This is a genomic window from Streptomyces sp. NPDC006711, from assembly GCF_042869775.1.
GTDB lineage: Bacteria > Actinomycetota > Actinomycetes > Streptomycetales > Streptomycetaceae > Streptomyces.
Genome location: NZ_JBIAGO010000013.1, coordinates 54,455 through 109,723, shown reverse-complemented (window position 1 = coordinate 109,723; position 55,269 = coordinate 54,455). Strand labels below are relative to the sequence as shown.

Genomic DNA, 55,269 nt, shown 5'->3' with positions numbered 1-55,269 from the left:
CGCAGATCCTGTACTCGGGTGCCATCGGCAAGGGATCGAAGATCCTCTACAACCGCACCCCCAAGGAGCGCGTCGAGGCGGTCGCCCCCTGGCTGACGATCGACGGTGACGCCTATCCGGCGGTCGTGGGCAAGCACATCCAGTGGGTCGTCGACGCGTACACGACGACCAACGGCTACCCCTACGCCTCGCGCACCACGCTCGGCGAGACCACCACGGACTCCCTGACGGACAACCAGCGCGCGGTGGTGGCCCAGCAGAACCAGGTCAACTACATCCGCAACTCGGTGAAGGCAACCGTCGACGCCTACGACGGCACGGTCACGCTGTACCAGTGGGACGACAAGGACCCGGTCCTCAAGACCTGGATGAAGACGTTCCCCGGCACGGTGAAGGCCAAGTCGCAGATCCCGGACGAGCTGCGCGCGCACCTGCGGTACCCGCAGGACATGTTCAAGGTCCAGCGCGAGCTGCTGACCCGCTACCACGTCACCAACCCCGCGCAGTTCTACAGCGGCAGCGACGCCTGGCAGGTGCCGGACGACCCGACCAACAAGGACAACAACGCGGTCCCGCCGTACTACCTCTCCATGAAGATGCCGAACGCCGAGAGCGAGGGGAAGAAGTTCTCGCTGACCACGACGTTCACACCCAACGGCCGGCCCAACCTGGGCGGCTTCATGGCGGTCGACGCGGACGCGGCGAGCAAGGACTACGGCAAGATCAGGCTCTTGCGCGTCACCGACAACGTGCAAGGACCCCAGCAGGTCCAGAGCAAGCTGAACGGCCTGCCCGAAGTCGCCGAGTTCGTACGGAACCTGAGAGGTACCGATTCCGAGATCGACTACGGCAATCTGCTGACCGTGCCGCTCGGCGGGGGCTTCCTCTACATCGAGCCGGTGTACGCGCGCGGTGGCAGCGCCAACTACCCGCTCCTGAAGAAGGTCGGCGTCTCCTACGGCGACAAGACCGTCTTCAAGGACACTCTGGCCGACGCGTTGAACGCGGCCTTCGGTGCCGACGGGGCGACGCCGCCGTCCACGACGAACCCGAACCCGCCGTCCACCACGACGCCGCCGACCACCACGCCGCCCACCTCCGGCAACGCCACCGTGGACCAGGCCATCAAGGACGCGCAGAAGGCATACGACGACGGCCAGAAGGCGCTCGCCAAGGGTGACTGGAAGACCTACGGCGACAGCCAGAAGGCGCTCCAGGACGCGTTGCAGAAGGCGGCCGACGCGGAGGCGAACGCCTCGAAGCCCAAGAGCTGACGCCGGCCGGACCGGTTCCGGGGCGCGGGACCGGCGCCCCGGAACCGGAGCTGACCTGGGCAGACCAGGTTGGCTCCGGTCCGGGCCCGGCCCGGAGCGTGGTAGCGTTGTGTTTACCGACGCGGGGTGGAGCAGCTCGGTAGCTCGCTGGGCTCATAACCCAGAGGTCGCAGGTTCAAATCCTGTCCCCGCTACTGCTGACGAGGGCCCGGATCCTTTCAAGGATCCGGGCCCTCGTCGCGTCCGGATCGCGTGTACGGGGATGGCCATTGACCGGTGGCTGGAACCCGGTGGCGTGAAATTGGGTCTTCTCAGGGGGAGTTGGGGTACACGGGGTTTGGTGTGTCTCTCTGTGGGCATGTCGACAAAACGCTGAAGTGACCTCACTGGCTGCGGTATACCAGGTGTACGCGGGTTGCGGGTGGTGCGACGATGGTATTTATGGGGGACAGGGCAACTCTGTTGGAAACAGGGCGGTTTGTGCAGACACGCTCCGATGACGACGCCGACACCGCCGACGCCGAGACCGAGGCGCGGCACCGGCGCGCCGCCGACAGCGGTGACGCCGAGTCCATGAGCGTCCTCGGCTCCCTGCTGCTGCGCCGCGGCGACCTCGACAGCGCCGAGCCCTATCTGCGGGGCGCCACCGCCGAGGGCGACCGGGCCGCCGCCAACAACCTGGGTGTCCTGCTCCACCAGCGCGGTTACACCGACGAGGCGGCCGGCTGGTGGCGGATCGCCGCCGTCGCGGGGTCCGCCGCCGCCGCCCACGCGCTCGGCCGCCACTACCGCGAGCGCGGCGACGAACCGGCCGCCGAGTACTGGCTGCGCCAGTCCGCCGAGCAGGGCCACGCCCTGGGCGCGTACGCGCTCGCCGACCTCCTGGAGCACCGCGGCGACATCGGCGCCGAGCGCTGGCTGCGCGCCGCCGCCGAGCAGGGCCACCGCGAGGCCGCCTACCGCCTCGCCCGCCTCATCGACCGGCGCGCCGAGAGCGAGACGGCCGGTGAGGCCCCCGGTGACATCGCTGTCGGGCAGCCGGCGGACGGCGAGAGCGGCGCAGAGGACGCCGAGCCCTGGTACCGGCAGGCCGCCGCGCGCGGGCACCGCCGCGCCGCCCTGCACCTTGGCGCGATCCTGGAGAAGCGCGGCGAGCTCAAGGAGGCCGGCCGCTGGTATCTGACCTCCGCCAAGGACGGCGAGGCCAAGGCCGCCTGCGCGCTCGGCTTCCTCCTGCGCGACGCGGGGGACGAGGAGAGCGCCGCCGTGTGGTGGCTGCGCGCCGCCCAGGACGGCGACGGCAACGCCGCGAACGCGCTGGGCGCGCTGCACGCGGCACGCGGCGAACAGCAGACCGCCGAGCGCTGGTACCGCGCGGCCATGACCGCGGGCGACGTGAACGGCGCCTACAACCTGGGGCTGCTCTGCGCCGCCCAGAACCGGACGGCCCAGGCCGAGCAGTGGTACCGCAGGGCCGCCTACAGCGGGCACCGCGAAGCCGCCAACGCCCTCGCCATCCTGCTGCTCCAGGCCGGCGACCCCACCGGCGCCGAGCCCTGGTTCTCCAAGGCCGCCGAAGCCGGCAGTGTGGACGCCGCCTTCAACCTCGGCATCCTCTTCGCCGGCCGCGACGACGACCGTACGGCCCTGAAGTGGTACGAGCGGGCGGCGGCCGCCGGGCACACCGACGCCGCCCTCCAGGTCGGCATCGCGCTGCTGCGCGACGGCGAGGAACAGGCCGCCGAGCGGCACCTGCGGTGCGCGGCGGGCGGCGGCAGCGCCGAGGCCGCCTTCCGGCTCGCCACCGTCCTGGACGCGCGCCAGCCGCCGCCCGGCCCGCCCGCGCTCGGCGAGCCCCTGGCCGAGAAGACCGAGTGCGAGGAGTGGTACGAGCGGGCCGCGCGGCAGGGCCACCGCCGCGCCCAGGTGCGGGTGGGCATGCTGGCGGCGGACCGGGGCGACCTGGCGGCGGCCGCGCGCTGGTACGGGGAGGCCGCCGAGGCGGGCAGCCGCAACGGCGCCTTCAACCTCGGCCTGCTGCTCGCCCGCGAGGGCCGCGAGCGCGAGGCGGCCCTGTGGTGGACCCGGGCCGCCCACGCGGGGCACGGGCGGGCCGCGCTGCGCCTCGCCCTGCTCGCCGCCCGCCACGGCGAGCTGAGCGAGGGCCAGCGCTGGTGCGCGAGGGCGGTGGAGCTGGGCCCGGCGGAGGTGGCCGAGCGGGCCGCCCGCCTGCGCGAGGCGCTGCACCAGGAGCTCACGGCCTGACCGACGGCCTGAGGCCCGGGTTCTGGGCTCGCTCCAGGGGCCGGAGAACAGATTTGCGCCGCCCGGTGCCGTCCCGTAAGGTTGGGTTCACCGACGCGGGGTGGAGCAGCTCGGTAGCTCGCTGGGCTCATAACCCAGAGGTCGCAGGTTCAAATCCTGTCCCCGCTACTGATCGACTGAGGCCCGGATCCTTTCGAGGATCCGGGCCTCAGTCGTATGCGCCGGCAGGGAAACACGACCGCCGTCGCGATGACCGCCGGCGCCGCGAGGGCGTCGGCCGGTCGTGGTCAGGCCGCGGCGCAGTTGGGGCAGGTGCCCCGGTAGGTGACCTCGACGGCCGCGATCGTGAAGCCGAAGCGCTCGGTGTCGGGCAGGTCCGCCAGGGGGTTGCCCTGCGGGTGGACGTCGCGGATCGCGCCGCACTGGGCGCAGACCAGGTGCTGATGGGGCCGGTGCGCGTTCGGGTCGTAGCGCTTGGCGCGGCGGTCGGTGGCGACCTCAAGGATCTCGCCGAGCGTCACCAGCTCGCCCAGCGTGTTGTAGACCGTCGCCCGGGAGATCTCCGGCAGTCGCTCCGCGGCCCGCGCGTGCACCTCGTCCGCCGTCAGATGGACGTGGTCGCCGTCAAGGACCTCGGCCACGACGCGCCGCTGCGCGGTCATGCGCCAGCCGCGGCCGCGCAGTCGTTCCAGTAGGTCACTCATGAGGGCCAGCCTAACAGGGGAGGGGGTCCAGTTCCGAACCGGTGTGGGTTTGGACATTCATTTGACTTAGACAATGTCCATTGTAGGATCGGTTCGGCAGGCACCGAGGGACAGGACACGCAGGACATGACGCAGGAGGCGCACGTGACACAGGGACCGCTCACGACGGAGGCTGGCGCGCCGGTCGCCGACAACCAGAACAGCGCGACCGCGGGCGCCGGCGGCCCGGTGCTCATCCAGGACCAGTCGCTCCTGGAGAAGCTCGCCCACTTCAACCGCGAGCGCATCCCGGAGCGCATCGTGCACGCCCGCGGCGCGGGCGCGTACGGCACCTTCACCGTCACGCGTGACGTCTCGCAGTGGACGCGCGCCGCGTTCCTCTCCGAGGTCGGCAAGCAGACCGAGACGTTTCTGCGCTTCTCCACCGTGGCCGGCAACCTCGGCTCGGCCGACGCCGTGCGCGACCCCCGCGGCTTCGCGCTGAAGTTCTATACGGAGGACGGGAACTACGACCTGGTCGGCAACAACACGCCCGTCTTCTTCATCAAGGACGCCATCAAGTTCCCCGACTTCATCCACACCCAGAAGCGCGACCCGTACACGGGCAGCCAGGAAGCCGACAACGTCTGGGACTTCTGGGGTCTGAGCCCCGAGAGCACCCACCAGGTGACGTGGCTCTTCGGCGACCGGGGCATCCCGGCGACCCTGCGCCACATGGACGGCTTCGGCTCGCACACGTTCCAGTGGAACAACGAGGCCGGCGAGATCTTCTGGGTCAAGTACCACTTCAAGACCGACCAGGGGATCAAGAACCTCACCCAGGCCGAGGCCAACAAGCTCGCCGGTGAGGACCCCGACAGCCACCAGCGCGACCTGCGTGAGGCCATCGAGCGCGGCGACTTCCCGTCCTGGACCGTGCAGGTGCAGATCATGCCGGAGGCGGACGCGGCGACGTACCGCTTCAACCCGTTCGACCTCACCAAGGTGTGGCCGCACGCGGACTACCCGCCGATCGAGATCGGCAAGCTGGAGCTCAACCGCAACCCGGAGAACATCTTCGCCGAGGTCGAGCAGTCCATCTTCAGCCCGGCGCACTTCGTCCCCGGCATCGGTCCCTCCCCGGACAAGATGCTCCAGGGCCGGCTCTTCGCGTACGGCGACGCGCACCGCTACCGCGTCGGCATCAACGCCGACCACCTGCCGGTGAACCGCCCGCACGCCACCGAGGCGCGTACCCACTCCCGTGACGGCTACCTGTACGACGGCCGTCACAAGGGCGCGAAGAACTACGAGCCCAACAGCTTCGGCGGCCCCTTCCAGACGGACCGCCCGCTGTGGCAGGGGAGCCAGATCACCGGTGTCACCGGCAGCACGCAGGCGCCCGTGCACGCCGAGGACAACGACTTCGTACAGGCCGGGAACCTCTACCGGCTCTACTCCGAGGACGAGAAGGCCCGTCTGATCGAGAACCTTTCGGGGTTCATCGCCAAGGTGTCGCGCGACGACATCGTCGAGCGTGCGATCAACAACTTCCGTCAGGCGGACAGCGACTTCGGCAAGCGGCTCGAAGTCGCGGTCCAGGCCCTTCGCGGCTGACCCGAGCCGATCGCCGGGGATGATCGGCGGGCCGGGTTCCCTTCGGGGGCCCGGCCCGCCGGCGTGTCAGCCGGTCAGCGCCGATTCACGGCGCGCGGGGGACCAGCATCGGATGATGTCGCGCACCGAGACGACGCCCACCGGTCCGTGGCCGTCCAGCACGATCAGATGCCGGAAGCCGCCGTGCGTCATGGCCTCGGCTGCCTCGGCCAGGGTCCAGGACGGCGCCGCGAAGACGACGTCGGTGGTGGTGTGCCGGCTCGCGGTCTCGTGGTCGGGATCCTGGCCGAGGCCGAGGGAGTTGAGGATGTCGCGCTCGGTGAGGATACCGAGGCCGCTGGTGTCGGGATCGAGGACGACGGCCGAGCCGACCCGGCGCGCGGACATCAGGCGGGCCGCCTGGCGGAGGGTGTGGGCGGGGCCGATCGTGAGGACCATGGTGCTCATGGCGTCGCGGACGAGCATGAAGGGAGCCACCTCCTGGGTGGATTCGGCATCGGGCGCGGCGACCGCGGTCAACGGGGCCCGCTCCGAGGCGAATTCACACGTTCACAAGTGGGGGGACTCCTAGAGTCGCATCCGGACCGGCCGTCAACAAGGGGTGAGTAGAGGCCCGTTGAGGGGCGCGTAAAAGTACGACTCACGCCCCTCAGGGGCCTCATGTGCGCGGGGCGGCCCCGGACGCGGGCCCGGCTCCGCTCCGCGACGAAGCCTTGGGTCAGGCCTGCGGCGCGTCGCCCAGGTAGCCCAGCAGTTCCTCGTGGAGCAGGCCGTTGGAGGCCGCCGCGTTGCCGCTGTGCGGGCCCGGACGGCCGTCGAGACCGGTGAAGACGCCCCCGGCCTCCTGCACCACGATCACGTTCGCCGCCATGTCCCACATCGACAGCTCGGGCTCGGCACAGAAGTCGACCGAGCCCTCGGCGACCATCATGTACGGCCAGAAGTCGCCGTAGGCGCGCGTGCGCCAGCACTCCCGGGTCAGATCGAGGAAGTCCTCCAGCTTGCCCCGCTCGTCCCAGCCGTCCAGCGAGGAGTACGCGAACGAGGCGTCGGCCAGCTTGGAGACGCTGGACACCTTCAGGCGCGTCGCCGAGGTCAGGCTGCGGCCCGTGAAGGCGCCATGGCCCTTCGCCGCCCACCAGCGCCGGTTAAGCGCGGGCGCCGAGACGACACCCACCACCGGCTGGAACCCGTTCTCGCCCGCCTCCATCAGCGAGATCAGGGTCGCCCACACCGGCACGCCACGGACGTAGTTCTTGGTGCCGTCGATCGGGTCGACCACCCAGCGCCGAGGGCCCGTGCCCTCAAGGCCGTACTCCTCGCCGAGGATCGCGTCGCGCGGCCTGGCCCGTTGCAGATGCCCCCGGATGACCTCCTCGGCCGCCTTGTCGGCCTCGCTCACCGGGGTCATGTCCGGTTTGGTCTCGACCACCAGGTCGAGCGCCTTGAACCGGTCCATGGTGGCCGCGTCGGCGGCGTCCGCCAGAACGTGGGCGAGACGCAGATCATCGTGATAGTCGGGCATGGCCACCACCGTAGCGATCGGCCGGGGCAGCGACCACAGCGCCCGCACTCCGGGACGCCCGTGCGAGCGCCCCCGGCGCCCCTTGACTGTCCCCGCGAGCGCGTCAACGCTGAACGCGAAGCCGCTCGCAAGGCCCCGGGCGCTTCGGAGGCGACCATGCCCACAGCGCGGGAATCCTTACTGGACGCCGCCCTGACGGCGCTCGAGACGCTGCCCTGGCCGGCGGTCCGGATGGTGGACGTGGCCTCGCGTGCCCGGGTCTCGCGGCAGACCCTCTACAACGAGTTCGGCGGCAAGGAGGGCCTGGCCCGCGCGCTGGTGCGCCGGGAGACCGATGTTTATCTGCGCGGCGTCGACAGAGCGCTCGCCGAACCCCCCGCTCCCGGCGGGCACCCCGCCGACCGCCTCGTGCGCCTCGCGGAGTGGACCCTTCGCGCCGCCCGCTCCCGCCCCCTCGTGCGGGCCCTGCTCACCGGCTGCTGGGGCCCGCGCCTCCCCGCGCCCTCCGTCCGTCTCCCGGGTCCCGGCCGCGTCGTGCCGGCCCAGCGGCGCGCCGACGCCGGGGTCCCCGGCCCGGGCGAACTCGTGGCCGCCGTACGGGACAGGGCGCTCGCGGCGCTGGAGCGGGAGGCGCCCGGCGCGGACCCGGCGGAGCTCGCCCGGTACTGCGAGACGGCGGTGCGGATCGGCCTGTCCTGCGTGGTGGCGCCGCCCGGACGGGAGGAGGAGCACGCCGCGTACGTCCGCGCCGTGCTCGGGCGGCTGCCGGCCCGTGAGGGCACAGTGGCTCGACGGGTGACGCCAGGTGCCGCCCCGTGACCCGGCGTTCGCCGTGACGGTTCCGGCAGCGCGCTCGGGCCGCCGGCTCAGTGAGCGGAGCCCGAGATCTGGAGACCGATCACGCCCACGATCACCAGCGAGATCGACACCAGCTTGAGGACGGAGACCACGTCGCCGAGGAAGACCATGCCGTAGATCGCCGTCCCGGTCGCCCCGATGCCGGTCCACACCGCGTACGCGGGGCCCACGTCCAGCTTCTTCAGGGACAGCGTCAGCAGGCCGAAGGAGCCCAGCGCGAACGAGGCGAACGCGATCGTCGGCCACAGCCGCGTGAAACCGTGCGACAGCTTCAGACAGACGGCGAACCCCGTCTCGAGGATTCCCGCCACCACGACCAGCAGCCACGCCATGTCCAGGGCCTCCCGCAACGCGTCATCGCCGACTGCATGGTCAACACTTGGTGCGATTATGCAATGAAGAGCAGGCGGGCGCCCCTGAAAACCGGTCAGTCGCCCTCGCGTCGCTCCCGGGTGGCGAGCAGTCGGCGCAATGAGTACAGCCGGGCCGGATCGGCGTGCCCGTCCGCCACCCACTGGTCGAGCGCGCACTCCGCCTCGTCGTGGCTGCACGCGCGCGGGCAGTTCTCGGTGCCCGGCACCAGGTCGGGGAAGGCCAGGATCACCCGGGACGGATCGACGTGGTGCAGCCCGAAGGACCGTACGCCCGGAGTGTCGACGACCCAGCCGCCGTCCGCGCTGTCCAGGGGCAGCGCGAGCGCCGATGTGGTGGTGTGGCGGCCGCGTCCTGTGACCGCGTTGACATGGCCGGTGATACGCCGCTGAGCCTCCGGGACCAGCGCGTTGACCAGGGTTGTCTTGCCGACGCCCGAGTGGCCCACGAACGCGGTGACCTTGCCGTGCAGATGCTCGCGCACCCGGTCCGCCGCGTCCCCCTCGTACAGCTCCTCGCGCGAGGTGACCACATGGGGGACGCCCAACGCGCCGTACATCTCCAGGAGTTCGTCGGCCGGCGCCAGGTCCGACTTCGTCAGGACCAGGAGCGGGGTGAGCCCGCCGTCGTACGCGGCCACCAGACAGCGGTCGATGAGGCGGGGGCGCGGCTCGGGGTCGGCGAGCGCGGTGACGATGGCCAGCTGGTCGGCGTTGGCGACCACCACGCGCTCATAGGGGTCGTCGTCGTCGGCCGTGCGCCGCAGCACCGAGGTGCGCTTGGCGATCCGTACGATCCGCGCGAGCGTGTCCTTCTTGCCGGACAGGTCGCCCACTATGTCGACCCGGTCGCCCACCACGGCCGCCTTGCGGCCCAGTTCGCGGGCCTTCATGGCGTGGATCGTGCGGTCCTCGACCAGACAGGTCAGCCGGCCGCGGTCCACGGTGAGGACCATGCCCTCGGCCGCGTCCTCGTGCTTGGGGCGGATGCTGGTGCGGGGGCGGTTGCCCTTGGGGTTGGGGCGGACGCGGATGTCGTCCTCGTCCGGGTTCTTGCCGTAACGGCGCATGGTCTTAAGCCCCGCTCAGCTTCCGGACCCCGCCAGCATCGCTTCCCACATCTCGGGGAAGTCGGGCAGCGTCTTGGCCGTCGTCGCCACGTTCTCGATCCCCACGCCCTCGACCGCGAGGCCGATGATCGCGCCGGCCGTCGCCATCCGGTGGTCGTCGTAGGTGTGGAAGACGCCGCCGTGCAGCGTGCGCGGGCGGATGTGCAGCCCGTCCTCGGTCTCGGTCACATCGCCGCCGAGCTCGTTGATCTCCTTGGTGAGCGCGGCCAGGCGGTCCGTCTCGTGCAGCCGCAGGTGGGCCACGCCGCGCAGCGTGGAGGGGGAGTCGGCGAGGGCCGCGACGGCGGCGATGCCCGGGGTCAGCTCGCCGACCTCGCTCAGGTCCACGTCGATGCCGTGGACGCGGCCCGAGCCCGTGAACACGAGCCCCCGCTCGGTCAGTTGGCAGGCGCCGCCCATCTCGGTGAAGATCTGGCGCAGCTGGTCGCCGGGCTGGGTGGTGCGGGCCGGCCAGTCGGGGATGACGACCGTGCCGCCGGTGATCAGCGCGGCGGCGAGGAACGGCTGGGCGTTGGAGAGGTCGGGCTCCACGGTCAGGTCGCGGCCGAGCAGCGCGGAGTGGGTGACCCGCCACACGTTCGGCTCGCCGCCCGTCTCCGGCTCGTCCACCTGGGCGCCCACGCAGCGCAGCATGTCCACCGTCATCCGGATGTGCGGCATCGACGGCAGGGCCGCGCCCACGTGACGGACCTCCACACCCTGGTTGAAGCGGGGCGCGGAGAGCAGCAGGGACGAGACGAACTGGGAGCTGGAGGAGGCGTCGATCTCCACCCGGCCGCCTTCAAGGGCGCCCGCGCCGTGCACGGTCATGGGCAGCGCGCCCCGGTTGTCGTCGTCGATGCGGGCGCCGAGCGCGCGCAGGCCCTCGATGACGCCGCCGAGCGGGCGCTCGTAGGAGCGCGGGTCGCCGTCGAAGCGGACCGGGCCGTCGGCGAGGGCGGCGACCGGGGGAAGGAAGCGCATGACCGTGCCGGCGTTGCCGACGTCGACCGTGGCCGGGCCGTGGAGGCCGGCCGGGATCACCCGCCAGGCCTCGCCCGAGCCGTCGGGCCCCACGCCCTCCTCGATGCCCACGCCCAGGGTGCGCAGCGCCTCCGCCATCAGGAGGGTGTCGCGCGAGCGCAGGGGCCGGCGCAGCCAGCCGGGCTCGGCGGCGAGCGCGGCCAGGACGAGGCCCCGGTTGGTGACCGATTTCGATCCGGGCACGGTGACCGTCGCGTCGACGGCTTTGCTCGCGAGGGGGGCGGGCCAGAGGGCGGGGTGCACGGGCGTTTCGGTCATGGCCCTCACTTTAGTGGGGCCGCCGCCTAGAGGCCGAGCAGCCAGCGGCCGCCGCCGATCAGGGAACAGACAGAAACGGCGTGGAAGAGGAAGAGCCAGAGCGCCGGTGGTACATGAGTGAGCCGCGCGAGCTGGTCGGCGTCGGAGTTCCCGTCGTTGTACCGGCGGCGCTTGCGCTGGAGCTCGAAGGCGGGGCGTACGCCGCCGAGGAGCAGGAACCATACGGCGGTGTACGCGAACGCCGACTGGACGTCGGGGCCGGTCAGCCAGGAGACGAGCAGGAACGCGGCGCCGGTGATCACCACGGTGAGGACGCCGTAGGCGTTGCGGATCATCACCAGCATGGCGAGCAGCAGCGCGGTGGCCAGCCACAGGAAGAGGGTGACGTGGTGGGCCGCGAGCAGCCAGGCGCCCCCGAGGCCGAGCAGCGGGGGCGCGGTGTAGCCGGCGGCCGCGGTCAAGATCATGCCGAGGCCGTACGGCTTGCCCCGGCTCACGGTGAGGCCGCTGGTGTCGGAGTGCAGCCGGATGCCGTCCAGGCGGCGGCCGGAGACGAGCGCGACCAGACCGTGGCCGCCCTCGTGCGCGATGGTGATCGCGTTGCGGGACAGGCGCCAGAGACCGTGCGGGACGATCGCGGCGAGCGCGGCAAGGCCCGTCGCGACCACCAGCCACTGGGCGGGCGGGCTCTGGGTGCCGAAGAGCTGGAAGTCTTGCAGCGACGCGGACATGTCGGGGACGGCTCCTCACGGGGTACGGGCGCCGTGGCAGTCTGGCAGCGGGCACCGCACGGGCGTACGGCGGGTGGCTGGTGGCGTGCTGGTGGTGTGGGGGAGAGGACGAGCGCGGCCGTGCCGGAGGTTCCCGCCCGCCCCGCCGGCGGGCTCGCCCGGCGCGTGACGCCGGCCGTCTGTCACCCTTGGATGCTGCGAGGACAAGGCACCGCGCACGCCCGGTGCGCGACACGGCCGTCCGGCCCGGCGTCGGTGCGGCCCAGTGGGGAGGCTGGACATGTGTGGCAGGTACGCGGCGAGCCGTGCGCCCGAGGATCTCGCCGGGGTCTTCGAGGTACAGCAGTGGGACCCGGCCCAGACGCTGGACCCCGACTGGAACGTGGCGCCCACCAAAGAGGTCTACGTCGTCCTGGAGCGCCCGCTCAAGGACACCGGTGACCCGCGCCCGGTCCGTCAGCTGCGCACGCTGAAATGGGGGCTCGTGCCGTCGTGGGCGAAGTCACCCGAGGGCGCGGCCCGGATGATCAACGCGCGGGCCGAGACGATCCACGAGAAGCCCTCCTTCAAGAAGGCGTTCGCCGCACGCCGCTGCCTCATTCCGGCCGACGGCTACTACGAATGGGTCACCGGCACGGGGGAGCGCGAGCTGGAGGTCGAGGGCAAGAAGAAGCGGCCGCGCAAGCAGCCCTACTTCGTGACCCCCGCCGACGGCTCGGTCTTCGCGATGGCCGGCCTGTACGAGTTCTGGCGCGACCGCACCCTGCCCGACGACCACCCCTCGGCCTGGTGGGTGACCTGTTCCGTGGTCACCACCGAGGCGGAGACGGGGCCGCTGGGCGTGGCCCCCGCCGAGGGCCCGTCCTCGCTCGCCGACATCCACCCCCGGATGCCGCTCATGCTGACCCCGGACCGCTGGTCGGCGTGGCTTGACCCGGCCCGCCAGGACATCGAGGACGTACGGGGGCTCCTGACTCCGCCGCCCGGCGGCCTGATGCGCGCCTATCCGGTGTCGACGGCCGTCAGCAACGTACGCAACAACGGCCCCGAACTGCTCAAGGAACTGGAGGGGCCGGAGGAGGGCACCCTGTTCTGATCCCTCTGTCTCTCCGATCCGGGCCCGGGGTGACGCAGGATGGGGTCCGTGAGCGACAGCGAGATCGTTGAGACCGGCGCCGGCGCGGCGCGCATCACCTGGCATCCCGCCGAGAAGCCCCGCCTGCTGCTGGCCGTGAGCCACGGCGCGGGCGGCGGCATCGAGGCCCGCGACCTCCAGGCGCTGGCCGGCGCCCTGCCGCCGCTCGGTGTGAGCGTGGCCCTGGTGGAGCAGCCCTGGCGGGTGGCGGGCAGGAAGCTGGCCCCGGCGCCGAAGACGCTGGACACCGGATGGCGGGGCCTGTGGCCCGCTCTGGCGGAGCGCGGGCTGCCCGTCGTCGCGGGCGGGCGCAGCGCCGGTGCGCGGGTCGCGTGCCGTACCGCGGCGGAACTGGGCGCGGCCGCCGTCCTTGCCCTCAGCTTCCCGCTGCACCCTCCGGGCAGGCCGGAGAAGACCCGGGCGGCGGAACTGCTCGGCGCGGGCGTGCCCACCCTCGTGGTGCAGGGCGGCAACGACCCGTTCGGCAAGCCCGCCGAATTCCCCGAAGGGCCCCACGAACTGGTGGAGGTGGCATGCGCCGACCACGGCTTCGCCGTCCCCAAACGGGCCCCGCTCACCCAGCAGGACGCACTGGAGGTGATCACCGGGTCGGCTGCCGCCTGGCTCGGCGGGCTCGCCCCGTGACGCCGGGAATGCCGGATGAGGGCGGGCTGTTGTCGCCGACGTAAGGGATACGCAGACCAGCTGTGGAGAGGGAGTCCGTCGCATGGGTTCGACCATCTGCCCGAGCCGCAAGGCCGCCTCTGACCTGGAGTGGACGGTGCTTTCCGCGGCCAAGGCCAGCTCTATTCGAGCGGCGGGCGGAGCGGATCGTCGTCTATCCTCCGATTCGAGTGGGTCCGCATTCGGACTCAGCACACCGTTCGAGGAGGTGGGTCCGGTCACAGGGACCGACGACGGCCACGTGGAAGAGACCACCGCCGAGCGCAACGCGCGCTTCGAGCGGGATGCCCTCGGCTACCTCGACCAGATGTACTCGGCGGCCCTGCGCATGACGCGCAACCCGGCGGACGCGGAGGACCTGGTGCAGGAGACGTACGCCAAGGCGTACGGGTCGTTCCACCAGTTCCGCGAGGGCACCAACCTGAAGGCTTGGCTCTACCGGATTCTCACCAACACGTTCATCAACTCCTACCGGAAGAAGCAGCGCGAGCCCCAGCGCAGCGCCGCCGAGGAGATCGAGGACTGGCAGCTCGCGCGTGCCGAGTCGCACATGTCCACCGGCCTGCGCTCCGCCGAGTCGCAGGCGCTCGACCACCTGCCCGACTCGGACGTGAAGGCGGCCCTCCAGGCCATTCCGGAAGAGTTCCGCATCGCCGTGTATCTCGCGGACGTAGAGGGCTTTGCGTACAAGGAGATCGCGGACATCATGGGGACACCCATCGGTACGGTGATGTCCCGACTGCACCGGGGCCGCCGCCAGTTGCGCGGAATGCTGGAGGACTACGCCCGTGACCGCGGGCTCGTCCCGGCGGGCGCCGGTGAGTCGGACGAAGCGAAAGGCTCGGGCTCATGAGCTGCGGAGAGCCGCACGAGACGGAGTGCTCTGAGGTCCTTGACCACCTCTATGAGTTCCTGGACCACGAGATGCCCCCCACGGACTGCAACAAGTTCGAGGTGCACTTCGAGGAGTGCTCGCCGTGCCTGGAGAAGTACGGGCTCGAACAGGCCGTGAAGAAGCTGGTGAAGCGCTGCTGCGGCTCGGACGACGTGCCGAGCGACCTGCGCTCCAAGGTGATGGGCCGCATCGACCTGATCCGCTCGGGGCAGGCCGTGCCCGAGCAGGACGTGGTCACCGGAGAGGTGCCGACGCTCCGGCCGGAGTGAGCCCGCCGTCCGCCCGCCGTGACGCGGACGGTCGAGCACGGTGAACTGCCGCCCGTGGCAGGAGAGTTGAGAGCGGCCCCGGCCATCGCCGGGGCCGCTCTTCGCGTTCCTTCTCCGCGATATCACCCGAAGGTGCGAATCCGGGTGGCTCGAAACCGCCTATTTGGGCCATGCGCCTGACCGCCGCCCCCGACGGGCCTATCCTCGCGAAGCTGTACGCAACGGGCTGCCCGGGCGGATGGGGAGGTGGGGGCCATGGCGGAGCCGAGCGGAGCGCGGGACATTCCGGTGCGGGCGCGCCTCGTCGTCGCGATCACCGGCGTCGGCGCCTGCGCGTGCGCGCTGCCCCTGCTGCGCCCGGGCGTGCCCTGGGCCGCCGTCGCGCTCCTGGCCGGCCTGTACGCGCTGTGCGAGTGGCCGGCCCGCTGCCCCGTGCTCGCCGGCCGGGTGGACGTGCCGGTCGCCTCCGGCTCCTTCTTCCCGGTGCTGCTCGCCGCCGTCTTCCTGCTTCCGCCGGGCGCCGCCGCGCTCGTGGCGGTGCCGGGCGCGCTCCTCGCGTACGTCGAGGACGAGCCGCGCCGGGTGCGCAGGATCTGGCGGGCCGCCCAGCTCGCCGTCGCCGCGGCCGCGGCGGCCCGCTGCCACCAGCTGCTCGGCGGGCGGACCGTGCTCGGCGGCCGCGCGCCAGGGGCGGTCCCCGACTTCCCCTACGCCCTGCTGCCGGCCGGGGCCGCCGCGCTGGTCTTCTGCCTCGTCCTGACCGCGCTCGACGGCCTCATCCTGGCCACCGCCGAACGCCGCCCCGTCCGCACCGCCTGGCGCGGGCTGCTGCTGCGCTCGCTCGCGCCGCACTGCGTGCACGGGCTCGCCGGGCTGATGATGGCGGTCCTGTGGCGCAGCCGGTTCGGGCCGCCCGCCGCGCTGTTCGTGCTGCTGCCCATGTACATCTCCTGCTGGGTCTTCGCCCAGTACCACCGCGAGCGCGCCGCCCACCAGGCCACCATCCGCGCCCTCGTCCAGGCCGTCGACATCAAGGACAAGTACACCCGTGGCCACAGCGAACGGGTCGGCCGCGCCTCTGAGCTGATCGCCCGCGAACTCGGCATGGCGGAAGGGCGTCTTGAGGTCATCCGGTTCGCCGGGATCCTGCACGACGTCGGCAAGCTCGGGGTGCCCACCCGGGTGCTCAGGAAGGACGGCCCGCTCACCCCCGAGGAGCGCGCGGTGATCGAGCTGCACCCCGAGTACGGCCACGAGATGGTGCGCGGCATCGGCTTCCTCGGCGAGGCGCGCGCGGCGATCCTGCACCACCACGAACGCCTCGACGGCAGCGGCTACCCCTACGGCCTGGTCGGCGCCCAGATCCCCGAGGCCGCGCGGGTGGTGGCGGTGGCCGACGCGTTCGACGCGATGACCTCCACCCGCTCCTACCGCAGGGCCCGGCCCGTCACGGCGGCCGTCGGTGAGCTGCGGCGGTGCGCGGGCGCGCAGTTCGATCCGCGCATGGTGGAGGGCCTGGTGCGGGCGCTCTCACGCCACGGGTGGCACGTGGAGGTCACCGCGGCCGAGCCGGCCGCCGCCACGCGCGGAAACGTGCCTGTGCCCGGGCCGTCCGGACCGACCGGACCGTCGGCGGACGGGCGCAGGCCGCCCGCGCCCGGACCGCGCCCCGCCGCCCGCCCCTCCAGCACACCCGGCGCCTGACATGGCCCGCCGCCCGACCCTGCCCGTGCTCACCGCCCACACCCTGGCCTGGGCGCTCACCGCCTGGGCGCTCGCGGCGACCGTGCGCGGCCCGCTCGCCGAGCCCCGCACCGCCGTCGCCTTCGGCGCGCTCATCGCGGTGGGCGAGCTGGCCCGCTGGGGCGCGAGGGACGGCGAACGCGACCCCGCCCCGCTCGCCTCCGCCGGAGCCCTCGCCTACGCCCTGCTCGGCCAGAACGCCGGGCACCCCACCGGACACGGGGTGCTCCAGGTGATCGCCGTGGTGGTGGCCGCGTCCCTCCTCGGCTGCGTACCGTACGTGGCCGCCGGGCGCGGGCCGGGCCCGGACGAGATGGCCCGCCGGGTGTTCACCGCGGGCTTCGCCGCCGTCTGTTTCCAGCCGCTCTCCGACTCGGGGCTGCTGGACGACTGGTCCGGGCACGGACCCCGCGCCGCGTTGGTTCTCCTGCTGCTGCTCGTCCTGACCGCGCTGTGCGACGCGGTGGTCGCCGCCCTGCTCCTGTACGCCCGCACGCGCCACCCCTTCGGCCCGCTCCTGCGCGACGAGCTGCGTGGCCTGCTCGGCATCGGGTCGGCCGTGGTCGCCACCGGCACCGTCATGGCCCTCGCGGTCGCCGTGGCGGGCCTGTGGGCGCTGCCGGTGTTCTGCGTGCCGCTGCTCCTGACCCAGCTCGCGTTCCGGCGGTACGCGGCCGTACGCACCACCTACCGCCAGACCATCACCTCGCTGGCCCGCGCCACCGAGATCGCCGGATACACCACGGCGGGCCACGCCCGCCGGGTCGCCGAGCTCAGCCGGGCCGTCGGGCGCGAGCTCGGGCTCGGCGCGAGCGAGCTGACCGTCCTGGAGTACGCCGCGCTCATGCACGACATCGGGCAGCTGTCCCTGCTCGACCCCGTGCCCGCCGGCGCCACCGCCGTCCTGCCCGCCGCCGAACAGCGCCGCATCGCCCTGCTCGGCGGCGCCGTGGTGCGCCAGACCGGGGTGCCCGCCGACGTCGCCCGCATCGTGGAACGCCAGGCCGACCCGTACCGGGAGCAGCCGCTCGCCGCCCGCATCATCCGCGCCGTCAACGCCTACGACGACCTCGCGGAGGGCACCGAGGACCCCGGCGGGCCGCTGAACGCCCTCGAACAGCTGCGCCTTGGCACCGGCCGTGACTACCATCCGCACGTTGTCGAGTCCCTGGCACGCGTGCTGGCCCGGGGCTGTCTGACCCGGGTCCCACCTGGGTAACCCAGGAGTAATGAGCGGCCTTCCGGCCGGGCATGGTTGGATGCGAAAAGAACCCAGAAAACTGGGAGACCGTAAGACCGACCCGGTAGTCGGGGCCGGTCTGGGCAGGCGGGAATCGTGAGGATCTTCGGCAAGGGACGGCACCGGCCCTCCGCCTCGTGGCGGCAGGCCACAGACCGTGCGTTCACGCTGATCGGCGACGGCAGGTACGAGGACGCCGGCGCGCTGCTGACGCGCGCCGCCGACCTGGAGCCCTGGCTGTCGGAGTCCTGGTTCAACCTGGCGCTCCTGCACAAGTTCCGGCACGACTGGGAGCAGGCCAGAGCGGCGGGGCTGCGCGCCGTGGCGCTGCTCGACAAGGAGACCGGCGCCCCCGACTGGTGGAACGTCGGCATCGCGGCCACCGCGCTCCAGGACTGGCCGCTGGCCCGCCGCGCCTGGCAGGCGTACGGCCTGAAGGTGCCCGGCGAGGCCACCGGCAGCGGTGAGCCCGTCGGCATGGAGCTGGGCAGCGCCGCCGTGCGCCTGTCGCCCGAGGGCGAGGCCGAGGTGGTGTGGGGCCGCAGGCTGGACCCCGCCCGCATGGAGGTCCTGTCCATTCCGCTGCCGTCCTCGGGGCGGCGCTGGGGCGAGGTCGTGCTGCACGACGGCGTCCCGCACGGCGAGCGCACCACGGCGGCCGGGCCGTCCTTCCCGGTCTTCGACGAGATCGAGCTGTGGGCGCCCTCGCCCGTGCCGACCTGGGTCGTCCTCCTGGAGGCCGCCACCGAGGCCGACCGGGACGCCCTGGAGCGCCTGGCGGCCGACGCGGGCTTCGCCGCGGAGGACTGGTCCTCCTCGGTGCGGCTGCTGTGCCGGGCCTGCTCGGAGTCCCAGATGCCGAGCGACGAGGGCGACGGCGAGCACCTGGACCCGCACGACCACAGCGAGCCCGGCCACCCCGGCCCGCTCGGCCACCGCACCAACGGCGACCTGTGGGTCCCCGAACGCGAATGCGGCCTCGCGGCCCCTGCCGGTCTGGTGCGCGGTCTCCTGGACGGCTGGGTGGCCGACAATCCGGACAGCCGCGAGTGGCGGGATCTGGAAGAAGTCTGCTGAACGGCAGCGGACCCCGGCCGGGCCTGGCCTTAGGCTGTACGGGATCGGAATCAGGTTTTTGAGGAAGGCTTACGGCGGACATGGCGCAGCAGCAGACGGACCAGCAGGTCGAGAACGACGGGTTCGTCGTGGACACGGAGGACTGCGAGGCGCGTGAGCTGGCCCACCGCGAGCGCGGCACCGCCCGCCCGATCACGGTCGTCGGCAACCCGGTCCTGCACAAGGAGTGCAAGGACGTCACCGCCTTCGACGGCGAGCTGGCCCAGCTCGTCGACGACATGTTCGCCAGCCAGAAGGCGGCCGAGGGCGTGGGCCTCGCGGCCAACCAGATCGGTGTGGACCTGAAGGTCTTCGTCTACGACTGCCTGGACGACGAGGGCGTGCGGCACGTCGGCGTCGTCTGCAACCCGGTCATCGAAGAGCTCCCCGCCGAGCTGCGCGTCCTTGACGAGTCCAACGAGGGCTGCCTCTCGGTCCCGACCGCGTACGCCGAGCTGGCCCGCCCCGACTACGCCGAGGTCAGCGGCCAGGACGCCGAGGGCAACCCGATCAAGGTGCGCGGCACCGGCTACTTCGCGCGCTGCCTCCAGCACGAGACGGACCACCTGTACGGGCGGCTCTACATCGACCGCCTCTCCAAGCGCGACCGCAAGGACGCGCTGAAGCAGATGGCGGAGGGCACCGCCCGCTACGAGACGGTCCCCAACAACTGACGCAGTACGCCCACGAGTTGAGGCCCCGCCCCCCGGAATTCGCCCGGGGGAGCGGGGCCTCGGCCGTTCACGGCGGGCCTAGAACTCCTCGTCGAAGCCCACCGAGCCCTCGACCGCCACCTGGTAGGCGGACGGGCGGCGCTCGAAGAAGTTCGTCAGCTCCTGGACGCCCTGGAGCTCCATGAACGAGAACGGGTTCGACGAGCCGTACACCGCGGGGAAGCCGAGCCGGGTCAGGCGCTGGTCGGCGACGCACTCCAGGTACTCGCGCATCGACTCGGTGTTCATGCCGGGCAGGCCCTCACCGCACAGGTCGCGGCCGAACTGGAGCTCGGCGGCGACCGCCTCCTTCAGCATGTCGGTGACCTGCTGCTCCAGCTCGTCGTCGAAGAGGTCCGGCTCCTCCTTGCGGACGGTGTCCACGACCTCGAAGGCGAAGTTCATGTGCATCGTCTCGTCGCGGAACACCCAGTTGGTGCCGGTCGCCAGGCCGTGCAGCAGGCCCCGGCTGCGGAACCAGTAGACGTAGGCGAAGGCCCCGTAGAAGAACAGGCCCTCGATGCACGCCGCGAAGCAGATCAGGTTGAGCAGGAAACGGCGCCGGTCGGCCTTGGTCTCCAGGCGCTCCAGCTTCTCCACCTCGTTGATCCACTTGAAGCAGAACTGCGCCTTCTCGCGGATGGAGGGGATCTCCTCGACCGCGTCGAACGCGGCGGCGCGGTCCTCCGGGTCGGGCAGGTAGGTGTCGAGCAGCGTCAGATAGAACTGGACGTGCACGGCCTCCTCGAAGAGCTGACGGCTCAAGTACAGCCGCGCCTCGGGGGAGTTGATGTGCTTGTAGAGCGTGAGCACCAGATTGTTGGAGACGATCGAGTCGCCCGTCGCGAAGAACGCGACCAGGCGGCCGATCATGTGCTGCTCGCCCGGCGTGAGCTTGGCGAGGTCGGCGACGTCGGAGTGGAGGTCGACCTCCTCCACGGTCCAGGTGTTCTTGATCGCGTCCCGGTAGCGCTCGTAGAAGTCCGGGTAGCGCATGGGACGCAGGGTCAGTTCGAAACCCGGGTCGAGCAGGTTCTTGTGTTCGGTCGAGCTCATTACTGGCAGGCCTCGCAGGACTCGGGGTTTTCCAGGGAGCAGGCGACGGCGTCGGCGTCGGGGGCCGCCTGCTGCGTGGGGATGGTGGTGGCCTGGGCGGCGCGGGCGATGCGGGTCGCCGGGCGCGAGCGCAGGTAGTACGTCGTCTTCAGGCCCTGCTTCCAGGCGTACGCGTACATCGACGACAGCTTGCCGATGGTGGGCGTCTCCAGGAACAGGTTGAGCGACTGCGACTGGTCGAGGAAGGGGGTGCGGGCGGCGGCCATGTCGATCAGGCCGCGCTGCGGGATCTCCCACGCCGTGCGGTACAGGGCGCGCACGTCGGCGGGGATCCAGCCGAAGCCCTGCACCGAGCCGCTGGCCTCGCGCAGCGCCTCCCGGGTCTGCGCGTCCCACACGCCGAGGTTCTTCAGCTCCTCCACCAAGTAGCCGTTGACCTGGAGGAATTCACCGCTCAGGGTCTCGCGCTTGAACAGGTTGGAGACCTGCGGCTCGATGCACTCGTACACGCCCGCGATGGAGGCGATGGTCGCGGTCGGGGCGATCGCGAGCAGCAGCGAGTTGCGCATGCCGACCGCGGCGATCCGCTCGCGCAGGGCGGCCCAGCGCTCCGGCCAGTTCAGCTCGACGTCGTAGTGGTCGGGGTGCAGCACGCCGCGCGCCGTGCGGGTCTTGTCCCACGCCGGCAGCGGTCCCGACCTCTCGGCGAGGTCGGCGGAGGCCTCGTACGCGGTCAGCATGATCCGCTCGGACAGCTTCGTCGACAGGGCCCTCGCCTCGGGGGAGTCGAAGGGCAGGCGCAGCTTGAAGAAGACGTCCTGGAGGCCCATCGCGCCCAGGCCCACCGGGCGCCACCGGGCGTTGGAGCGGCCGGCCTGCTCGGTCGGGTAGAAGTTGATGTCGACGACCCGGTCGAGGAAGGTCACCGCGGTGCGGACGGCGTCGTCAAGGCGCTCCCAGTCGATGCCCTGGGACTCGGTGTCCACGAACGCGCCGAGGTTGACCGAGCCGAGGTTGCACACGGCCGTCTCGCCGTCGTCGGTCACCTCAAGGATCTCGGTGCACAGGTTGGAGGAGTGCACCGTGTGGCCCGGCTCAGCCGTCTGGTTGGCGGTGCGGTTGGAGGCGTCCTTGAACGTCATCCAGCCGTTGCCGGTCTGCGCGAGGGTGCGCATCATGCGGCCGTACAGATCGCGCGCGGGCATGGTCTTGCGGGCGAGCCCGGCGGCCTCGGCCTTGCGGTAGGCGGCGTCGAACTCCTCGCCCCACAGGTCCACGAGCTCGGGCACGTCGGCCGGCGAGAACAGCGACCAGGTGCCGTCGGCGTCCACGCGGCGCATGAACTCGTCGGGGATCCAGTGCGCGAGGTTCAGGTTGTGCGTACGGCGCTGGTCCTCGCCGGTGTTGTCGCGCAGCTCAAGGAACTCCTCGATGTCGGAGTGCCAGGTCTCCAGGTACACCGCGGCCGCGCCCTTGCGCCGCCCGCCCTGGTTGACCGCGGCGACCGAGGCGTCCAGGGTCTTGAGGAAGGGGACGATGCCGTTGGAGTGGCCGTTGGTGCCCCGGATCAGCGAACCGCGCCCACGCACCCGGGAGTAGGAGAGTCCGATGCCGCCCGCGTGCTTCGAGAGCCGCGCCACCTGGTGGTAGCGGTCGTAGATGGAGTCCAGCTCGTCCAGCGGCGAGTCGAGCAGGTAGCAGGACGACATCTGGGGGTGGCGGGTGCCGGAGTTGAAGAGCGTGGGGGAGGACGGCAGGTAGTCCAGGCGGCTCATCAGGCCGTACAGGGACGCCACTTCGTCCAGGGCGCGCGCCGACTCGTCCTCGGCGAGGCCGGACGCCACACGCAGCATGAAGTGCTGGGGGGTCTCGACGACCTTGCGGGTGATCGGGTGGCGCAGCAGGTAGCGGGAGAAGAGGGTGCGCAGGCCGAAGTAGCCGAAGCGGTCGTCGGCGCCGTCGGCGAGCGCGGCGTCCACCAGGGCGTCCAGGCGGGCGGCGTGGGCGCGGACGAACGCGAGGGTGCGGTCGGCGATCAGACCCTCGCGGTGACCGGTCTCGACGGAGGCGGAGAACGACACCGCGCCCTGGCTCGCGGCCTCTTCGGCGATGGTGACCGTCAGGAGGCGGGCGGCGAGGCGGGAGTACGCCGGGTCCTCGGAGATGAGCCCCGCGGCCGCCTCGGTGGCCAGCTCGCGCAGCTCGGCCGCGTCGGAACGGGCGTTGCGGCCCCGCAGCGCGGCGGCGGCGACCCGGCCCGGGTCGGTGTCCGGGAGGTCGGCGGTGAACTCGGTCAGGGTCCGCAGCAGCGCGGTCCCGGGGGCATCCGCGAGCTCATCGGTGATCGCTGAAGCGGGATCCGCTGGGGCGATGGTCACGTGGGGGGCACTCCCTCGCTCGGCACGGGGCCTTCGGGGGAGGCGTCGGCGCGCGTCGGGGCAGCCCTCAGCGCGTCGTCCACCGGCCCAACCGCGAGGCCCGGACGTCTGGCACCCGGATCGGTCGAACCGGGAGCGCCGTCGGCAGGTTGTCGGACTCGACCCGTATGTATCCGTACGAGTCATACCGTTGCGGGACAGTTCCGGATTCGCACCGGATTCCCCTGCGACGACAGCGAGGACGAGCATACATGTGGGGGGCGCTGTGGGTGGCGCCCCCCACATGTTGTGTCGTCGGCCGATCAGCCTCCGACTGTCAGGGGCCTCCGCTATCGTCGGTGACAGAGCCCTGAAGGAGGCGAGCCGACATGACCGCGACGACTGACCGGCCCCACATGCTGACGGAGGATTTCGAGGCCGTCGCGCGCATAGCCGCCCGTGAGAGGGAGGGGACGCGGCTCGAATTCATCAACGGGGTCATCAGGAGCAAGGCCATGCCGGACGGGGACCACGGGCGGATCATCCAGTGGCTCACGCGCATCTGCGTACAGCATCGGCCGGAGCTGTGGTTGTATCCGGGGCAGGGGATCAAGGCTCAGCAGTACCGGGCGGGGCGAGCGATCCCGGACGGGGCGCTCGCGCCATCCGACGCCTTCGTCGGACAGGGTGACTGGGTGGACCCCGAATCGATCCTCATGGTGGTAGAGGTGACCTCGTGGGACTCCGACACGCACCGTCGTGACCACGTCGAGAAGCCGCAGGCTTACGCCGAGACCGGCATTCCCCTGTATCTGCTGATCGACCGGGCCGCGTGCGAGGTCTCCGTATACAGCGAGCCCGATGGCCACCGGTACGCGTCGGTGCGCACCCTCCCCTTCGGCCGGGACCTCGAGCTTCCCGAGCCGGTGGGGATCACCCTCCAGACCGAGCAGCTCAAGGACTGGGTGCGCTGACCCACACGACGAAGGGCCGTGGCACCCCGGGTGCCACGGCCCTTCGTCGTTCAGCGGAACCTCAGTGCGCCGCCCCCGCCGTCGCCGGCGGCAGCTCGGTTGCGACGCCCGGGTCGCCCGCGTCCGCCGTGTAGTCCTCAGGCGAGGTCTCGTCGACGCCGTCGGGGGCCTTCACGGCGCGCAGGACGAAGGTGAGGACCACGGTGACCACCACGTTCAGGACGAACGCGGTGAGGCCGATGTAGCCGATCTCGCCGATGCCCGGGATCTCCTTGGAGGAGCCGCCGAAGTGCTTCTGCGTGGGCGAGGCCACCCCGTACGCGGCGAGCGTGCCGTAGACCATGCCGACCGCCCAGCCCGCGAGCAGCGCCCAGCGGTGGAACCAGCGCGTGAACAGGCCGCCGACCAGGGCCGGGAAGGTCTGGAGGATCCAGATGCCGCCCAGGAGCTGGAAGTTGATGGCCACGGTCTTGTCCATGGTCAGGACGAAGACCAGCGCGCCGACCTTCACCACCAGCGAGACCAGCTTGGAGACCTTGGCCTCCTGCGAGGGCGTCGCGTCGGGCTTGATGAAGTCCTTGTAGATGTTGCGGGTGAAGAGGTTCGCCGCCGCGATGGACATGATGGCGGCCGGCACGAGCGCGCCGATGCCGATCGCCGCGAAGGCGACGCCCGCGAACCAGTCGGGGAACATGTCCTCGAAGAGCTGCGGGATGGCCAGCTGCCCGTTGGTGACCTTGACGCCGGCCGCGATCGCCATGAAGCCGAGCAGTGCGAGCAGGCCCAGCATCAGCGAGTACAGCGGCAGGATCGTGGTGTTGCGGCGGATGACGTTGCGGCTGCGCGAGGAGAGCGTGGCCGTGATCGAGTGCGGATACATGAACAGCGCGAGCGCCGAGCCCAGCGCGAGCGTGGCGTACGTCCACTGGCTCTTCTCGCCGGGCACGAGCGCCCCGGTCGGCTTGCCCCCGGGCGGCCCGGCGAACTTGTGCTGCGCCGCGCTGAAGATGGCGTCGAAGCCGCCCAGCTTGATCGGGATGTAGATGATCGCCACCACGATGACGAGGTAGATCAGACCGTCCTTCACGAACGCGATCAGCGCGGGCGCGCGCAGGCCCGATGAGTAGGTGTACGCGGCGAGCACCGCGAAGGCGATGAGCAGCGGCAGGTCCTTGACGAACCAGTTGCTCGATTCGCCGCCTACGCCCATGACGTCCAACACGGCCTGGATGCCGACCAGTTGGAGCGCGATGTAGGGCATCGTGGCGAGGATGCCGGTGATGGCGACCGCCAGCGAGAGGCCCTTGGAGCCGAACCGGCCACGGACGAAGTCCGAGGTGGTGACGTAGCCGTGCTTGTGGGAGACGGACCACAGGCGCGGCAGGAAAGTGAAGATCAGCGGGTAGACGAGGATCGTGTACGGGACCGCGAAGAAGCCCGCCGCGCCCGCCGCGTAGATCGCCGCCGGGACGGCCACGAACGTATAGGCCGTGTAGAGGTCGCCGCCGAGCAGGAACCAGGTGACCCAGGTGCCGAACGACCGGCCGCCCAGGCCCCATTCGTCGAGGCTGGCCGCGCTTTCGGCGGACTCGGCCTTGCGCCAACGGGCCGCCAGGAAGCCGATCACGGTCACGGCCAGGAAGAAGAAGATGAAGACGCCGAGCGCGACGCCGTTCACGCCGTCCTTCACTTGGACGCACCCCCCTTCTTGTCACGGGAGGCGGAGCCGGCCGCCGGAGTCGCCGGGCGCGAACGCTGGTCGTGCTGCCACAACTTGTACGCGACCATGGTGAGCGCGGTCGAGATCAGCACCCAGAGCATCTGGTACCAGTAGAAGAACGGGATCCCGCCGAGCTTGGGGTCGATCTTGGCGTAGGAGCTCACCCACACCATCGCGACCAGGGGCGCGATCAGACAGAGAGCGATGACCACGCGCACGGGCGTGATCACCGGTCTCCTCACTTCCGTCGATTCCGGCATTGGGCGACTCCGTCCCCTCACGATCACCTGTGCGTTGGATCACTGTGCAATGCGCAGGAAATCTAGGGGACGGTTTCGGTCAAGGGAACCCCCGTCCGGATTCCGGACGGGACGCCTTGGACCGAACGGTCCGCCCGGGGGCCTCAGTCGGCTCGGCTCAGTCGGTCGGGCTCAATCGGCCCGGCTCAGTCGGCCGGGCGCTTGAGGCGGGCCACGAACTTGTAGCGGTCGCCCCGGTAGACCGAACGCACCCATTCCACCGGCTCGCCCCCGCCGTCCAGGGAGTGCCGCGACAGCATCAGCATCGGCAGGCCCACGTCCGTACCGAGCAGTCCGGCTTCGCGCGGGGTGGCCAGCGACGTCTCGATGGTCTCCTCGGCCTCCGCAAGACGCACCCCGTACACCTCGGCCAGCGCGGTGTAGAGCGAGGTGTACTTCACCAGGGAGCGGCGCAGGGCCGGGAAGCGCTTGGCGGACAGATGCGTGGTCTCGATGGCCATCGGCTCGCCGCTCGCCAGGCGCAGCCGCTCGATGCGCAGCACGCGGCCGCCGGCGGTGATGTCGAGCAGCCCGGCGAGGGTGTCGTCGGCGGTGACGTAGCCGATGTCCAGGAGCTGGGAGGTGGGTTCGAGGCCCTGGGCCCTCATGTCCTCGGTGTAGGAGGACAGTTGGAGGGGCTGGGAGACCTTGGGCTTGGCGACGAAGGTGCCCTTGCCCTGGATGCGCTCAAGGCGGCCCTCGACGACCAGCTCCTGGAGGGCCTGGCGCACGGTGGTGCGGGAGGTGTCGAACTCGGCGGCGAGCGTCCGCTCGGGCGGCACCGGGGTGCCGGGCGGCAGGGTCTCCGTCATCTCCAGCAAGTGGCGCTTGAGGCGGTAGTACTTCGGCACGCGGGCGGTGCGGACGCCGGCGCCCGCCTCCGTCGTACCGCTGCCGTCGGCGGCCATGGTCTGCCTTCCCGAGTGCTGCGCTGCTGCCGTCACCGGCTCCTCCGTCTGTCGCGGCTCACATGGTGGCACGGACCGGTCACGGGTCGTCGCCCTCCGTCAGGGTGTCGGTCCGGTAACGCGATCGACAAGCCCTTCTTATACACCGCCGCGCGGCGGACGTGCGGGGGAGTGTGCAAGTTGGTCTAAACCATTAAAGCCCAGGAGGGTCTTGGCGGCAGCTCGGCGGGTGCGCGTGAGGCCTGCGGGAGGGGGCGCGCGGGGCCCGCGGGAGGGGGTGCGGAGGCCCTGGCCGGCGCCGAGGTGTCGGTCCGATAACGGACGGTCTCGGCGTTCTTATCGGCCCTTGACACCCCTAAAGGTCTAGGCCAAGCTCCCGGTACTGGTCTAAACCATTAAAGACCAATCCCAGTCCCACGGGTAGTACTTCGCGTATGCGGCATCGCGGTGGGCGGGGGGTTTCGGGCATCCCTGAGGAGAGTGGCGTGAAGCGCAAGCTCATCGCGGCGATCGGCGTCGCGGGCATCATGATCGGCGCCGCGGCCTGCGGCGGCAGTGACAAGAAGGACGGCGCCGCGGGGGGCGACGCCAAGGAGCTCACCGTCTGGCTGACGGTCGACGCCCAGAAGAACTGGCCCGAGCTGGTGAAGGCGGCCGACGACGCGATCGTCGCCAAGCACCCCGGCCTGAAGATCACCCACGAGTACTACGGCTGGCCGGACAAGAACGCCAAGCTCGACGCCGTCCTCGCCACCGACAAGGCGCCGGACGTGGTGGAGATGGGCAACTCCGAGATGCCCTCCTACACCGGCAAGGGCGCCTTCGCCGAGGTCGACGCGTCGAAGTTCGACAACTCCGCCTCCTGGCTGGACGCGCTCAAGGCCTCCGTCACCTCCAACGGCAAGACCTACGGCGTCCCCTACTACGCCGGTGGCCGCACGGCGACCTGGCGCAAGGACATCGCCACCGACGCGGGCATCACCGCCACCCCCAAGACCTACGCCGAGCTGACCGCCGACCTGGACAAGGTGCAGGCCGCGAAGGGCGACAAGTTCAGCGCCTGGTACCAGCCCACCCGTGACTGGTACGCGGCCATGTCCTTCGTGTACGACGCCGGCGGCTCCATCGCCAAGCAGGACGGCGACAAGTTCAAGGCCAACCTGTCCTCGCCGGAGTCCATCAAGGGCCTCACCGAGTACAAGAACGTCGTCGACAAGTACATGAAGGGCGACAAGACCAAGGACGAGTCGGACCGCCCGATCGTCTACGGCCAGGGCAACTCCTTCCTCGTCTTCAGCCCCGCCTGGGAGGGCGCCAACGCCGCCCTGCCGGAGAACGACAAGGTGGGCAAGCTCGCCGACAAGATCGAGAGCTTCGTGATGCCGGCCCCGTCCGGCAAGCCCATGCCGGTCTTCCTCGGCGGCTCGGACCTCGCGATCCCGGTCAAGTCCAAGGCGCAGGGCGTCGCCGCCGAGTGGATCAACGCGTTCACCGGCACCCAGGGCCAGAAGGGCCTGGTCGCCAAGGGCAACCTGCCCAACAACAAGACGGACCTCGCGCCCCTGAAGTCGGACCCGAAGACGGCCGTGCCGGCCACCGCCGCCGAGTCCAGCTGGTTCGTGCCCATGGCGGCGGGCTGGGGCCAGGTCGAGAAGGCCAAGATCCTCCAGGACATGCTCCAGGCGATCGGCACCGGCAAGAAGCCGGTCGAGCAGGCCGCGAAGGACGCGGACGCCGCGATCGACAAGGTCATCAACAACAAGTGACCTTCGGGCAGGGCCCCGTCACGACGGCGGGGCCCTGCCTGACCAGTTCCAGAGAGGGATCCCCAGGAGCGCGCGATGAGTGCCGCAGAGACAACCACCGCCAAGGTGCCGCCGACGCGGCGCGACCCACAACCGGGCGCCGGGTCAAAAGAGCCGGGAAAGCCGGGCAAGAAGCGGGGCACGGGCGGGGGAGCGGCGGTGCCCTGGGCACTGCTCGCGCCCTGCCTGCTCGTCCTCGCGCTCGTCCTCGGCTATCCGCTGGTGCGCCTGGTCACCCTGTCCTTCCAGAAGTTCGGGCAGCCGCAGCTGTGGGGCTTCCAGGCCGCCGAGTCGGTCGGCCTGGACAACTTCACAGGCGTCCTCGGTGACGCCGAGTTCTGGCGCGTCGTCGTGCGCACCATCCTCTTCGCCGCCTCCGCCGTCGTCCTGACCATGGTCATCGGCATGCTCGTCGCCCTGCTGCTCCAGCGGGTATCGGGCTGGGTCAAGACGCTCATCAACGTGGCGCTCGTGGCGAGTTGGGGCATGCCCATCGTCGTGGCGATCACCATCTTCAAGTGGATGTTCGACAGCGACTACGGCGTACTGAACTGGCTGCTCAGCCAGTTGCCCGGGGTCGATGTCACCGGACACAACTGGTTCATCTCCAGCACCCAGGGCCTCGCGGTGATCATGGTGCTCGTGGTCTGGGGCGCGGTCCCGTTCGTGGTCATCACGCTCAGCGCCGGGCTCACCCAGGTGCCCAAGGAGCTCGAAGAGGCCGCCCGGCTCGACGGCGCCGGCTCCTGGGGCGTCTTCCGCCACGTCACCCTGCCGATCCTCAAGCCCATCGTCGTGATGCTCGCGACGCTCTCGGTCATCTGGGACATGGGCGTCTTCCCGCAGGTCTTCGTGATGCGCGGCGGCCACCCCGAACCGGAGTACCAGCTGCTCACCACGTACTCCTACGACAAGGCCTTCGTGGTCAACGACTACTCCCAGGGCTCCGCGATCGCCCTGCTCACCGTGCTCCTGCTGCTCGGTGTGATCGCGGTCTACATGCGCCAGATGCTCAAGATCGGGGACGTCGAGTGAGCGCCACGATCGGAAAGGACGGTGCGGCGATGGCCGCCTCGACCGCCGTGGCGCCGGCCGCCACGCGCGGGAAGTCCCCCCGGAGGAAGACCAAGCTGGGCTGGAACCTGCTCGGCCTGCTCGTCTTCGTCACCGCGGGCTTCCCCGTCTACTGGATGCTGAACACCGCGTTCAAGCCCGCCAAGGACGCGATCGACCCGAACCCGCATCTCTTCCCGACGCACTTCACGCTCGACAACTTCCGCCGGGCGCTCCAGATCGGTGACTTCTGGGGTGCGATCGGGCGGTCGCTGACCGTCTCGGTGGTGGTCGTCGTCATCGGCATCGCGGTCGGCCTGCTCGCCGCGCTCGCCATCTCCCGGTTCGCCTTCCGCGGCCGCAAGATCGTCATCGTCGGCATCCTGGCGGTGCAGATGGTCCCGCTCGTCGCGATGATCATCCCGGTCTTCCTGCTCCTCAACGACCTCGGTCAGTACGACAAGCTCTCGGGCCTGATCATCACGTACCTGACCTTCATCCTGCCCTTCACGGTGTGGACGCTGCGCGGATTCATCGTCAACGTGCCCAAGGAGCTGGAGGAGGCGGCCATGGTCGACGGCTGCACCCGCACCGGCGCCTTCATCCGCGTGGTCTTCCCGCTGCTCGCCCCCGGCATGGTGGCGACCTCGGTCTACGGTTTCATCCAGGCCTGGAACGAATACCTCTACGCCCTCATGCTGATGAGCCAGAACCACCAGACGGCCACGGTGTGGCTGTCCAGCTTCACCACGCAGCACGGCACCGAGTACGCCCCGATGATGGCCGGATCGACCATGATGGCCGTGCCCATCGTGATTCTCTTCCTCCTCGTCCAGCGCAAGATGGCCGCGGGTCTGACGGCCGGCGCAGTGAAGGGATAACCCCGCCCCATGACGACAATGACCACGGGCTCCGACACACTGACCCGCGACGCGCTCGCCGTCCTCCAGCCCGGCTTCACCGGCACCACCGCGCCCGACTGGCTGCTGCGCCGCATCGGCGAAGGCCTCGCCTCCGTCGGCCTGTTCGGCCGCAACATCGTCACCGGGCCCCAAGTGGCCGAACTGACCGCCCAGTTGAGGGCCGAGCGGGACGACGTCCTGGTGGCCATCGACGAGGAGGGCGGCGACGTCACCCGTATAGAGGTGCGCACCGGCTCGTCCTTCCCCGGCAACCTGGCGCTCGGCGCGGTCGACGACCTGGACCTCACCCGCGAGGTCGCCCGCGAGCTCGGACGCCGGCTCGCCGAGTGCGGCGTCAACCTCAACTGGGCGCCGTCGGCCGACGTGAACTCCAACCCGGACAACCCGATCATCGGCGTACGGGCCTTCGGCGCCGACACCGACCTCGTGGCCCGGCACACGGCCGCCTACATCGAGGGCCTTCAGTCGGCCGGAGTCGCCGCCTGCACCAAGCACTTCCCCGGCCACGGCGACACCAATGTCGACTCGCACCACGCCATGCCCCGCATCGACGTGGATCTCGACACGCTGCACGCCCGTGAGCTGGTGCCTTTCCGGGCCGCGATCGCCGCGGGTTCCAAGTCGGTCATGAGCGCGCATATCCTTCTTCCCGCGCTCGACCCCGCCCGTCCCGCCACGCTCAGCCCGCGCATCCTCACCGGATTGCTGCGGGACGAACTCGGTTACGACGGGCTGATCGTCTCGGACGCGGTGGAGATGCAGGCCATCGCCGGGACGGTCGGCATCGAGCGGGGCTCCGTCCTCGCGATCGCGGCGGGCGCCGACGCCCTGTGCGTCGGCGGCGGCCTGTGCGACGAGGGCACCGTCCTGCGCCTGCGCGACGCGCTGGTCGCGGCGGTACGGGACGGCGAGCTGGCCGAGGAGCGGCTGGCCGACGCGGCGGCGCGCGTGCGTGCGCTCGCGGCGTGGGCCCAGCGGGCCAGGGGGGACAGGACGGGGCCGGGCGCGGCGGTGCAGGAGGGGACCGCGCCCGGCACCGGCTCCGGCGGCGACATCGGCCTGGTGGCCGCGCGCCGGGCCGCCCGGGTCACCGTGGCGCCGTCGTGGCGCCCGATGAGGAGCGCCCCGTACGTGGCGACGTTCACGCCCGTGATGAACATCGCGGTGAGCAGCGAGACGCCCTGGAGCATCGGCGCCGAACTCGCCGCACTGCTGCCGGGAACCGAGGGCGGCAGCTACGGAGCGGACAGCACCGCCGCCGACGTGCTCGCGGCGGCGGGGGAGCGCCGCGTCGTCGCCGTGGTGCGCGACGAGCACCGCCACCCGTGGATGGCGGCGGCCCTGGACGCGCTCCTCGCGGCCCGCCCGGACACGGCCGTGGTCGAGATGGGCGTGCCACGGGCCGCTCCGCGCGGGGCGCTGCACATCGCCACGCACGGAGCGGCGCGGGTGTGCGGCCGGGCGGCGGCGGAGGCCATCACCAGGGTCTGACCCGGCCCACGAGACACGTGGCGGGGTGACGGTCGGCGGACCGTCACCCCGCCACGTTTGCATGTGCGGGCCGGATGCGGGGCGGGTGCGGCCCGGTGGGGGCGCCGGCCACCCCGCGCGGGGAATGTACGAAGGGGCCGAATTTCGGTGTACGCGAGGGCCGAATCGCGCCGGTTCTCCGGAGTCGCGCGTTCCGGATTCCCCGCCGAACGGCCCTCAACTCGACGACAGGGCGGTCTACTTGACAGTACGTATCCGCCGTGTGTCCGGTGCGTGAACCGGCCCGATTCCGGACTTGTACGGCCTCAACTTCGGGCTTGACACCAGAAGTTGGTCTAGTCCACCTTGGAGGAACGCAAGATCGGTGAGGGTGCCCTCGATCCCTGAGCGGCACCGAGCGCAAGGAGGTGGCACCCGGCCCTGCCGTTGTCGAGAGGGACACTCTCCGCCGGGTGACCGGCCGGCGCGACGAGGCGCCGAGCCCGCCAAGTCCGGTCGCTCCGAGCCTGTTTGCCCGCGCAACGCCCCAGGGTGAAGCGGCCGGAACGAGGGCCGCCCGGGAGCGTCCCGTACCGCCCGGCGCCGCACACCTCGCGGCCGTGACCGGCCGCACGCCCGGCACCGGACGCGAACACGACCGCAAGCCGCCCCCGCCCGCCGCGCCGCCCGCCGCCGACCGGCCGTGACCACATCCGGCCGAAGGCGCACGGTCCGCACCGGCCACCGCACCCCGCCGATCCCGCCCCGCCGCCACCCCATCCCACCGCGCCCGCGCCCGGGCCCGGTTCCCCGTGCCACCGGGGATCCCCACGCCAACGACCCCCGACCCCCCGACCACCGGAGTGATCGCATGCCGGCCCCCGACCGCCACCTCTACCGAGCCGCCTCGGCCCGCCCCTACTTCAGCTCGGACGGCGGTGAGACCTACCTCGCCCGCACCCCGCTGCGCGACATCGACAAGACGCGCCCCCTGCGCGTGCTCTCCGAGGAGGACTTCGCCTTCTGGCAGACGTACGGCTACGTCATCGTCAGGGAGGCGATCCCGGCCGCCGCCGCGCGCCGCCTCCTCGACTTCGCCTGGGACTTCCAGGGCCTGGACCCCGAGCGCCCCGAGACCTGGTACTCCGAGGACCGGGTCTTCGCCACCGAGCTCGAACAGCACCTGCACGTCTACGGGTTCGTGGAGGCGTACCACCACCAGCTCCTGTGGGACAGCCGTCAGACGCGCCGGGTGTACGAGGCGTTCGCCGACGTGTGGGACTGCGAGGAGCTGTGGGTCACCCTCGACCGGCTCAATCTGAACCCGCCCAACATCAAGGACCGCGACCGCGCGCACATCGAGCCCACCGACAAGGGCTTCGACATCGAGCTGCACTGGGACGTCGACACCACGCTCGGTGTGCTGCCGCAGCGCGTCCAGGGCATCATCGCGCTCAATGACACCCAGGACGACCACGGCGGTTTCCAGTGCTCGCCCGAGCTGTTCCGCCGCTTCGAGGAGTGGAAGGTCGCGCAGCCCGCCGACCGCGACCCCATCAGGCCGAACGCCGACCGCGCCGAGTTCCCGGTCGTCCGCCCCGAGCTCAAGGCCGGCGACCTGCTGATCTGGAACGGCCTGCTCGCGCACGGCGTGGCCCGCAACACCTCTGACAACGGTGTCCGCGCGGTCCAGTACCTCTCGATGATGCCCGCGCTCGAATCGGACCACGAGGTGCGCGCCTCGCGCGTGGAGTCCTGGCGCACCCTCAGCACCCCGGACTGGAACAAGACGCTCGTCGGCGACGCGCGCCGCCCCGAAGCGCTCCGGTACCCCACCGCCGCCCTCGACGACCTCGGCGCCAAGCTGCTCGGCCTCACGTCGTGGGGCACCACCGGGCCCGTGGCCCCCACGGAGGAGCCCGCGTGCGACGCATCTGCCTGACGCTGCCCACCAACCGGGCGTGCGCGGCCACTCTCGTGGCCGTCCACGAGGAGGCCGCACACGCCGCCGCCCACTTCGACGTCGAGGTCCACCTGCTCGTCCTGGACTCCTCCGACGACCGTGCTCGCGCCGAACACGCCCGTACCGTAAGCGAGTTGGCGCCGTCCCCCGGCGTCGTCGTGCACCACCTCGACGAGGCGCGCCAGCGCGACTTCCTGCGGCGGGTCATCGAGGGCGCCGGCGTCGCCAAGCCCGACCTGATGCTCGACCTCATGCTGCCCGCCGGCGTGTCCTACGGGGCCTGCACCAACCGCGCCTTCCTGATCGCCAGCGCGCTGGGCTGCGAGTCCGTGCACCGCAGGGACTCCGACAGCAGCTACCAGATGCTCGACGGCGAACCCGTCTTCCCCATCCACCACGAGCTGCTGTCCCTCGGCAAGCGCGCCGTGGACGCCCTGCCCGGCGTCACCAGGACCCGCCTGGACCCGGCCGACGTGTACAAGCCGGTGTCGATGGTGGGCAGTTCCTTCGTGGGTGAGCTGTCGGTGGACATCGGGGAGATACGCGACCTGGACCCGGAGATCTACTACGAGGTCGTCGGCCTGTGGGCCGAGGCCGGCACCCCGCCCGAGGAGCGCCGCGAACTGGTCGACGACTCCTTCGTCGGCGCCGGGACCGACCCCTTCACGCACGACGAGTCCACGCTCGGCACCCCCGACATCTGGCGGGTCGACATGTGCAACATCGCCCTCGACCGCGAGGTCTATGAACGCGTGCCGCTGCCGCCCGCCACCAGCACCATAGGCAGCGACTACTTCCTGCTGCACGTGGTGCGGGACGCGACGCTGCCCGGCGTGGTGCACAACCGCAACATCGTGAACTACTACACCCCCGAGCGGCGCACCGGGCCCGGATTCACCGCCTACCAGCTGCGGTGGACCAAGTTCCTCCTGTCCATGCTCTACCTCTATCCCGTCTACACGGAGATGGAGCGCGTCCGTGGCGCACTGCTCGACGAGCGCCACCACCTCCGCGCCGACGCGATCGGCGCGCTGGTCGCCCACAGCACGGGCGAGGACCGCGCCGAGAACATCCGCAGGCTCGACGTCCTCGATCGCTGCTACCGCCAACTGGGCGGAAAATACGCCGAGTTCGCCGACCACCTCATGCCGCTGCGCGATCGCCTGCTCGACGAGGCACAGGCCGACACCGAGGACTTCGCGCTGCTCATCGAGGCGTGGGGGCCGCTGGTGGCGGCCGCCAAGTCACTGAGTCCGCTCCAGGGCGGCGACGATGCGTGAGAGCGCGGCCATCCGGGCGGCCCTCGCGGCCGCCACCGACGACCGGATCTTCTTCGACCTCGCCGGGATCGAGGACCAGTACGCGGCGCTGCTGCGGGAACTGCCCGGCGTCGCGGTCCGGTTCGCGATGAAGGCGTGCCCCGTGGACGAGGTGCTTGCCTGCCTCGCCGCGAAGGGCGCGGGCTTCGACGCGGCCGGCCCCAACGAGATCGAGCAGGCCCTGGCGACCGGTGTGCCGGCCGGTCTGATCCACTACGGCAACACGATCAAATCGGATCAGGACATCGCCGCCGCGTACCGCATGGGCGTACGCGACTTCGCCACCGACAGCGTCGAGGACGTCCGCGCCATCGCCCGGCACGCCCCCGGCTCGCGGGTGTTCTGCCGCCTCGCCACCAGTGGTGAGGGCGCGCTGTGGGGTCTGAGCCGCAAGTTCGGCTGCTCGGCCGACGACGCCGTACGGGTCCTGGAGTCGGCCCGGGACGCGGGCCTCGTCCCCTCGGGTCTGTCCGTGCACGTCGGCTCGCAGCAGATGACGGCCGAGGCCTGGCAAAGCGCCATCGACGACCTGACGGACCTGGTCGTGACCCTGAACGGGCGCGGCATCCTGCTCGACCGGATCAACCTCGGCGGCGGCCTGCCCGCGCTCGGCTGCCTCGACCGGGCGGGCCGGCCGCTCGATCCGCCCCTCGACAAGATCTTCGCGGTGCTGCGCGAAGGCATGGAGCGGCTGCGCGAGGAGTCGGCGTCGCCCCTGATGTTCCTGCTGGAGCCCGGGCGGCACCTGGTCGCCGACCACGGCGCGATCCGGGCCCGGGTCTCCCGGCTCTCGGCGCGGCGCGGGCACGACGGCACGCGCCGGCACTGGCTGTACCTGAGCTGCGGCAAGTTCAACGGTCTGTACGAGATGGACGCGTTGCAGTACCGCCTGGAGTTCCCCGGCCACGACACGGGCCCGCGCGTTTTGGCCGTGGTCGCCGGGCCCACCTGCGACAGCGACGACGCGTTCGACGAGGCGGGTCCTGTGCGGGTGCCCGCGTCGGCCGCCTCGGGGGATCCGGTCTGGATCCACTCCTGCGGCGCCTACGCCGTCGGCTACACCACTCAGGGTTTCAACGGCTTCGACCCGCTGCCGTACACCTGCATCGGAGGTTCGCGGTGACGCCGCAGCTGAACACCGTCCCGGACGACAGGCTCGTGCTGGACCCGGACGTCGTCATCCGCCCGCTGGCCGATGGCGACTGGGACGCGATCGTGGCCCTGGAAGCCGGCGCCTATGCGCGGGACGGTCTGTCGGAGGGGCGTGCTGCCCTCAAGTCCCGTTACGCGCCCGGCACATGCTTCGTGGTGGAGCACGAGGGACGCGTCGGCGGCTACCTCCTCGCCCTGCCGTACCCGCCCCTGAGCAGCCCGGATCTCAGCAGGGCGGAGGAGGCGGGGCCGCTGCCTTCGGCGGCGACGCGCAACCTGCACGCGCACGACCTGGTGATCGCCGAGCAGCTGCGCGGCCGGGGCCTCGGGCCCCGCCTGCTCACCCATCTGCGCTCCGTGGCGCGGGAGTTGGGCTTCGAGCGCATCTCCATGGTGGCCGTCAGGGGAGCCCATGTCGTCTGGGCCCCGCTCGGCTACCAGCCCCGTCCCGAGGTCGAACTGCCGCCGAGCTATGGCGCGAACGCGGTGTACATGTCCATGGAAGTAGGCTAAATCCGTATGTTCGGCCCCTTCGACGCATACCGCCGCTCCCAAGTGGCGATCGCGGCCCTGTTCTGCTGTCTCGGCTTCCAGTACGCCACGTGGGTCTCCCGCATCCCCGCCCTCAAGACGCGGCTCGGCCTGTCCGAGGCGGAGCTCGGGCTGCTCCTCATGGCCTGCGGGGCGGGCGCGGCGGTCTCCTTCCCGCTCGTGGCGGTCCTCACGAAACGGCTGGGTTCGCGGCGGCTCGCGATCTGCTCCACGCTCTGCCTCGGCGCGGTCCTGCTGGCGTTCTCGGTCACGCCCGACTACCCGGTGACGCTGCTCATCGCGTTCTTCGACGGGATCGCGGTCGGGTGCCTGAACGTGGCGATGAACGCGCAGGCGGCCGCGTTGGAGGTCGCCTACCAGCGCACGACGATGGCCAGGATGCACGCGACGTTCAGCGCCGGTTCGCTGTTCGCCGCGCTGCTCGCCTCCGGCGTGACGACGCTTTCCCCGGCCCTGCCGGTCCACTTCGGCGCGGCGACGGCGCTGCTGGTGGTCCTGGTGCTGGCCGCGCGGGGAGGTCTGCTGCCGCAGGACCAGAGCGCGGCCGAGCCGGCGCGGCCCGCCGCGGAGAAGCGGCGCAGGCCGGCCCTGCCCACCCGGGTGACCATCTGGATGGGGCTCGCGATGGCGTTCGGGACGGTCACCGAGGGGGCCATGAGCGACTGGTCCGCGCTCTATCTGAAGGACAGCGCCGGCGCGACGGCCTCCCTCGCGCCGCTGGGCATCGCGGTCGTCTCGGTCATGATGGTGCTGGCCCGGCTCTTCGCGGACGGCTGGCGCGGCAAGTGGGGCGACGAGCGCGTGGTGCGGGCCGGCAGCGCGCTGGCCGGCGCGGGCCTCGCGCTGGCCCTGCTGGCGGGCGGGGTGGTCCCGGCGCTGCTCGGCTTCGCCTGCGTCGGCCTCGGCATCGCGGCGGTGACGCCGTGCGTGTACGTGGCGGCGGCGCGGCAGGGTTCGGACGCGTTGGCGCTGGTCGCGGCGATGGGGACGACGGGGTTGTTGGCGGGGCCCGCGGTGATCGGCTTCATCGCGAGCGGCACGAGTCTGGCGTGGGGGATGGGTGCGGTGGCGGTCTCGGCCCTGGCCGTCTCCCTATGCAGCACGCGCATCCGCTTCCCATCCTTGGCGACGCCGCAACCGCGCGGGGCGGGCACGCGCTGAGTGCCGTTTGCGCAGTTCCCCGCGCCCCTGGGGTGGTTGAGCACGTGCTTGGCCGCGGGCGATGGACGGCTGGTCGCGCAGTTCCTCGCGCCCCTGGGGTGGCTGGTGTGCGGGTGTTTGGCTGCGGGTGGTGGGTGGCTGGTCGCGCAGTTCCTCGCGCCCCTGAGATGCAGGGACGGCGCGCAGCGCCGCCTGAGGGGCGCGGGGAACTGCGCGCTCAGCCAGGGACGGTCCGCAGGGGGACTCCGGCCTGTGCGCGCGGAGCGCGCTTGAAGGGGCGCGGCTGGCCCGCAAGGGATGGCCGGTGCGGCGCGGGGCGCGTTTTGGCGGGCGGGGTGGTCCGCAGGGGGTGCCCGGTGCGGCGTCGGGGGCGTTTTGGGGGCGCGGGGAACTGCGCGCTCAGCCACGGGCGGTCCGCACGGGGACTCGGCCTATGCGCGCGGAGCGCGCTTCAAGGGGCGCGGGGAACTGCGCGAACGGCCACGCACGGCCCGCAGGGACAGACCCGCCCTACGACGCGCAGCGCGTACTCAGGGGCGCGGGGAACTGCGCGAACGGTGCCGCACACGCACCCCGGACGCCCCGCGCAACGCGCATCCCCCGCCCGCCGCCCAGGCGCAACGCACCCTGGGGAGGCTAAAGCCCCTGCCACACCGGCTTGTTGGCGAACGTGTGGCGGAAGTACGGCGCAAGCTTCAGCTTGGACGCCGCCGCCTCGTCCACGACAACCGTCGCATGCCGGTGCAACTGCAACGCCGACGCCGGAACAACCGCCGCCACCGGCCCCTCCACGGTCTGCGCCACCGCCTCCGCCTTGCCCTCACCCGTCGCGAGCAGCACCAGGTGCCGCGCCTCCAGGATCGTGCCGATACCCTGCGTGATCACATGGTGCGGCACCTGGTCGATGTCGTCGTCGAAGAACCGCGCGTTGTCGACCCGGGTCTGCTCGGTCAGCGTCTTGATCCGGGTACGCGAGGCGAGCGAGGAGCAGGGCTCGTTGAAGCCGATGTGCCCGTCGGTGCCGATCCCCAGGATCTGGAGGTCCACACCGCCGGCCGAGGCCAGCGCGAGATCGTACGCCTCGCACGCCGCCTGTACGTCATCGGCGGAGCCGTCCGGGCCGATGAAGGAGTCCGCACCGAGCCCGAGCGGCTCGACGACCTGCCGGATCACCGTGGCACGGTAGGACTCGGGGTGCCCGGCCGGCAGCCCCACGTACTCGTCGAGCTGGCACACCCGGGCCCGCGAGACGTCCACGTCACCGGCGGTGACCTTGGCCGTCAGGGCCTCGTAGATCGGGATCGGGGTCGATCCGGTGGCCACGCCGAGCAGCGCGTCGGGCTTGCGTCGCCACAGGGCGGCGATCGACTCCGCGATGAGCTCGCCGCCTGCCTTGGCGTCCGGGACGATGACAACTTCCACGAGGGCCTGCCGATCTGGTGACGTGATACTGCAACGGGCGTGGTATAGACCAATCTAGCAGAGGGCGCGCCCCTCCCCATGGTCGTCCGACGGGGTTGCCGTCACGCATACGGAGACGGCCATTGGGGGGCACGCACGATGAAGCACCCCGCCCGCGCGACGGACCCGCCCCGCGCGACGGACCCGCCCCGCCCGCCGCCCTAGGCGATCGCCCCGCCCGTCGCGTCCAGCCACTGGCCCGTGATCCAGCGCCCGTCGTCCGAGGCCAGGAACGCCACCACGTCGGCGATGTCGGACGCCTCACCGACCCTGCCCAGCGGCGACATCGCCGCCGTCGCCGCCCACGCCCCGTCGTCCGCCCGCAGCCAGTCCGCGTTGATGTCGGTGTCGATCACCCCGGGCGCCACCGAGTTGACCGTGATCCCGCGCGGCCCGAGGACCTTGGACAGGTTGCGGGTCAGGACGTCCAGCGCGCCCTTGGTCATCGCGTAGGTGAGCGTCTGCGGCATCATGGCCGCGCGGGCCAGCCCGCTGGAGATGTTGATGACGCGCCCTGCGTCCCGCAGCCGGGACAGGCCGAGCTGCGTCACGAAGAACGGCGCCCTGGCGTTGACCGCGAAGAACCAGTCGTACGTCTCCTCCGTGACCTCCCCGAACGGCACGGGCCACCCGATCCCCGCGTTGTTCACGAGGATGTCGACCCCGTCGGCCTCGCGGTCGAAGGCTTCCCACAGCGCCGCCGCGTCCCCCGAGACCCCCAGCTCCTGGCCGACGGCGAAGGCGGAGCCGCCCGCCGCCTCGATGGCCGCGACCGTCTCCTTGGCCGCCGCCTCGTTGGTGGCGTAGTGCACCCCCACGCGCGCCCCGTCCCGCCCGAGCCGTTCGGCGATGCCCCGCCCGATCCCCCTGCTACCGCCCGTGACCAGCGCCGTCTTCCCGTCGAGCGTGCCCATGGCCGCGCCCCTTCCACCCCGGTGAATTAAGTAGCGGTCGCTACGGAAGGAACGTAACATATTCTGTAGCGATGATTACAGAAGAGTGCCGCCCTCGGAAGGTTGCGCCCTTGGGGCCGGCACGGGATATTGCGTCGTGCATACGGATGGACAGGGCAGAATGGTCTAGTCCACAATGAACACACCGCGCTTCCGCCCACCCCGCACAGGCGGGCGGAACCGAGGCCCCGGCGCTCTCTGCCCTGACCGCGCCGTGACCTCTCTTTGACGGCCGAGGGGACCGCACACCCGTCGGCCGGCAACCGGGCTGCGGTGCCCGGACGGGCTGAGGGTCCCGTCCCGGCGCCGCGGCCCGCAGTCATATCGGCCGAGATCCGCGGGTACGCTCGCCTCGTGCCCTCCATGAACGACCTCGTCCGCCAGCACACCGCTCTGAGTGAGTCCGACCTCGAGTGGCTGCACCTGCTGGTATCGGAGTGGCAGCTGCTCTCCGACCTCTCCTTCGCCGACCTGGTCCTGTGGGTCCCCACCCTGGACGGCACCCGCTATGTGTCGGTCGCCCAGATGCGCCCCAACACCGGCCCGACCTCCTACCAGGACGACATGGTCGGCCACCTCGTCCCGCGCGGCCGGCGCCCGCTCCTGGACGCCGCCCTCGACGAGGGCCGCATCGTGCGCGAGGGCGATCCGGAGTGGCGCGAGGAGGTCCCGGTCCGCGTCGAGTCCATTCCCGTACGCCGCGAGGGCCGCGTTCTCGGCGTCATCGCGCGGAACACCAACCTGCTCACTGTCCGTACGCCCTCGCGGCTCGAACTCACCTATCTCCAGTCCGCGTCCGACCTCGCCCAGATGATCGCCGCCGGGTCCTTCCCCTTCCCCGGCCAGCAGGTGGACATGGACGCCTCACCGCGCGCCGGTGACGGCCTGATCAGGCTGGACGCCGACGGCATCGTCCAGTACGCCTCGCCCAACGCGCTCTCCGCCTACCACCGGCTCGGCCTCGCCTCCGACCTCGTGGGCCAGCACCTGGGCCAGCTCACCGCCGAGCTCGCGCCCTCGCGCGGACCGGTGGACGAGGCCATCGCCAAACTCGCCAGCGGCTACGCGCCCCGCGAGGCCGAGGTCGAGGGCAACGACGGCGTCATCCAGCTGCGCGCCATCCCGCTCAAGCCGAAGGGCACGCGCATCGGCTCGCTCGTGCTGCTGCGCGACGTGACCGAACTGCGTCGCCGGGAGCGGGAGTTGATCACCAAGGACGCCACCATCCGGGAGATCCACCACCGGGTGAAGAACAACCTCCAGACGGTGGCTGCCCTGTTGCGTCTCCAGTCCCGCCGGATGGACTCCGACCAGGGCCGGGAAGCACTCAACGAGGCGGTCAGGCGCGTCGGTTCGATCGCCATCGTGCACGAGACGCTGTCGCAGAACCTGGACGAACGCGTCGAGTTCGACGAGATCGCCGACCGGGTCCTCGCCATGGTCGCCGAGATTTCACCCGGCAAGATCGACTGCCGTCGCACCGGCCGCTTCGGGATACTCGACGCCGAGGTCGCCACCCCGCTGTCCATGGTCTTGACCGAGGTGTTGCAGAACGCCCTTGAGCACGCCTTCGTCCCCGGCGACCAGGGCTCGGTCGAGGTGGCGGCGCTGCGCGGCGGCACCCGCGAGGACTCCCGGCTGCTGATCACCGTGCGGGACGACGGCCGGGGACTGCCCGAGGGCTTTGACGCGAAACGCACGGGAAACCTGGGCCTCCAGATCGTACGGACCCTGGTGGAGGGCGAGTTGGGCGGAAGCTTCGACATGGTCCCGGCACCGGAGCGCGGCACGAAGGTCGTACTCGACATCCCGGTGGGTCCCGAGAAGTAGCGCGTACCCGGGCTCCGCCGGCGTACACGGCCTTTGGCGATCCGGACGGCCCATACCGCCCTGCACAGCAGCGAGCCCCGAACCATGTGGCACGGTTCGGGGCTCGAATGCTGTGGGTTTGTTTCTACTGCTGCGCGCTGCGGCTCGGGGGGCGGTGAGTGCGTACGCTCTGTACGCGCCGCGCGGGGCTAAGGCAGGTGTGGGGGCTCAGGCGGTCGCGTTGCGCGCCCGGTTGCGAGCGGCACGGCGCTTCATCGCGCGGCGCTCGTCCTCGCTGAGGCCACCCCAGACGCCGGAGTCCTGGCCGGACTCGAGCGCCCACTGCAGGCACTGCTCCATGACGGGGCAGCGGCGGCAGACGGCCTTGGCTTCCTCGATCTGCAGCAGCGCAGGACCGGTGTTGCCGATGGGGAAGAACAGCTCGGGGTCTTCCTCACGACAAACGGCGTTGTGACGCCAGTCCATGGCTGCTACCTCTCTTGGTGTTACGTGCGGGGGGGTGCTTGTGAATGTGAACGCTTTCACGAATCCCTCAACAAGGGAAGGGCCATCTTCCAGTTGGACTGGTGGTGGTCCGGGTTTTGAGGAGGGGTTCTGGCTTTCAGTGGAGGCTGGTGTTGCGGGCCGTCCCGATCGCCATGTAGAGATTCGCAAACCTCGGCGGCGGATACAACCCCTTCCGGAAAGTTTTTTTGGATTCCTCGGTGTCGACTGGGTCACAGTCGTACTTCCATGGGGTGGATGCCAGCCTAAACGTTCGAGTGAAAGGACTTTGGGCCCTTCCACTCACACAATCACACGCAGTGCACGGCGTACGCCTGTGAACGCGACGCTGCTCCGCAGCCCCAGGTGGTCGCCGTCCATCTGGAAGGGGAGCGGGGCCTTGGAATGCAAGGTGAAGTCCGTCAAGTCGTGCAGGGAAACCGCGTGCTTGCCGCGCGGACCCCGTTCTGGCGTGGAAGTGAGCAACTGGGTCGCGTAACGCGTCGCGGAGGGGGTGGTCATCCGGGTCAGCGCCAGCACGTCGAGGGCCGCGTCGAAGGAGGCCTCCGGGGACGCGTACAGAGGACGATTGCCCAGGTAGGTGTAGGGAGAGGTGTTGCAGACTATGGAGAGCACGAGGTCTTCGACCGTCTCCCCGTCCGGCCGCTCCAGCGTGATCTGGCCGTGTCTGCGGTGGGGCTCGCCGAAGAACTGGCGCGCCACCTGGCGCAAATAGAGGGCGTGCGTCGAGCGCTTTCCACGCTCCCGCTGCTGTTCGACCCGGCCCACCACACCCGCGTCGAATCCGAACCCGGCACAGAAAGTGAACCAGCGTTCAGGAACGCCCTCGTCCGCCGTTCCCGGGACCCCCGACGCCAGACCGAGGCTCACCGTCCTGCTCCGGTTCTCGCGCAACGCGTCCAGAATGACACCGGTCGACTCCACAGCGTCATTGGGCAGTCCCAGAGCGCGCGCGAACACATTCGTCGAACCGCCGGGCACCACCGCGAATTCCGGGAGTTCGGGGCTCGGACCGTTGTGCAGCAGGCCGTTCACGACCTCGTTGACCGTGCCGTCACCGCCGAGCGCCACCACGAGATCGATGTCACTGCTCTCGGCGGCCCGCCGCCCGAGGTCCTTGGCGTGCCCCCGGTACTCGGTGGTCACCGCCTCCAGCTTCATCTCGCTGGCCAGCGCGTGCAGCAGGACATCACGCGTGCGCGCACTGGTGGTGGTAGCCGCCGGGTTGACCACGAGAAGTGCACGCATGGGCGCCAGACTACCTACCGGGGGGTATTGAGGCGCACCTGGCCCGGGCGGCCGGACCCGGGAGACGGGCGCCGGCCGGGCTACCCTGGCTGGGTGAGTACTGAGCAGACCCCCGAAACCCCCGAGGGACCGCGCCCCGGCCGGCTGACCGCCGCGGCCGCGCTGTCCGGGCTCGAAGGGCTCGCCCTGGTCGCCGGTGGCCTCTTCATGCTCGTGATGGGCCTGACCGGCAAGCCCGACCGGCCGACCCAGGCCGAGACGGGTGGCCTGACCCTGGTGGTCCTCGGCCTGATCCCGCTGATCGCCGCGCGCGGCCTGCTGCTGCGCCGCCGCTGGAGCCGGGGCCCCGCCATGATCACCCAGATCATGGCGCTCCCGGTCGCCTGGATGTTCCTCAACTCCGACGGCGCCCCCTGGATCCCCGCGGGCATCGCGCTGGCCGCCGTCGCCGTCACCGGCCTGGTGCTCCTCGTGAACCCGGCCACCACCCAGGCGCTCGGCATCCGCGGTCCGGTGCGCGACGCGTAACCGCGCACCGGACGGGGATCGCCTGTTCCGCCCTGCTCTGCCGCTATTCCGCCCCTACTCCTCAACGAGCAGCCGCTCGCGCAGCTGCGCCAGCGTGCGGGCCAGCAGCCGCGAGACGTGCATCTGCGAGATGCCGACCTCCTGCGCGATCTGGGACTGCGTCATGTTCCCGAAGAAGCGCAGCAGCAGAATCCGCTTCTCGCGCGGCGGCAGGTCTTCGAGCAGCGGCTTCAGGGACTCCCGGTACTCGACGCCCTCAAGCGCCTCGTCCTCGGCGCCCAGGGTGTCCGCCACCGCGGGCGACTCGTCGTCCGTGTCCGGCACGTCCAGGGAGAGCGTGGAGTAGGCGTTCGCCGACTCCAGGCCCTCAAGGACCTCCTCCTCCGAGATGCCAAGGCGCTCGGCCAGCTCGTGCACCGTCGGTGAGCGGCCGTGCTGCTGGGACAGCTCGGCCGTCGCCGTGGTGAGCGCGAGCCGCAGCTCCTGGAGCCGGCGCGGGACCCGCACCGCCCAGCCCTTGTCGCGGAAGTGCCGCTTGATCTCGCCGACCACGGTGGGTGTCGCGTACGTCGAGAACTCCACGCCCCGCTCGGGGTCGAACCGGTCCACCGACTTGATCAGGCCGATCGTGGCGACCTGGGTCAGGTCGTCCAGCGGTTCGCCCCGGTTGCGAAAGCGCCGCGCCAGGTGTTCGACCAGAGGCAGATGCATCCGTACCAGCTGATTGCGCAGCTCGGCCTTCTGCGGGGAGCCCTCGGGCAGCTCGCGCAGCTGGATGAACATCGCCCGCGCCCCGCTGCGGTCGTGCGGATCGTGGTGCCTGTGCTCGGTGTGCTCGCTCATAAGGGCCGCCCGCTCTGCCTGCTCCGCCGCGTACCAAACGCCATCTGGGCCATCCACAGGGCTGTCCACCGGGTGCGGCCGGGCCTGCTGCTCCGGGATGTCCGCGGAGCGCGGCACGTCGGGATTGCGCTCGTCGTCCCGCACCGGACCCTCCCCGCTCACGCCGGTCCGGGTCCCGCGCCGCGCTGTTTGTACAGGCTGATGGAGACCGTGCGGTCATCGGCCACCGAGGAGTCGACCTTGCCGGCCAGGGCGGAGAGCACCGTCCAGGCGAAGGTGTCGCGCTCAGGGGCCCGGCCGTCGGTGGTCGGGGCGGAGACCGTGACCTCCAGTGAGTCGTCGACGAGGCGGAACACGCAGCTCAGCACCGAACCCGGTACGGCCTGCTGGAGGAGGATCGCGCAGGCCTCGTCGACCGCGATGCGCAGGTCCTCGATCTCGTCGAGGGTGAAGTCCAACCGTGCCGCGAGACCGGCCGTGGCCGTACGCAGCACTGACAGGTAGGCACCCGCGGCCGGCAGCCGGACCTCCACGAAGTCCTGATTACCGGGCTCGCCTGCGATCTGGGACACCCTCACCTCCAAGGTGGCACAAAGCTCTGTCGGGGCCCGGGGAGCGGGGAGATCCCGGGGCCGTGGGTACGGGGTCCGTACCTGGACTGGCGACGCTATCGCGATCCATGGTGCCCTGTCGCCGAAGCTCTTCCGGCGGCTGTCACTCATGGTAAGCCCACGAGTACGGACAGTGGCTAGAGGTTTGCGGTGCCCAATTGCTGTGAACCGGGACCGGGTTGACGTACCCAGGCACCGCCGGGTCGAACCCCCGTCATCACACCAGCAGTCCGTCCACGAAACACCAGCGCCAGCTCTCGCCCGGCTCGAAGGTGCGCATCACCGCGTGCCCGGTCTCCTTGAAGTGGGCCGTGGCGTGCTGGTGCGGCGAGGAGTCGCAGCAGCCGACGTGACCACAGACCAGACACAGCCGCAGCTGTACGGGATGCGTACCCTCCTTCAGACACTCCGGGCAGGTGTCGTTCAGCGGGGCCGGCTCGGGGCGCGGCAGTTCTGCAACGTGCGGACACTCGCTCATGATGGCCAGGTTACGACGGAGCGCCCGGCGCGGGTGAGTGGGGACGGACGGATCTGATGGACGCATTGCCGCTGGTGGCGCTGATCGCGGCGAGCGCGGCGGTCGCGGGGGGAGCACGCAGGACGCCGGTGCCCGCGCCGCTGCTCCTGGTCGCGGTGGGACTGGTCGCGGCGTACGTGCCCGGCGTCCCCGCGTACACCCTGGACCCGCACGTCGTGCTGCCGCTCATCCTGCCCCCGCTGCTGCACACCGCGGCCCTGGAGAGTTCCTACCTCGATCTGCGCGCCAACGTGCGGCCGGTGGCGCTGCTTTCGGTCGGGTACACCCTGTTCGCGACGGTGGCCGTCGGCTGTCTCGCGTACCTCCTGGTGCCCGGTCTGCCGATCACCGCGGCGCTCGTGCTGGGCGCGGTGATCGCGCCGCCGGACGCGGTCGCCGCCACCGCCATCGCGCGCCGGCTGCGGCTGCCGAGCCGGATCACCACGATCCTCCAGGGGGAGTCCCTGGTGAACGACGCGACCGCCATCACCGCGTACAAGGTGGCGCTCGCCTCGGCCGTGGGGGCCGGGGCGACCTGGGGCGGCGGGCTCAAGGAGTTCGCGCTCGCCTCCGTGGGGGGCATCGGCGTCGGGCTCGTGCTCATGCTGCCGATCCACTGGCTGCGCCGCCATCTGCGCGAGGCGCTGCTCCAGAACACCCTGTCGCTGCTCATCCCGTTCGTCGCGTACGCGGCGGCCGAGCAGGTCGGGGCGTCCGGGGTGCTCGCGGTCGTCGTGGTGGCCCTCTACCTCGGCCACCGCTCCTGGCAGGTGGACTTCGCGACCCGGCTCCAGGAGGAGGCGGTCTGGAAGATGGTCGCCTTCGTCCTCGAATCCGCGGTGTTCGCGCTGATCGGACTGCAAATGCCGGTCGTGCTCAAGGGACTTGGGGAGTACGGGGGCGGTGAGGCCGCCTGGTACGCGTCGGTGGTGTTCGCGCTGGTGGTGGCGGTCCGGTTCGTCTGGGTCTTTCCCGCCACGTTCCTGCCGCGCGCGCTGTCGGAGAAGGTACGGCGCCGGGAGCCGCAGGTCGACTGGACGGCGCCGGTGATCGTGGGGTGGGCCGGGATGCGGGGCGTGGTCTCCCTCGCCATCGCCTTCTCGATCCCGCTGACCATGGCGGACGGTTCGGCCTTCCCCGCGCGCAACCTCGTCCTCTTCCTCACCTTCACGACGGTGATCGGCACGCTGGTCGTGCAGGGGCTCACGCTGCCCCCGCTGATCCGGCTGCTCGGGCTTCCCGGGCGGGACGTCCAGGCCGAGACGCTGGCCGAGGCGCAGGCCCAGAGCGAGGCCTCACGCGCGGCCGAGGCCCGCCTGGACGAGCTCCTTGCCGACGACCGCAACGCCCTGCCGCCGCCGCTCGCGGTCCGTCTGCGGACGGTGCTTGAGCGGCGGCGCAACGCGGTGTGGGAGCGGTTGGGGGCGGTCAACGCGGAGACGGGGGAGTCGGCGGACGACACCTACCGGCGGCTTTCGCGCGCGATGATCGAGGCGGAGCGGGAGGTTTTCGTCTCCCTGCGGGATGCTCGGCGGATCGATGACGAGATGCTGCGGACGTTGCTGCGCAGGCTGGACCTGGAAGAAGCGGCCGCCTACCGAGAGGGCGAGCCCTAACCCCGGCCACGATCCGCCGGACGGCCCGAGGTTGCCCGTGCGGGCCAGCGTGAACCCCGCCAGGGGCGCGGGGAACTGCGCGCAGCCCGGGTCCCTGGGGCTCCGCCCCAGACCCCGTTCGGCCTGAACGGCCTCGTCCTCAATCGCCGGACGGGCTGAGGGTGCCGGTGCGGGCCAGCACGGACCCCGCCAGGGGCGCGGGGAACTGCGCGAGAAGCGACCACGACCCGCAGCCAACCTCCCTGGGGCTCCGCCCCAGACCCCGTTCGGCCTGAACGGCCTCGTCCTCAATCGCCGGACGGGCTGAGGGTGCCGGTGTGGGCCAGCACGGACCCTGCCCAGGGGCGCGGGGAACTGCGCGGGGAGCGACCACGGCCCGCAGTCGAGAGCCCTGCCGGTGTGGGCCAGCACCGCCCCTGCCAGGGCCGCGGGAGTCACGGGTGGCCCGTGATGGTTGCTGTCAGGCGGGTGCCTGGGGGGAACGTGGTCTCCTCCGTCAAGACCAGCAGCGCGTAAAGCAGCTTCGCCACATACACCCGCTCCACCCCCACCCCGTGCCGCTCCTCGAAGTCCCGCGCGAACGCGTCCAGTTCTGGCGGCACCCGCGCGTACCCGCCGAAGTGGAAGCGCTCGTCCAGGGTCCAGTCCCCCCGCTCCTCGCCGAAGGCCTCACGCTGGAGGGCGCGGATCTGCGGGGCAAGGAAGCCGCCCTTGAGGACCGGCACCCCGATCGCCCGCTGACTGGGGGCGAGACCGGCGGCCAGGCCGGCCAGGGTGCCGCCGGTGCCGCAGGCCACCCCGACCACGTCCGTGACCCCGCGCAGCTCCTCGCCGAGCGCCGTACAGCCCCGTACCGCAAGGGAGTTGCTGCCGCCCTCGGGCACGACGTACGCGTCACGCCCGAGCAGGTCGAGCAGGCCCGCGAGCACGTCCGGCGAGGACTTGCGCCGGTACAGCGCGCGGTCGACGAAGTGGAGCCGCATGCCGTCCGCCGCGCACCGGGCGAGGGAGGGGTTGAGCGGCCGGCCCGCGAGCTCGTCGCCGCGTACGACCCCGATCGTGGGGAAGCCGAGCAGCCGCCCGGCCGCGGCCGTCGCGCGCAGGTGGTTGGAGTAGGCGCCGCCGAAGGTGAGGACGGGCCGGCCCGCCGCGGCCCGCAGGTTGAGGCTCAGCTTGCGCCATTTGTTGCCGACCAGGTCGGGGTGGATCAGATCGTCCCGCTTGAGGAAGAGCCGTACCCCGTGCCGCGCGAAACGCTCGTCCGCCGCCTCCTCCAGGGGGGAGGGCAGGCGGGGGGCGAGCGCTTCGGGGTTCATGCGTCCATTGTCACTTCAGCCGGTCGCGCACGCGTTCGCGCAGCCAGTCCATGGTGAACCCGCGCGGATCCACCTTGCCGACCTGCCACTCCTTGTGGCCGATGACGGAGCGCTCGGTCCAGCGGTAGTGACGGCACACGGCGGCCGCGGCCTTCTCGACGGCGTCGAGCTGGGCCTGGGGCCACGGGTCCTTGCCGTCCCCCAGGTTCTCGCACTCGAACCCGTAGAAGTGCGTGTTCCCGTCGGTGTCGTTCTTCACCGGCGGCGGCAGCCGCTTCTCGGCGATCACGGCGCGCAGCACATCACCGTCGCCCGCGCCGGCGTGGTTGGCGCGGCCGTTGCCGACGAGATGGACCCGGCCGTCCTTGGTGATCACGCCGTGGCACAGCGGCCCCGGCAGTGCCTCGTAACCGTCGTAGCAGAGGCGGACCGTCGCGTCGGACCCGCTGGTGGCGGTGTGGTGGATGACGACGCCGTTGACCGGGCCCCAGCCGCCGTGCCCGGCCCGGTTGTGGCTGCGCCACTGGCCGGTCTCCACGACGGTGAGGCCTTCGGCGCGCAGGGCGGCGAGGAACTGGTCTGCGGACATGGGTGGGGCCATGGCCGCCTCCTTCCAGAGCGGTGCGGAACATCTCGTACCGCTTGTACCCCAACTCCCGCTATGGGGCGATCTGTTCGGTTTGGTGAGCGAGCCGATCCGGACAATCCGCCGCCGCGCGATGCGTCCGTCCTGGGCGAGCCAGAGGTCGGGCCCGAAGGCCTCGTAGTGGATGTCGGCCGCCGCCACGCCCTTGGCGAGCAGCTGGGTGCGGACCGCGCGCATGAACGGGAGCGCGCCGCAGAGGTGGGCGCGGGTGCCCGACGGCACCGGGAGACGCGCAGCGTGTCGCCCTCGCGGACCCGGGCATGGAGGTGGCTGGAAACCTCGCCGTCGGGGGCGCCCGTGACCCGCTTGACGGTGCTGGAGCGCAGCTCGCCACCGGGCTCCGCGTAGAGGCGGTCCACCAGGTGGGTGGCGAACGCGGCTATGGACCCGGCGAGCGCCTGCTTCTGGAGGCGTTCGAACGGCGCGCGGGACTGCCCGTACCGGAGGCGTTCTAGTCCCACTCATTTGAGTAATGGCGCGTCGACTCTCCGTAATGGGAGGGTTCTCAGCGCAGTACGGCTTGAAGATCGCGAGAGCGCCGAGTAAGGAGTCACATGTCGGTCGAGGCAGGTCCCGAGAACCGCGCGCAACAGAGTCTCGGCACAGCCGCCGCGCGGAACTTGGCGACCACCACCAAGTCCGCCCCGCAGATGCAGGAGATCACCTCCCGGTGGCTGCTGCGCACGCTGCCGTGGGTGCAGGTGCAGGGCGGTACGTACCGGGTCAACCGACGGCTCAGCTACTCCGTGGGAGACGGCCGGGTCACCTTCGTGCAGACCGGGGAGCGGGTCGCCGTCATCCCCGCCGAACTGGGCGAGCTGCCGGCCCTGCGCGACTACGAGGACGACGGGGCGCTCGGCGAGCTCGCCGGCCGCTGCGAGCAGCGCGAGTACGGGCCGGGCGAGGTCATCGTCACCGCGGGCGATGTGACGGACCGGGTGTTCCTGCTCGCGCACGGCAGAGCCGAGAAGGTCGGCGCCGGCCAGTACGGCGCGGAGACGGGTCTCGGCTTCCTCGCCGACGGCGCCTACTTCGGCGAGCAGGCCCTCGTCTCGGGCGACGCCACCTGGCAGTGGTCGGTCCGCGCCACCACCGCGTGCACCGTCCTGGTCCTCAGCCGGGCCGACGTGCTGAACCTCGCCGAGCGCTCCGAGTCGTTGCAGGCCCACCTCACGGCGGTCGCCAGCCTGCCGGAGCAGCGCACCAACAAGTACGGCGAAGCGGCGATCGACCTGTCGGCAGGCCACGTCGGCGAAGCCGTCATCCCGCACACCTTCGTCGACTACGAGAGCGTGCCCCGCGAGTACGAACTCTCCGTGGCGCAGACCGTGTTGAAGGTCCACAGCCGGGTGGCCGACCTCTACAACCAGCCGATGAACCAGACCGAGCACCAGCTCCGTCTGACGGTCGAGGCGCTGCGCGAGCGCCAGGAACACGAGCTCATCAACAACCGTGAGTTCGGCCTCCTGTCCAACTGCGACTACGGCCAGCGCATCCAGCCGCACGACGGCGTGCCGAGCCCCGACGACATGGACGAACTGCTCTCGCGCCGCCGTGGCTCCAAGCTCTTCCTCGCCCACCCCCGCGCGATCGCCGCCTTCGGGCGCGAGTGCAACAAGCGCGGCCTGGTGCCCGAGTCCGTCGAGGTGGCGGGCACCCACCTGATGGCCTGGCGCGGGGTGCCGATCTTCCCGTGCAACAAGATCCCGGTGAGCGAGGCCCGTACGACCTCGATCCTGTGCATGCGTACCGGCGAGGACCAGCAGGGCGTCATCGGCCTCCAGCAGTCCGGCATCCCGGACGAGGTCGAGCCGAGCCTTTCGGTGCGCTTCATGGGCATCGACGAGCAGGCGATCATCTCCTACCTGGTCACGGCGTACTACTCGGCCGCCATCCTGGTGCCCGACGCGCTCGGCGTCCTGGAGAACGTCGAGGTCAGCCGCTGGCGGTGAGCCTCAGGACCGGGCGCACCCGCGCGGTGCGCCCGGCGCCGACGTCCCCTCGGAGAAAGGCCATACCTGTTGGCAATGCCGGATGCCATGGAGGGCCGCGAGGCCGTTGAACTCCTTGAGCGGACCCGTGCCGTCGTCAATCCCCAACTGCGCGAGACCGTCCAGTCGTTGCCGCGATCCATGCGCCGGGTCGCCCGGTACCACTTCGGCTGGGAGCAGGCCGACGGCACCCCGGCCGGCGCCCACGCGGGCAAGGCGATCCGCCCGGCCCTCGTGCTGGCCGCCACGACCGCGTTCGGCGGCCGTCCCGAAGCGGCGGTACGGGCGGCGGCCGCCGTCGAGCTCGTCCACAACTTCCACCTGCTCCACGACGACGTCATCGACGAGGACGCCACCCGGCACCACCGCCCCACCGCCTGGACCGTCTTCGGCGCCGCCGACGCCATCCTCGTGGGGGACGCGCTGCTCGCCCTCGCGCTGCGCGTGCTCGCCGACGACCAGCACCCGGCGGCCGCCGCCGCCTCCGCCCGGATCACCGCCTGCGTCATCGAGCTGTGCGCGGGCCAGCAGGCCGACCGCGCCTTCGAGGACCGGGGCCCCCAGGACGTCTCGCTCGACGAATGCATCGCCATGGCCATGGCCAAGACGGGGGCGCTGCTCGGCTGCGCCTGCGCGCTCGGCGCACTGTACGCGGGCGCGGGCGACGAGGAGGTCGCCGCCATGGACGCGTTCGGCCGCGAGGCGGGGCTCGCCTTCCAGCTCATCGACGATCTGATCGGCATCTGGGGCGACCCCGGGCACACCGGGAAGCCCGCGGGCGCCGACCTGGCCGCGCACAAGAAGTCCCTGCCGGTCGTCGCCGCGCTCGGCTCGGACACCCCGGCGGCCGCCGAACTCGCCGGGCTCTACCGGGGCCCGATGGGGCCCGAAGCGGTCCGCAGGGCCGCCGACGCGGTCGAGCGGTCCGGCGGGCGCGACTGGGCCCAGATCCACGCCGCCGACCGGATGTCCCGCGCGGTCGGCCACCTGGCGCGCGCCGTGCCCGACCTCACCTCGGCGGGCGAACTCCTGGCCCTCGCCGAGTTCGTGACCCGCCGCACCCGGTGAACCGTCGTACGGATTCCGGCATCAGCGAGTGGCGAAATGACCAGAGTCGCCCCAATTGCCGCCCACCGCAGCCCAGTTGACCGCTTCGCCGATCAGGCGACAACGGGGTGCTCGGCTCGAAGGGCACAAGGAAGCGGTAACACTCATTTCGGTCACCCCCTGTGACGAACGGCAGGGTACGCCGCTAATCTCCGCCCATGACACCACAGTCATGGGCGGGTTGGTATCGCGACCGCCTAGGATCAGAAGCGCTGACGATCACCACGGACGGGACGCAACTGCGGACCCGGATCAGGGGGGTCGACTTCGTTGGAGCGAGCTTCGACTCGCTCGGGCCCGTACCGGGGATACCGGCGGAGAGCGGCACCTTCGCGCTCGACGGCGGGAACCTCCGTGACTTCGTCCTCGAATGGGACATGCCCGTACCCATCTCATCGGACGACGGCGCCGTCCAGGAGGCCACGCTCAGCTGCCTGCTCTCCCTCAAGCCGCCGGAGCCCGACCTCGGCGTCGCCCTGCACTACGGGGGAGCGGTGTACGCCAGCGGCCGGGCGGAGCTCGACTTCGGCTCGGTCCTGAATGACATCCGGCGCCAACTCCCGTCCGGCGCAAGCCTCCAGCCGTCCGCCCTGGACGCGATCTAGCCGAGCCCGTCCCCGTCTGTTTCCCACGCGGCCGCCGCGCCCCCGAAGGGCCCGCCCCCGGACTCCTCGGCGCACGGCGGCCGCTCCGCGTCCCGGGACCCTCCCCCAAGTCAGCATTGTTCTACTATTGTGCAAACAATGCGCGCGCCCAACGGGAAGAGGTGCGCACGAGGAGGCATCGATGAACCGGGTCCGCTACCGCTTAATGGCCGTCACCGTGCTGCCGTTCCTGCTCGCGCTTGCCGCCGACCTGACGGCGTACGCACTCCTCCACGACCGGCTGCCGGAGCCGATGGCCAGTCACTTCACCGGGCGCGGCCACTCCGACGACACGGCGAGCCGCGCCTCCTTCCTGGGCCTCGCCGCCGGCCTGCACCTCGGGCTCGGAGCCGTTTGGGGTCTGGTCGTGCTGACCCTCGGCGCCAACGTGCGGGCCGTGCGCTGGATGATCGCCGCCGGGTACGCCACGGCGGGGTTCGTCGGGTACCTCATGGTCGCCGTGCTCCTCGCCAACGCCGGCGTGAGCGACCCGGACCGGGTGCGGATGCCGTTGTGGCACATCGCCGTCGGCGCGGGCGTCGGCGCGCTCGGGGCGGGCATCGGCCGGCTGCTCCTGGTGGCGCTGCCCGCCCCGGACCCCGAGCCGTCGCAGGGTCCTGGCGAGTCCCCGCGTCTCGACCTCGCCGAAGGAGAGGCGGCCGGCTGGATGCGCCGGGCGCCCTCGCGAGTCCTGTCCGTGGTGGGTGTGGCGCTGCTCGTCTTCGGCGTCGTACTGCTGCTCACCGCGGGCCCGCTCGGCGCGGTCGGCGCGCTGCCGGCCGGCCTGCTCTGCCTCGCCTTCTCCCGCCCCTACGTCACCGTCGACCGGCACGGCCTGACCGCCCGGCCCACCGTGCTGCCCTGGCCGCGCATACGGGTGCCGCTGTCCGACGTCGACCGGGCCGACAGCCGGCACATCGACATTCCGACGGAGTACGGGGGCTGGGGCTACCGCTTCCGCCCGGGCAGGTCGGGTCTCATGCTGCGCTCGGGCGAGGCGATCGTCGTACGGCGCCTGAGCGGGCGGGAGTTCGCCGTGACGGTGGACGACGCGGCCACGGCGGCGGGGCTGCTCAACACCCTGGCCCACCGGGCGAAGGCGGGACGCTGATGCTCTTCCGTGTCGACCCCGCCTCGCCCCAGCCGCTCGGCGACCAGATCGCGGCATCGGTACGCCGCGCGATCGCCGAGGGCGAGGTGGCGCCCGGCGAC

Annotated in this window: 52 protein-coding genes, 2 tRNA genes, 1 pseudogene and 1 riboswitch (2 of these 56 only partly in view); of the genes and pseudogenes, 33 read left to right on the top strand and 22 right to left on the bottom strand. The window is 71.3% G+C overall.

Annotation, left to right across the window (positions count from 1 at the left end; genetic code table 11):
- The 4 genes from ACFYM2_RS24235 to ACFYM2_RS24220 all read left to right on the top strand — a co-directional run.
- On the top strand, nucleotides 1-1,274 hold the 3' end of the coding sequence (locus ACFYM2_RS24235; protein WP_388839096.1) for a UPF0182 family protein. 1,621 nt of this gene lie to the left of the window's left edge; 1,274 of the gene's 2,895 nt are visible here — the last part of the coding sequence; its start codon lies beyond the left edge, outside the window; the stop codon is at nucleotides 1,272-1,274.
- Nucleotides 1,275-1,394: 120 nt separating this feature from the next.
- Nucleotides 1,395-1,468: transfer RNA gene (locus ACFYM2_RS24230), tRNA-Met, on the top strand.
- 238 nt (nucleotides 1,469-1,706) lie between these two features.
- Nucleotides 1,707-3,539, top strand: coding sequence for a sel1 repeat family protein (locus tag ACFYM2_RS24225; RefSeq protein WP_388838988.1), 1,833 nt, complete (start codon nucleotides 1,707-1,709; stop codon nucleotides 3,537-3,539).
- Between the two features lie 94 nt (nucleotides 3,540-3,633).
- A tRNA-Met gene (locus tag ACFYM2_RS24220) sits at nucleotides 3,634-3,707 on the top strand.
- A gap of 119 nt (nucleotides 3,708-3,826) precedes the next feature.
- Here the strand turns inward: ACFYM2_RS24220 and ACFYM2_RS24215 are convergent.
- Nucleotides 3,827-4,243 carry a Fur family transcriptional regulator gene (locus tag ACFYM2_RS24215; protein WP_350232558.1) on the bottom strand — a complete coding sequence of 139 codons (417 nt, stop codon included), beginning with the start codon at nucleotides 4,241-4,243 and terminating at the stop codon, nucleotides 3,827-3,829.
- A 144-nt stretch (nucleotides 4,244-4,387) separates the two neighbouring features.
- Here ACFYM2_RS24215 and ACFYM2_RS24210 point away from each other — a divergent pair, with 144 nt between their 5' ends.
- The gene (locus ACFYM2_RS24210; RefSeq protein ID WP_388838985.1) at nucleotides 4,388-5,839 is read left to right on the top strand and encodes a catalase; all 1,452 of its coding nucleotides are present in this window, start codon (nucleotides 4,388-4,390) and stop codon (nucleotides 5,837-5,839) included.
- A 66-nt stretch (nucleotides 5,840-5,905) separates the two neighbouring features.
- On the opposite strand, the gene ACFYM2_RS24205 is transcribed toward ACFYM2_RS24210, so the two are convergent.
- Entirely contained in the window at nucleotides 5,906-6,304 is a 399-nt protein-coding gene (locus tag ACFYM2_RS24205; RefSeq protein WP_359005627.1) for a CBS domain-containing protein, read from the bottom strand.
- A 253-nt stretch (nucleotides 6,305-6,557) separates the two neighbouring features.
- Complete coding sequence (gene hisN, locus ACFYM2_RS24200) at nucleotides 6,558-7,364, bottom strand: histidinol-phosphatase (protein ID WP_350232560.1); 807 nt, start codon at nucleotides 7,362-7,364, stop codon at nucleotides 6,558-6,560.
- 156 nt (nucleotides 7,365-7,520) lie between these two features.
- Between hisN and ACFYM2_RS24195 the strand changes: the two genes are divergently transcribed.
- Nucleotides 7,521-8,183, top strand: coding sequence for a TetR/AcrR family transcriptional regulator (locus ACFYM2_RS24195; protein ID WP_359005603.1), 663 nt, complete (start codon nucleotides 7,521-7,523; stop codon nucleotides 8,181-8,183).
- Between the two features lie 47 nt (nucleotides 8,184-8,230).
- On the opposite strand, the gene ACFYM2_RS24190 is transcribed toward ACFYM2_RS24195, so the two are convergent.
- The 4 genes from ACFYM2_RS24190 to ACFYM2_RS24175 all read right to left on the bottom strand — a co-directional run bounded on the left by ACFYM2_RS24190 (nucleotide 8,231) and on the right by ACFYM2_RS24175 (nucleotide 11,735).
- The gene (locus ACFYM2_RS24190; RefSeq protein ID WP_350232562.1) at nucleotides 8,231-8,554 is read right to left on the bottom strand and encodes a multidrug efflux SMR transporter; all 324 of its coding nucleotides are present in this window, start codon (nucleotides 8,552-8,554) and stop codon (nucleotides 8,231-8,233) included.
- A 95-nt stretch (nucleotides 8,555-8,649) separates the two neighbouring features.
- Nucleotides 8,650-9,663, bottom strand: a complete 1,014-nt coding sequence (gene rsgA / locus ACFYM2_RS24185; protein WP_359005600.1) for a ribosome small subunit-dependent GTPase A — start codon at nucleotides 9,661-9,663, stop codon at nucleotides 8,650-8,652.
- A 15-nt stretch (nucleotides 9,664-9,678) separates the two neighbouring features.
- On the bottom strand, nucleotides 9,679-11,004 hold the full coding sequence (gene aroA, locus ACFYM2_RS24180) for a 3-phosphoshikimate 1-carboxyvinyltransferase (protein WP_388838982.1): 1,326 nt from the start codon (nucleotides 11,002-11,004) through the stop codon (nucleotides 9,679-9,681).
- Nucleotides 11,005-11,030: 26 nt separating this feature from the next.
- Complete coding sequence (locus tag ACFYM2_RS24175) at nucleotides 11,031-11,735, bottom strand: M50 family metallopeptidase (protein ID WP_388456443.1); 705 nt, start codon at nucleotides 11,733-11,735, stop codon at nucleotides 11,031-11,033.
- Between the two features lie 280 nt (nucleotides 11,736-12,015).
- On the opposite strand from ACFYM2_RS24175, the gene ACFYM2_RS24170 reads away from it, so the two are divergent.
- The 8 genes from ACFYM2_RS24170 to def all read left to right on the top strand — a co-directional run bounded on the left by ACFYM2_RS24170 (nucleotide 12,016) and on the right by def (nucleotide 19,491).
- Entirely contained in the window at nucleotides 12,016-12,831 is an 816-nt protein-coding gene (locus tag ACFYM2_RS24170) for an SOS response-associated peptidase (RefSeq protein WP_388838979.1), read from the top strand.
- A gap of 39 nt (nucleotides 12,832-12,870) precedes the next feature.
- Nucleotides 12,871-13,515: an alpha/beta family hydrolase gene (locus ACFYM2_RS24165; protein WP_388838976.1), complete on the top strand. Its 645-nt coding sequence runs from the start codon at nucleotides 12,871-12,873 to the stop codon at nucleotides 13,513-13,515.
- Nucleotides 13,516-13,762: 247 nt separating this feature from the next.
- Nucleotides 13,763-14,407, top strand: coding sequence for a sigma-70 family RNA polymerase sigma factor (locus ACFYM2_RS24160; RefSeq protein ID WP_167157084.1), 645 nt, complete (start codon nucleotides 13,763-13,765; stop codon nucleotides 14,405-14,407).
- Nucleotides 14,404-14,718, top strand: coding sequence for a mycothiol system anti-sigma-R factor (rsrA, locus tag ACFYM2_RS24155; protein WP_350232569.1), 315 nt, complete (start codon nucleotides 14,404-14,406; stop codon nucleotides 14,716-14,718). Before ACFYM2_RS24160 ends, rsrA begins: the two co-directional genes overlap by 4 nt.
- A gap of 255 nt (nucleotides 14,719-14,973) precedes the next feature.
- A complete protein-coding gene (locus ACFYM2_RS24150) occupies nucleotides 14,974-16,422 on the top strand; it encodes an HD-GYP domain-containing protein (protein ID WP_388838973.1) in 1,449 nt (482 codons plus the stop codon).
- Nucleotide 16,423: 1 nt separating this feature from the next.
- Nucleotides 16,424-17,680, top strand: a complete 1,257-nt coding sequence (locus tag ACFYM2_RS24145) for an HD-GYP domain-containing protein (RefSeq protein WP_388838970.1) — start codon at nucleotides 16,424-16,426, stop codon at nucleotides 17,678-17,680.
- Nucleotides 17,681-17,797: 117 nt separating this feature from the next.
- Nucleotides 17,798-18,778, top strand: coding sequence for a hypothetical protein (locus ACFYM2_RS24140; protein WP_350232572.1), 981 nt, complete (start codon nucleotides 17,798-17,800; stop codon nucleotides 18,776-18,778).
- A gap of 80 nt (nucleotides 18,779-18,858) precedes the next feature.
- Nucleotides 18,859-19,491 (top strand): peptide deformylase, encoded by a 633-nt coding sequence (gene def / locus ACFYM2_RS24135; RefSeq protein WP_359005583.1) that lies wholly within the window; start codon nucleotides 18,859-18,861, stop codon nucleotides 19,489-19,491.
- A 78-nt stretch (nucleotides 19,492-19,569) separates the two neighbouring features.
- Here def and ACFYM2_RS24130 read toward each other — a convergent pair whose 3' ends face one another.
- Together ACFYM2_RS24130 and ACFYM2_RS24125 are read right to left on the bottom strand one after the other, a co-directional pair.
- Nucleotides 19,570-20,586 (bottom strand): ribonucleotide-diphosphate reductase subunit beta, encoded by a 1,017-nt coding sequence (locus ACFYM2_RS24130; protein WP_350232574.1) that lies wholly within the window; start codon nucleotides 20,584-20,586, stop codon nucleotides 19,570-19,572.
- Entirely contained in the window at nucleotides 20,586-22,964 is a 2,379-nt protein-coding gene (locus tag ACFYM2_RS24125) for a ribonucleoside-diphosphate reductase subunit alpha (RefSeq protein ID WP_359005580.1), read from the bottom strand. The genes ACFYM2_RS24130 and ACFYM2_RS24125 overlap by 1 nt, the downstream gene beginning before the upstream one ends.
- Nucleotides 22,965-23,089: 125 nt before the next feature.
- Nucleotides 23,090-23,230: riboswitch (cobalamin riboswitch) on the bottom strand.
- A 102-nt stretch (nucleotides 23,231-23,332) separates the two neighbouring features.
- Here ACFYM2_RS24125 and ACFYM2_RS24120 point away from each other — a divergent pair.
- On the top strand, nucleotides 23,333-23,917 hold the full coding sequence (locus ACFYM2_RS24120) for a Uma2 family endonuclease (RefSeq protein WP_359005577.1): 585 nt from the start codon (nucleotides 23,333-23,335) through the stop codon (nucleotides 23,915-23,917).
- Between the two features lie 61 nt (nucleotides 23,918-23,978).
- On the opposite strand, the gene mctP is transcribed toward ACFYM2_RS24120, so the two are convergent.
- The 3 genes from mctP to ACFYM2_RS24105 form a co-directional block, all read right to left on the bottom strand.
- A complete protein-coding gene (mctP, locus tag ACFYM2_RS24115) occupies nucleotides 23,979-25,607 on the bottom strand; it encodes a monocarboxylate uptake permease MctP (protein WP_359005574.1) in 1,629 nt (542 codons plus the stop codon).
- Nucleotides 25,604-25,897, bottom strand: coding sequence for a DUF3311 domain-containing protein (locus tag ACFYM2_RS24110; RefSeq protein ID WP_388838966.1), 294 nt, complete (start codon nucleotides 25,895-25,897; stop codon nucleotides 25,604-25,606). Before ACFYM2_RS24110 ends, mctP begins: the two co-directional genes overlap by 4 nt.
- 185 nt (nucleotides 25,898-26,082) lie before the next feature.
- Nucleotides 26,083-26,844, bottom strand: coding sequence for a GntR family transcriptional regulator (locus ACFYM2_RS24105; RefSeq protein ID WP_350234763.1), 762 nt, complete (start codon nucleotides 26,842-26,844; stop codon nucleotides 26,083-26,085).
- Between the two features lie 485 nt (nucleotides 26,845-27,329).
- On the opposite strand from ACFYM2_RS24105, the gene ACFYM2_RS24100 reads away from it, so the two are divergent.
- From ACFYM2_RS24100 to ACFYM2_RS24060, 9 genes are all read left to right on the top strand, one after another.
- Complete coding sequence (locus ACFYM2_RS24100; protein WP_388456428.1) at nucleotides 27,330-28,610, top strand: extracellular solute-binding protein; 1,281 nt, start codon at nucleotides 27,330-27,332, stop codon at nucleotides 28,608-28,610.
- A gap of 75 nt (nucleotides 28,611-28,685) precedes the next feature.
- Complete coding sequence (locus ACFYM2_RS24095) at nucleotides 28,686-29,684, top strand: sugar ABC transporter permease (RefSeq protein ID WP_359005565.1); 999 nt, start codon at nucleotides 28,686-28,688, stop codon at nucleotides 29,682-29,684.
- A gap of 29 nt (nucleotides 29,685-29,713) precedes the next feature.
- Complete coding sequence (locus tag ACFYM2_RS24090; protein WP_359005624.1) at nucleotides 29,714-30,583, top strand: carbohydrate ABC transporter permease; 870 nt, start codon at nucleotides 29,714-29,716, stop codon at nucleotides 30,581-30,583.
- A gap of 9 nt (nucleotides 30,584-30,592) precedes the next feature.
- Nucleotides 30,593-32,116 (top strand): glycoside hydrolase family 3 protein, encoded by a 1,524-nt coding sequence (locus tag ACFYM2_RS24085; RefSeq protein ID WP_388838963.1) that lies wholly within the window; start codon nucleotides 30,593-30,595, stop codon nucleotides 32,114-32,116.
- Between the two features lie 850 nt (nucleotides 32,117-32,966).
- Nucleotides 32,967-34,037 (top strand): phytanoyl-CoA dioxygenase family protein, encoded by a 1,071-nt coding sequence (locus ACFYM2_RS24080; RefSeq protein ID WP_359005562.1) that lies wholly within the window; start codon nucleotides 32,967-32,969, stop codon nucleotides 34,035-34,037.
- Nucleotides 34,019-35,338 (top strand): DUF6271 family protein, encoded by a 1,320-nt coding sequence (locus ACFYM2_RS24075; RefSeq protein WP_388838960.1) that lies wholly within the window; start codon nucleotides 34,019-34,021, stop codon nucleotides 35,336-35,338. The genes ACFYM2_RS24080 and ACFYM2_RS24075 overlap by 19 nt, the downstream gene beginning before the upstream one ends.
- Nucleotides 35,331-36,500 carry a type III PLP-dependent enzyme gene (locus ACFYM2_RS24070; RefSeq protein ID WP_359005557.1) on the top strand — a complete coding sequence of 390 codons (1,170 nt, stop codon included), beginning with the start codon at nucleotides 35,331-35,333 and terminating at the stop codon, nucleotides 36,498-36,500. Before ACFYM2_RS24075 ends, ACFYM2_RS24070 begins: the two co-directional genes overlap by 8 nt.
- Nucleotides 36,497-37,042, top strand: a complete 546-nt coding sequence (locus ACFYM2_RS24065; RefSeq protein ID WP_359005554.1) for a GNAT family N-acetyltransferase — start codon at nucleotides 36,497-36,499, stop codon at nucleotides 37,040-37,042. The genes ACFYM2_RS24070 and ACFYM2_RS24065 overlap by 4 nt, the downstream gene beginning before the upstream one ends.
- A gap of 6 nt (nucleotides 37,043-37,048) precedes the next feature.
- Nucleotides 37,049-38,242, top strand: a complete 1,194-nt coding sequence (locus ACFYM2_RS24060) for an MFS transporter (RefSeq protein WP_388838957.1) — start codon at nucleotides 37,049-37,051, stop codon at nucleotides 38,240-38,242.
- A gap of 636 nt (nucleotides 38,243-38,878) precedes the next feature.
- Here ACFYM2_RS24060 and nagB read toward each other — a convergent pair.
- Complete coding sequence (nagB, locus tag ACFYM2_RS24055) at nucleotides 38,879-39,664, bottom strand: glucosamine-6-phosphate deaminase (RefSeq protein ID WP_359005548.1); 786 nt, start codon at nucleotides 39,662-39,664, stop codon at nucleotides 38,879-38,881.
- Nucleotides 39,665-39,864: 200 nt separating this feature from the next.
- Nucleotides 39,865-40,617, bottom strand: a complete 753-nt coding sequence (locus ACFYM2_RS24050) for an SDR family oxidoreductase (RefSeq protein WP_388838954.1) — start codon at nucleotides 40,615-40,617, stop codon at nucleotides 39,865-39,867.
- Between the two features lie 402 nt (nucleotides 40,618-41,019).
- Here ACFYM2_RS24050 and ACFYM2_RS24045 point away from each other — a divergent pair, with 402 nt between their 5' ends.
- Nucleotides 41,020-42,486, top strand: a complete 1,467-nt coding sequence (locus ACFYM2_RS24045) for a PAS domain-containing sensor histidine kinase (protein ID WP_350234765.1) — start codon at nucleotides 41,020-41,022, stop codon at nucleotides 42,484-42,486.
- 207 nt (nucleotides 42,487-42,693) lie between these two features.
- Here the strand turns inward: ACFYM2_RS24045 and ACFYM2_RS24040 are convergent, their stop codons facing one another.
- Nucleotides 42,694-42,951 (bottom strand): WhiB family transcriptional regulator, encoded by a 258-nt coding sequence (locus ACFYM2_RS24040; protein WP_004937597.1) that lies wholly within the window; start codon nucleotides 42,949-42,951, stop codon nucleotides 42,694-42,696.
- Nucleotides 42,952-43,272: 321 nt separating this feature from the next.
- Nucleotides 43,273-44,238: a diacylglycerol kinase family protein gene (locus tag ACFYM2_RS24035; protein WP_350232589.1), complete on the bottom strand. Its 966-nt coding sequence runs from the start codon at nucleotides 44,236-44,238 to the stop codon at nucleotides 43,273-43,275.
- Between the two features lie 93 nt (nucleotides 44,239-44,331).
- Between ACFYM2_RS24035 and ACFYM2_RS24030 the strand changes: the two genes are divergently transcribed.
- Nucleotides 44,332-44,766: a hypothetical protein gene (locus tag ACFYM2_RS24030; RefSeq protein ID WP_350232590.1), complete on the top strand. Its 435-nt coding sequence runs from the start codon at nucleotides 44,332-44,334 to the stop codon at nucleotides 44,764-44,766.
- Nucleotides 44,767-44,820: 54 nt separating this feature from the next.
- Here ACFYM2_RS24030 and ACFYM2_RS24025 read toward each other — a convergent pair whose 3' ends face one another.
- The 3 genes from ACFYM2_RS24025 to ACFYM2_RS24015 form a co-directional block, all read right to left on the bottom strand.
- Nucleotides 44,821-45,753 (bottom strand): RNA polymerase sigma factor SigF, encoded by a 933-nt coding sequence (locus ACFYM2_RS24025; protein WP_359005621.1) that lies wholly within the window; start codon nucleotides 45,751-45,753, stop codon nucleotides 44,821-44,823.
- Nucleotides 45,754-45,767: 14 nt separating this feature from the next.
- Nucleotides 45,768-46,181, bottom strand: coding sequence for an anti-sigma regulatory factor (locus ACFYM2_RS24020; protein ID WP_067163834.1), 414 nt, complete (start codon nucleotides 46,179-46,181; stop codon nucleotides 45,768-45,770).
- 256 nt (nucleotides 46,182-46,437) lie between these two features.
- Nucleotides 46,438-46,698, bottom strand: a complete 261-nt coding sequence (locus ACFYM2_RS24015) for a UBP-type zinc finger domain-containing protein (protein ID WP_350232592.1) — start codon at nucleotides 46,696-46,698, stop codon at nucleotides 46,438-46,440.
- 56 nt (nucleotides 46,699-46,754) lie between these two features.
- Between ACFYM2_RS24015 and ACFYM2_RS24010 the strand changes: the two genes are divergently transcribed.
- The gene (locus ACFYM2_RS24010) at nucleotides 46,755-48,353 is read left to right on the top strand and encodes a Na+/H+ antiporter (RefSeq protein WP_359005540.1); all 1,599 of its coding nucleotides are present in this window, start codon (nucleotides 46,755-46,757) and stop codon (nucleotides 48,351-48,353) included.
- A gap of 434 nt (nucleotides 48,354-48,787) precedes the next feature.
- Here ACFYM2_RS24010 and ACFYM2_RS24005 read toward each other — a convergent pair whose 3' ends face one another.
- From ACFYM2_RS24005 to ACFYM2_RS23995, 3 genes and pseudogenes are all read right to left on the bottom strand, one after another.
- Nucleotides 48,788-49,669 (bottom strand): 1-aminocyclopropane-1-carboxylate deaminase/D-cysteine desulfhydrase, encoded by an 882-nt coding sequence (locus ACFYM2_RS24005; protein ID WP_388456419.1) that lies wholly within the window; start codon nucleotides 49,667-49,669, stop codon nucleotides 48,788-48,790.
- 10 nt (nucleotides 49,670-49,679) lie between these two features.
- The gene (locus ACFYM2_RS24000) at nucleotides 49,680-50,270 is read right to left on the bottom strand and encodes an N-acetylmuramoyl-L-alanine amidase (RefSeq protein WP_388839093.1); all 591 of its coding nucleotides are present in this window, start codon (nucleotides 50,268-50,270) and stop codon (nucleotides 49,680-49,682) included.
- A gap of 132 nt (nucleotides 50,271-50,402) precedes the next feature.
- Nucleotides 50,403-50,543: pseudogene (locus tag ACFYM2_RS23995) on the bottom strand (hemin transporter); the annotation flags it as partial.
- A 32-nt stretch (nucleotides 50,544-50,575) separates the two neighbouring features.
- Here ACFYM2_RS23995 and ACFYM2_RS23990 point away from each other — a divergent pair.
- The 6 genes from ACFYM2_RS23990 to ACFYM2_RS23965 all read left to right on the top strand — a co-directional run.
- Entirely contained in the window at nucleotides 50,576-50,770 is a 195-nt protein-coding gene (locus ACFYM2_RS23990; protein WP_359005535.1) for a hypothetical protein, read from the top strand.
- 99 nt (nucleotides 50,771-50,869) lie between these two features.
- Nucleotides 50,870-52,267, top strand: coding sequence for a family 2B encapsulin nanocompartment shell protein (locus ACFYM2_RS23985; RefSeq protein ID WP_359005533.1), 1,398 nt, complete (start codon nucleotides 50,870-50,872; stop codon nucleotides 52,265-52,267).
- Nucleotides 52,268-52,342: 75 nt separating this feature from the next.
- A complete protein-coding gene (locus tag ACFYM2_RS23980; protein ID WP_388838951.1) occupies nucleotides 52,343-53,374 on the top strand; it encodes a family 2 encapsulin nanocompartment cargo protein polyprenyl transferase in 1,032 nt (343 codons plus the stop codon).
- Between the two features lie 197 nt (nucleotides 53,375-53,571).
- The gene (locus ACFYM2_RS23975; protein WP_359005527.1) at nucleotides 53,572-54,018 is read left to right on the top strand and encodes a DUF6304 family protein; all 447 of its coding nucleotides are present in this window, start codon (nucleotides 53,572-53,574) and stop codon (nucleotides 54,016-54,018) included.
- 181 nt (nucleotides 54,019-54,199) lie between these two features.
- Entirely contained in the window at nucleotides 54,200-55,168 is a 969-nt protein-coding gene (locus ACFYM2_RS23970) for a DUF1648 domain-containing protein (RefSeq protein ID WP_388838948.1), read from the top strand.
- On the top strand, nucleotides 55,168-55,269 hold the start of the coding sequence (locus tag ACFYM2_RS23965) for a GntR family transcriptional regulator (protein ID WP_359005520.1). 255 nt of this gene lie beyond the right edge of the window; the window shows 102 of its 357 coding nt (coding positions 1-102); it begins with the start codon at nucleotides 55,168-55,170; the stop codon falls past the right edge of the window. The genes ACFYM2_RS23970 and ACFYM2_RS23965 overlap by 1 nt, the downstream gene beginning before the upstream one ends.

Excerpts from the sequence above, each read along its gene's own strand:
- ACFYM2_RS24225 (WP_388838988.1), top strand. The coding sequence starts at position 1,707 with ATGGTATTTATGGGGGACAGGGCAACTCTGTTGGAAACAGGGCGGTTT.
- ACFYM2_RS24215 (WP_350232558.1), bottom strand. The coding sequence starts at position 4,243 with ATGAGTGACCTACTGGAACGACTGCGCGGCCGCGGCTGGCGCATGACC.
- ACFYM2_RS24205 (WP_359005627.1), bottom strand. The coding sequence starts at position 6,304 with ATGCTCGTCCGCGACGCCATGAGCACCATGGTCCTCACGATCGGCCCC.
- hisN (WP_350232560.1), bottom strand. The coding sequence starts at position 7,364 with ATGCCCGACTATCACGATGATCTGCGTCTCGCCCACGTTCTGGCGGAC.
- ACFYM2_RS24195 (WP_359005603.1), top strand. The coding sequence starts at position 7,521 with ATGCCCACAGCGCGGGAATCCTTACTGGACGCCGCCCTGACGGCGCTC.
- ACFYM2_RS24190 (WP_350232562.1), bottom strand. The coding sequence starts at position 8,554 with ATGGCGTGGCTGCTGGTCGTGGTGGCGGGAATCCTCGAGACGGGGTTC.
- rsgA (WP_359005600.1), bottom strand. The coding sequence starts at position 9,663 with ATGCGCCGTTACGGCAAGAACCCGGACGAGGACGACATCCGCGTCCGC.
- aroA (WP_388838982.1), bottom strand. The coding sequence starts at position 11,004 with ATGACCGAAACGCCCGTGCACCCCGCCCTCTGGCCCGCCCCCCTCGCG.
- ACFYM2_RS24175 (WP_388456443.1), bottom strand. The coding sequence starts at position 11,735 with ATGTCCGCGTCGCTGCAAGACTTCCAGCTCTTCGGCACCCAGAGCCCG.
- ACFYM2_RS24170 (WP_388838979.1), top strand. The coding sequence starts at position 12,016 with ATGTGTGGCAGGTACGCGGCGAGCCGTGCGCCCGAGGATCTCGCCGGG.
- ACFYM2_RS24165 (WP_388838976.1), top strand. The coding sequence starts at position 12,871 with ATGGGGTCCGTGAGCGACAGCGAGATCGTTGAGACCGGCGCCGGCGCG.
- rsrA (WP_350232569.1), top strand. The coding sequence starts at position 14,404 with ATGAGCTGCGGAGAGCCGCACGAGACGGAGTGCTCTGAGGTCCTTGAC.
- ACFYM2_RS24150 (WP_388838973.1), top strand. The coding sequence starts at position 14,974 with ATGGCGGAGCCGAGCGGAGCGCGGGACATTCCGGTGCGGGCGCGCCTC.
- ACFYM2_RS24145 (WP_388838970.1), top strand. The coding sequence starts at position 16,424 with ATGGCCCGCCGCCCGACCCTGCCCGTGCTCACCGCCCACACCCTGGCC.
- def (WP_359005583.1), top strand. The coding sequence starts at position 18,859 with ATGGCGCAGCAGCAGACGGACCAGCAGGTCGAGAACGACGGGTTCGTC.
- ACFYM2_RS24130 (WP_350232574.1), bottom strand. The coding sequence starts at position 20,586 with ATGAGCTCGACCGAACACAAGAACCTGCTCGACCCGGGTTTCGAACTG.
- ACFYM2_RS24120 (WP_359005577.1), top strand. The coding sequence starts at position 23,333 with ATGACCGCGACGACTGACCGGCCCCACATGCTGACGGAGGATTTCGAG.
- ACFYM2_RS24110 (WP_388838966.1), bottom strand. The coding sequence starts at position 25,897 with ATGCCGGAATCGACGGAAGTGAGGAGACCGGTGATCACGCCCGTGCGC.
- ACFYM2_RS24105 (WP_350234763.1), bottom strand. The coding sequence starts at position 26,844 with ATGGCCGCCGACGGCAGCGGTACGACGGAGGCGGGCGCCGGCGTCCGC.
- ACFYM2_RS24095 (WP_359005565.1), top strand. The coding sequence starts at position 28,686 with ATGAGTGCCGCAGAGACAACCACCGCCAAGGTGCCGCCGACGCGGCGC.
- ACFYM2_RS24090 (WP_359005624.1), top strand. The coding sequence starts at position 29,714 with ATGGCCGCCTCGACCGCCGTGGCGCCGGCCGCCACGCGCGGGAAGTCC.
- ACFYM2_RS24085 (WP_388838963.1), top strand. The coding sequence starts at position 30,593 with ATGACGACAATGACCACGGGCTCCGACACACTGACCCGCGACGCGCTC.
- ACFYM2_RS24080 (WP_359005562.1), top strand. The coding sequence starts at position 32,967 with ATGCCGGCCCCCGACCGCCACCTCTACCGAGCCGCCTCGGCCCGCCCC.
- ACFYM2_RS24070 (WP_359005557.1), top strand. The coding sequence starts at position 35,331 with ATGCGTGAGAGCGCGGCCATCCGGGCGGCCCTCGCGGCCGCCACCGAC.
- ACFYM2_RS24060 (WP_388838957.1), top strand. The coding sequence starts at position 37,049 with ATGTTCGGCCCCTTCGACGCATACCGCCGCTCCCAAGTGGCGATCGCG.
- ACFYM2_RS24050 (WP_388838954.1), bottom strand. The coding sequence starts at position 40,617 with ATGGGCACGCTCGACGGGAAGACGGCGCTGGTCACGGGCGGTAGCAGG.
- ACFYM2_RS24045 (WP_350234765.1), top strand. The coding sequence starts at position 41,020 with ATGAACGACCTCGTCCGCCAGCACACCGCTCTGAGTGAGTCCGACCTC.
- ACFYM2_RS24040 (WP_004937597.1), bottom strand. The coding sequence starts at position 42,951 with ATGGACTGGCGTCACAACGCCGTTTGTCGTGAGGAAGACCCCGAGCTG.
- ACFYM2_RS24035 (WP_350232589.1), bottom strand. The coding sequence starts at position 44,238 with ATGCGTGCACTTCTCGTGGTCAACCCGGCGGCTACCACCACCAGTGCG.
- ACFYM2_RS24015 (WP_350232592.1), bottom strand. The coding sequence starts at position 46,698 with ATGAGCGAGTGTCCGCACGTTGCAGAACTGCCGCGCCCCGAGCCGGCC.
- ACFYM2_RS24010 (WP_359005540.1), top strand. The coding sequence starts at position 46,755 with ATGGACGCATTGCCGCTGGTGGCGCTGATCGCGGCGAGCGCGGCGGTC.
- ACFYM2_RS24005 (WP_388456419.1), bottom strand. The coding sequence starts at position 49,669 with ATGAACCCCGAAGCGCTCGCCCCCCGCCTGCCCTCCCCCCTGGAGGAG.
- ACFYM2_RS24000 (WP_388839093.1), bottom strand. The coding sequence starts at position 50,270 with ATGGCCCCACCCATGTCCGCAGACCAGTTCCTCGCCGCCCTGCGCGCC.
- ACFYM2_RS23990 (WP_359005535.1), top strand. The coding sequence starts at position 50,576 with ATGGAGGTGGCTGGAAACCTCGCCGTCGGGGGCGCCCGTGACCCGCTT.
- ACFYM2_RS23985 (WP_359005533.1), top strand. The coding sequence starts at position 50,870 with ATGTCGGTCGAGGCAGGTCCCGAGAACCGCGCGCAACAGAGTCTCGGC.
- ACFYM2_RS23980 (WP_388838951.1), top strand. The coding sequence starts at position 52,343 with ATGCCGGATGCCATGGAGGGCCGCGAGGCCGTTGAACTCCTTGAGCGG.
- ACFYM2_RS23975 (WP_359005527.1), top strand. The coding sequence starts at position 53,572 with ATGACACCACAGTCATGGGCGGGTTGGTATCGCGACCGCCTAGGATCA.
- ACFYM2_RS23970 (WP_388838948.1), top strand. The coding sequence starts at position 54,200 with ATGAACCGGGTCCGCTACCGCTTAATGGCCGTCACCGTGCTGCCGTTC.